Annotated in this window: 46 protein-coding genes (1 of these 46 running past the window's edge); 20 read left to right on the forward strand and 26 right to left on the reverse strand. The window is 63.0% G+C overall.

The annotated features are described in order from the left end of the window. From ACOX7T_RS12345 to ACOX7T_RS12385, 9 genes are all read right to left on the reverse strand, one after another. A partial coding sequence (locus ACOX7T_RS12345) for a glycoside hydrolase family 3 protein (RefSeq protein WP_433443180.1) occupies positions 1 to 1016 on the reverse strand: 1016 nt, incomplete at its 3' end. A gap of 90 nt (positions 1017 to 1106) precedes the next feature. Continuing rightward, positions 1107 to 1703, reverse strand: a complete 597-nt coding sequence (locus ACOX7T_RS12350; protein WP_433443182.1) for a hypothetical protein — start codon at positions 1701 to 1703, stop codon at positions 1107 to 1109. Between the two features lies 1 nt (position 1704). Continuing rightward, positions 1705 to 4089, reverse strand: a complete 2385-nt coding sequence (locus ACOX7T_RS12355; protein ID WP_433443184.1) for a glycoside hydrolase family 2 protein — start codon at positions 4087 to 4089, stop codon at positions 1705 to 1707. Between the two features lie 210 nt (positions 4090 to 4299). Beyond that, complete coding sequence (locus ACOX7T_RS12360; RefSeq protein WP_433443187.1) at positions 4300 to 5634, reverse strand: GHKL domain-containing protein; 1335 nt, start codon at positions 5632 to 5634, stop codon at positions 4300 to 4302. Beyond that, positions 5631 to 6341, reverse strand: a complete 711-nt coding sequence (locus ACOX7T_RS12365) for a LytR/AlgR family response regulator transcription factor (RefSeq protein ID WP_433443189.1) — start codon at positions 6339 to 6341, stop codon at positions 5631 to 5633. The genes ACOX7T_RS12360 and ACOX7T_RS12365 overlap by 4 nt, the downstream gene beginning before the upstream one ends. 136 nt (positions 6342 to 6477) lie before the next feature. Then, positions 6478 to 9264 (reverse strand): FAD-dependent oxidoreductase, encoded by a 2787-nt coding sequence (locus ACOX7T_RS12370; protein WP_433443191.1) that lies wholly within the window; start codon positions 9262 to 9264, stop codon positions 6478 to 6480. Positions 9265 to 9356: 92 nt separating this feature from the next. After that, positions 9357 to 9584, reverse strand: coding sequence for a helix-turn-helix transcriptional regulator (locus tag ACOX7T_RS12375; RefSeq protein WP_006574750.1), 228 nt, complete (start codon positions 9582 to 9584; stop codon positions 9357 to 9359). Positions 9585 to 9810: 226 nt separating this feature from the next. Next, positions 9811 to 11511: a M3 family oligoendopeptidase gene (locus tag ACOX7T_RS12380; RefSeq protein ID WP_433443194.1), complete on the reverse strand. Its 1701-nt coding sequence runs from the start codon at positions 11509 to 11511 to the stop codon at positions 9811 to 9813. A gap of 172 nt (positions 11512 to 11683) precedes the next feature. After that, positions 11684 to 13489 (reverse strand): FAD-dependent oxidoreductase, encoded by a 1806-nt coding sequence (locus tag ACOX7T_RS12385; RefSeq protein WP_433443196.1) that lies wholly within the window; start codon positions 13487 to 13489, stop codon positions 11684 to 11686. 264 nt (positions 13490 to 13753) lie between these two features. Here ACOX7T_RS12385 and ACOX7T_RS12390 point away from each other — a divergent pair, with 264 nt between their 5' ends. The 3 genes from ACOX7T_RS12390 (at position 13754) to ACOX7T_RS12400 (ending at position 17373) form a co-directional block, all read left to right on the forward strand. After that, positions 13754 to 15427, forward strand: coding sequence for a [Fe-Fe] hydrogenase large subunit C-terminal domain-containing protein (locus tag ACOX7T_RS12390; RefSeq protein ID WP_433443198.1), 1674 nt, complete (start codon positions 13754 to 13756; stop codon positions 15425 to 15427). Next, positions 15420 to 16592 (forward strand): SpoIIE family protein phosphatase, encoded by a 1173-nt coding sequence (locus ACOX7T_RS12395; RefSeq protein ID WP_433443201.1) that lies wholly within the window; start codon positions 15420 to 15422, stop codon positions 16590 to 16592. The genes ACOX7T_RS12390 and ACOX7T_RS12395 overlap by 8 nt, the downstream gene beginning before the upstream one ends. A gap of 136 nt (positions 16593 to 16728) precedes the next feature. Then, positions 16729 to 17373 carry a corrinoid protein gene (locus ACOX7T_RS12400; RefSeq protein ID WP_433443203.1) on the forward strand — a complete coding sequence of 215 codons (645 nt, stop codon included), beginning with the start codon at positions 16729 to 16731 and terminating at the stop codon, positions 17371 to 17373. A gap of 158 nt (positions 17374 to 17531) precedes the next feature. Here the strand turns inward: ACOX7T_RS12400 and ACOX7T_RS12405 are convergent, their stop codons facing one another. The 5 genes from ACOX7T_RS12405 to ACOX7T_RS12425 form a co-directional block, all read right to left on the reverse strand. Next, positions 17532 to 18701 carry a homocysteine S-methyltransferase family protein gene (locus ACOX7T_RS12405; RefSeq protein ID WP_433443205.1) on the reverse strand — a complete coding sequence of 390 codons (1170 nt, stop codon included), beginning with the start codon at positions 18699 to 18701 and terminating at the stop codon, positions 17532 to 17534. A 166-nt stretch (positions 18702 to 18867) separates the two neighbouring features. Next, on the reverse strand, positions 18868 to 19818 hold the full coding sequence (locus ACOX7T_RS12410; RefSeq protein ID WP_433443207.1) for an ROK family protein: 951 nt from the start codon (positions 19816 to 19818) through the stop codon (positions 18868 to 18870). A 180-nt stretch (positions 19819 to 19998) separates the two neighbouring features. Continuing rightward, entirely contained in the window at positions 19999 to 21075 is a 1077-nt protein-coding gene (locus ACOX7T_RS12415) for a lysylphosphatidylglycerol synthase transmembrane domain-containing protein (RefSeq protein WP_433443209.1), read from the reverse strand. 108 nt (positions 21076 to 21183) lie between these two features. Next, the gene (locus tag ACOX7T_RS12420) at positions 21184 to 22275 is read right to left on the reverse strand and encodes an MGDG synthase family glycosyltransferase (RefSeq protein ID WP_433443211.1); all 1092 of its coding nucleotides are present in this window, start codon (positions 22273 to 22275) and stop codon (positions 21184 to 21186) included. Between the two features lie 207 nt (positions 22276 to 22482). Then, on the reverse strand, positions 22483 to 23025 hold the full coding sequence (locus ACOX7T_RS12425) for a 4'-phosphopantetheinyl transferase family protein (RefSeq protein WP_433443213.1): 543 nt from the start codon (positions 23023 to 23025) through the stop codon (positions 22483 to 22485). A gap of 142 nt (positions 23026 to 23167) precedes the next feature. Between ACOX7T_RS12425 and ACOX7T_RS12430 the strand changes: the two genes are divergently transcribed. After that, positions 23168 to 23380 carry a zinc ribbon domain-containing protein gene (locus tag ACOX7T_RS12430; protein WP_006574732.1) on the forward strand — a complete coding sequence of 71 codons (213 nt, stop codon included), beginning with the start codon at positions 23168 to 23170 and terminating at the stop codon, positions 23378 to 23380. Between the two features lie 50 nt (positions 23381 to 23430). Here ACOX7T_RS12430 and ACOX7T_RS12435 read toward each other — a convergent pair whose 3' ends face one another. Further along, positions 23431 to 24306: a DegV family protein gene (locus ACOX7T_RS12435; RefSeq protein ID WP_433443215.1), complete on the reverse strand. Its 876-nt coding sequence runs from the start codon at positions 24304 to 24306 to the stop codon at positions 23431 to 23433. A 99-nt stretch (positions 24307 to 24405) separates the two neighbouring features. On the opposite strand from ACOX7T_RS12435, the gene ACOX7T_RS12440 reads away from it, so the two are divergent. Beyond that, the gene (locus ACOX7T_RS12440; RefSeq protein WP_294548566.1) at positions 24406 to 25002 is read left to right on the forward strand and encodes a TetR/AcrR family transcriptional regulator; all 597 of its coding nucleotides are present in this window, start codon (positions 24406 to 24408) and stop codon (positions 25000 to 25002) included. Between the two features lie 45 nt (positions 25003 to 25047). On the opposite strand, the gene ACOX7T_RS12445 is transcribed toward ACOX7T_RS12440, so the two are convergent. Further along, positions 25048 to 26079 (reverse strand): DUF2804 domain-containing protein, encoded by a 1032-nt coding sequence (locus ACOX7T_RS12445; RefSeq protein WP_433443217.1) that lies wholly within the window; start codon positions 26077 to 26079, stop codon positions 25048 to 25050. Positions 26080 to 26184: 105 nt separating this feature from the next. Here ACOX7T_RS12445 and ACOX7T_RS12450 point away from each other — a divergent pair, with 105 nt between their 5' ends. Both ACOX7T_RS12450 and ACOX7T_RS12455 read left to right on the forward strand, forming a co-directional pair. Then, positions 26185 to 27468: a nucleoside recognition domain-containing protein gene (locus ACOX7T_RS12450; protein ID WP_433443220.1), complete on the forward strand. Its 1284-nt coding sequence runs from the start codon at positions 26185 to 26187 to the stop codon at positions 27466 to 27468. 99 nt (positions 27469 to 27567) lie between these two features. Next, a complete protein-coding gene (locus tag ACOX7T_RS12455) occupies positions 27568 to 27777 on the forward strand; it encodes a hypothetical protein (RefSeq protein ID WP_433443222.1) in 210 nt (69 codons plus the stop codon). Positions 27778 to 27828: 51 nt separating this feature from the next. On the opposite strand, the gene ACOX7T_RS12460 is transcribed toward ACOX7T_RS12455, so the two are convergent. The 4 genes from ACOX7T_RS12460 to ACOX7T_RS12475 all read right to left on the reverse strand — a co-directional run bounded on the left by ACOX7T_RS12460 (position 27829) and on the right by ACOX7T_RS12475 (position 33519). Then, positions 27829 to 29424 (reverse strand): MBL fold metallo-hydrolase RNA specificity domain-containing protein, encoded by a 1596-nt coding sequence (locus tag ACOX7T_RS12460; protein WP_433443224.1) that lies wholly within the window; start codon positions 29422 to 29424, stop codon positions 27829 to 27831. A 115-nt stretch (positions 29425 to 29539) separates the two neighbouring features. After that, positions 29540 to 29761, reverse strand: a complete 222-nt coding sequence (locus ACOX7T_RS12465; RefSeq protein ID WP_433443226.1) for a hypothetical protein — start codon at positions 29759 to 29761, stop codon at positions 29540 to 29542. Positions 29762 to 30449: 688 nt separating this feature from the next. Continuing rightward, positions 30450 to 31877 (reverse strand): pyruvate kinase, encoded by a 1428-nt coding sequence (gene pyk / locus ACOX7T_RS12470; protein WP_433443229.1) that lies wholly within the window; start codon positions 31875 to 31877, stop codon positions 30450 to 30452. Between the two features lie 292 nt (positions 31878 to 32169). Beyond that, entirely contained in the window at positions 32170 to 33519 is a 1350-nt protein-coding gene (locus ACOX7T_RS12475) for a hemolysin family protein (RefSeq protein ID WP_433443232.1), read from the reverse strand. A 295-nt stretch (positions 33520 to 33814) separates the two neighbouring features. Between ACOX7T_RS12475 and ACOX7T_RS12480 the strand changes: the two genes are divergently transcribed. The 4 genes from ACOX7T_RS12480 (at position 33815) to sdaAA (ending at position 38481) form a co-directional block, all read left to right on the forward strand. Beyond that, positions 33815 to 35086 (forward strand): chloride channel protein, encoded by a 1272-nt coding sequence (locus tag ACOX7T_RS12480; protein ID WP_433443235.1) that lies wholly within the window; start codon positions 33815 to 33817, stop codon positions 35084 to 35086. A gap of 3 nt (positions 35087 to 35089) precedes the next feature. Continuing rightward, a complete protein-coding gene (locus tag ACOX7T_RS12485) occupies positions 35090 to 36649 on the forward strand; it encodes an amidohydrolase (RefSeq protein ID WP_433443238.1) in 1560 nt (519 codons plus the stop codon). 304 nt (positions 36650 to 36953) lie between these two features. Next, positions 36954 to 37622 (forward strand): L-serine ammonia-lyase, iron-sulfur-dependent subunit beta, encoded by a 669-nt coding sequence (gene sdaAB, locus ACOX7T_RS12490; protein WP_433443241.1) that lies wholly within the window; start codon positions 36954 to 36956, stop codon positions 37620 to 37622. Between the two features lies 1 nt (position 37623). After that, positions 37624 to 38481, forward strand: a complete 858-nt coding sequence (gene sdaAA, locus ACOX7T_RS12495; protein ID WP_433443244.1) for an L-serine ammonia-lyase, iron-sulfur-dependent, subunit alpha — start codon at positions 37624 to 37626, stop codon at positions 38479 to 38481. A gap of 52 nt (positions 38482 to 38533) precedes the next feature. Here the strand turns inward: sdaAA and ACOX7T_RS12500 are convergent, their stop codons facing one another. From ACOX7T_RS12500 to selD, 3 genes are all read right to left on the reverse strand, one after another. Further along, entirely contained in the window at positions 38534 to 39367 is an 834-nt protein-coding gene (locus tag ACOX7T_RS12500) for a hypothetical protein (RefSeq protein WP_433443246.1), read from the reverse strand. Between the two features lie 107 nt (positions 39368 to 39474). After that, positions 39475 to 40854 (reverse strand): ROK family protein, encoded by a 1380-nt coding sequence (locus ACOX7T_RS12505; RefSeq protein WP_433443249.1) that lies wholly within the window; start codon positions 40852 to 40854, stop codon positions 39475 to 39477. Positions 40855 to 41009: 155 nt separating this feature from the next. Next, positions 41010 to 42059 carry a selenide, water dikinase SelD gene (selD, locus tag ACOX7T_RS12510; protein ID WP_433443252.1) on the reverse strand — a complete coding sequence of 350 codons (1050 nt, stop codon included), beginning with the start codon at positions 42057 to 42059 and terminating at the stop codon, positions 41010 to 41012. A 202-nt stretch (positions 42060 to 42261) separates the two neighbouring features. Between selD and ACOX7T_RS12515 the strand changes: the two genes are divergently transcribed. After that, positions 42262 to 42627 carry a hypothetical protein gene (locus ACOX7T_RS12515; protein WP_433443255.1) on the forward strand — a complete coding sequence of 122 codons (366 nt, stop codon included), beginning with the start codon at positions 42262 to 42264 and terminating at the stop codon, positions 42625 to 42627. A 6-nt stretch (positions 42628 to 42633) separates the two neighbouring features. Here ACOX7T_RS12515 and ACOX7T_RS12520 read toward each other — a convergent pair whose 3' ends face one another. Beyond that, positions 42634 to 44100, reverse strand: coding sequence for a DUF2828 family protein (locus tag ACOX7T_RS12520; protein ID WP_433443258.1), 1467 nt, complete (start codon positions 44098 to 44100; stop codon positions 42634 to 42636). 265 nt (positions 44101 to 44365) lie between these two features. On the opposite strand from ACOX7T_RS12520, the gene ACOX7T_RS12525 reads away from it, so the two are divergent. The 4 genes from ACOX7T_RS12525 (at position 44366) to ACOX7T_RS12540 (ending at position 49178) form a co-directional block, all read left to right on the forward strand. After that, positions 44366 to 45598, forward strand: coding sequence for a WYL domain-containing protein (locus ACOX7T_RS12525; protein WP_433443261.1), 1233 nt, complete (start codon positions 44366 to 44368; stop codon positions 45596 to 45598). After that, positions 45598 to 46575 carry a WYL domain-containing protein gene (locus tag ACOX7T_RS12530; RefSeq protein ID WP_433443264.1) on the forward strand — a complete coding sequence of 326 codons (978 nt, stop codon included), beginning with the start codon at positions 45598 to 45600 and terminating at the stop codon, positions 46573 to 46575. Before ACOX7T_RS12525 ends, ACOX7T_RS12530 begins: the two co-directional genes overlap by 1 nt. Before the next feature lie 223 nt (positions 46576 to 46798). Next, positions 46799 to 48334 (forward strand): recombinase family protein, encoded by a 1536-nt coding sequence (locus ACOX7T_RS12535; RefSeq protein ID WP_433443267.1) that lies wholly within the window; start codon positions 46799 to 46801, stop codon positions 48332 to 48334. Positions 48335 to 48386: 52 nt separating this feature from the next. Beyond that, positions 48387 to 49178 (forward strand): hypothetical protein, encoded by a 792-nt coding sequence (locus ACOX7T_RS12540; protein ID WP_433443269.1) that lies wholly within the window; start codon positions 48387 to 48389, stop codon positions 49176 to 49178. Between the two features lie 36 nt (positions 49179 to 49214). Here the strand turns inward: ACOX7T_RS12540 and ACOX7T_RS12545 are convergent, their stop codons facing one another. Continuing rightward, complete coding sequence (locus ACOX7T_RS12545) at positions 49215 to 50276, reverse strand: hypothetical protein (RefSeq protein WP_433443271.1); 1062 nt, start codon at positions 50274 to 50276, stop codon at positions 49215 to 49217. 2 nt (positions 50277 to 50278) lie between these two features. Continuing rightward, the gene (locus tag ACOX7T_RS12550; protein WP_433443274.1) at positions 50279 to 52312 is read right to left on the reverse strand and encodes an AAA family ATPase; all 2034 of its coding nucleotides are present in this window, start codon (positions 52310 to 52312) and stop codon (positions 50279 to 50281) included. A gap of 210 nt (positions 52313 to 52522) precedes the next feature. Here ACOX7T_RS12550 and ACOX7T_RS12555 point away from each other — a divergent pair, with 210 nt between their 5' ends. The 4 genes from ACOX7T_RS12555 to ACOX7T_RS12570 all read left to right on the forward strand — a co-directional run. Continuing rightward, positions 52523 to 53308: a hypothetical protein gene (locus ACOX7T_RS12555; RefSeq protein WP_433443277.1), complete on the forward strand. Its 786-nt coding sequence runs from the start codon at positions 52523 to 52525 to the stop codon at positions 53306 to 53308. After that, positions 53301 to 53891: a hypothetical protein gene (locus tag ACOX7T_RS12560; protein WP_433443280.1), complete on the forward strand. Its 591-nt coding sequence runs from the start codon at positions 53301 to 53303 to the stop codon at positions 53889 to 53891. Before ACOX7T_RS12555 ends, ACOX7T_RS12560 begins: the two co-directional genes overlap by 8 nt. After that, positions 53872 to 57192 carry a CHAT domain-containing protein gene (locus ACOX7T_RS12565; RefSeq protein WP_433443282.1) on the forward strand — a complete coding sequence of 1107 codons (3321 nt, stop codon included), beginning with the start codon at positions 53872 to 53874 and terminating at the stop codon, positions 57190 to 57192. The genes ACOX7T_RS12560 and ACOX7T_RS12565 overlap by 20 nt, the downstream gene beginning before the upstream one ends. Positions 57193 to 57533: 341 nt before the next feature. After that, positions 57534 to 57671, forward strand: the beginning of a protein-coding gene (locus tag ACOX7T_RS12570) for a hypothetical protein (protein ID WP_433443284.1). 981 nt of this gene lie beyond the right edge of the window; only the first 138 of its 1119 coding nucleotides appear in the window; it begins with the start codon at positions 57534 to 57536; its stop codon lies beyond the right edge, outside the window.

Here is a 57671-nt window from a genome sequence, read left to right on the forward strand (position 1 = left end):
TTGGCCCAGGGGATGTTGCCGTAGTTCATCATGGCAGGGGCCAGGGCGCTGTTCTTGGCGAACACGTCGCCCAGGTGGGCGGAGGGAGAGACGGTGCCGTTGAGCACGTCAGCCACGCCGTAGAAGCCGTAGGCACCGGGGAAGCCAATCCACAGGATGGCGTCCACGTCGGGGTCCTCGGCCAGGCTGCCCACCTCCATAGGGTTGGCGGCGTTGATGAGCACGATGACCTTGTCGAAGTTGGCCTTGGCCTCGTCCAGAATGGCCTGCTCCTCAGTGCTCAGGCTGAGGATGTTGCCGGTGACGGTCTCCACGCCGTCGGCCAGACCGGCCTCGCCGGGATAGTAGCCGTCGCCGTTCTCGCCGCCCACACGGCCAAAGACCACGATGGCGGCGTCGCTGTACTCACTGTATTGGCTGTTGTAGTCGGGATTCAGGGCAGCCAGCTCGTCCAGGGTCAGCTCGCAGGGGTCGTTGTAGGACGTGATGGAGGTGTACTGAGGCATAATACCGCCGCCGAACTGGGGCGTGGCCCACTCCTCACCGGCGAAATTGGCCTCATAGGCCGCCAGCATGGAGGGGTTGATCTGGAAGCCACGCTCGGCAAAGGCATCGAAGATCTCCACAGTGGCCTTGCCGTCGGGAGTGCTGCCGCCGTTGTTGCCGTAGACGGGGGCGTAGCTGCGGATGCCAAAAAGGGTGATCTTGGCGTCGCTGGCAATGGGCAGGGCGTCATTGTCGTTCTTCAGCAGGGCATAGGTCTCCTGAGACTCCCGGATGGCGAACTCCTTGAAGCCCTCATAGGCCTCCTGGGCGGTGGTAAAGTCGGACTGGTAGGTCCAGGCGTCCTCGGCGTCGTTGGACTCGGAAGTCACCATCACCTGGCTGCGGGTGCCGAAGAAGGCGTCCACAGAGGTGCGGTAGAGCTCGAAGATATAGGCGGCCATCATGGAGAAGACCAGGAACAGGGCGCAGACCGCGGTCAGGCCGCGCCATACTTTGGGTTTCTTGAACATATCCATCCTCTAAAAATAGCATTGCAGAACTGCAAGAGAACGTTCTTTCCGCTCACCTCCTCTCTGTGTGCTCCGGTTGGAACGCATCTGTTATTTGCGGAAAATAATTTTGAGAATGGGGAAATAGACCCAGAAGGAGATGATGCAGTTGATCAGCATGGTGATCAAATCCGCCGTTGTCTCCCCCGCTGCGCCCATGTTCAGCGTCTCCATAAAGAACTGGTACACGGGCGCCTTGTACAGGCCCTGAAGAGCCGCGGCGATGAGGGTGATGGCCACATAGGCCACCAGATACCAGCAGGCCGCCTTCCCCATGGAGCTCTTGGATTTGAAGGTCACATTCCGCTGGGCGAAGAAGTTGATGACCTGGGCGATGAGCAGCGTCACCTGGACCGCCAGGAAGTAGGCCAAGCCGCCTCCGCCGCCGTCGGCAATGGCACCAGCGGGATAGTTGAAGATGTAGTAGACGCTCCCGTCAAAATTGTGGCCCACCGGGAGAATCTGAAAGGTGGTGTTCACCAGGTCGGTCATGCCGAACAGGCTCTTAAACACCGGCATGATGATCATCTGGAGCACGGTGATGCCGTTGCTCAGCATAAAGAACACCAGGAACTGGGCTGTTCCGGGGTGTTTGTCCCGGAAGCGGGTCCAGGGATTGGCGCCGGAGCGGGTCTTTGCTTCTTCCATATCAGTTCTCCTCTTTGCCCACCTGGAAGGTCAGCTCCACGCTCTGGGTCTGGGGGGCAATGATGCGCAGGGTGGCGGTACCTGTCTGGCCGGTCGTCCTGATGTAGGTGCCGCACATGCCGCCGTCGGAGCAGACGGTGTCCGGCCCGATGAGCTCCACAGGCCCGGACACCTCAAAGCGGACGGGCAGCTGGGCATAGGGGGCGGTGGATCCGTTCTCGTCCACAATGCGCACCCGGATGGCGGCGGCATCGTAGGTGTCCCCCTCGGTGAGGACAGTGGCGCTGGCATCGGCGGACAGGCTCAGCCTAGCGTTGGAGGACTTGGAGATCTCGGCCACTACCTTGCCGTCCTTCACCGCCTGGAAGCGGTACACCGGCGCGGAGGTACCCCAGTTCTCAAAGTACTTGGCATACAGCCGGGAGAAGGTACCCGGACCGGCCAGGTAGCGCACCGCCCGCAGACCGGTCTTGATAATATACTTGGCGGGAATCTTTACGCCGAAGCGCTGGATGGCCAGCAGGGAGTCCTTGAGGGCCTCGGCCTTGCGGTGGCTCCAGCCCTCCCCCTTCTCGATGGCGTCGCCGATGGTGTCGTTGAAGGGGATGGGCGGGTGCTTCAGGTGCTTCCACCGCTTGCCGGTGGGGCGGTACTCGCCCAGCTGGCGGTCGCCCCGCCAGACCCGGACAAAGTCGGCGTTGGTGAAGATGTAGTTGTCGCCGATGCTGCCGGCGGGGTAGTCGCCGATGTCCATCTCAGAGCCCACCGCCAGCACGGGCGCGGCATCTCCCGCAGAGGAGTAGACTGCCGCGGCCAGCTTGTGGTTGCGGAACATATCCAGCACGCCGTGGTAGCAGATACGGTCGCCGGAGCCGAAGTCGCCGTGGGTGTAGTAGTCGGCCATACACCAGCCAAAGCCGCCGGCCACCTCGTCCTTGCCGTAGATGGCGTCCAGCACAGTGGCGAACCGGAGGGCGTGGTCCAGTCGGTTGGCGGCGGTGTCAAAGGACTTGGTGGGGTACATGTGGCCGTTGTACTCGCTGATGAGATACCCTTTCTCCTTCCCGCCGGAGATGAGCCACTTGGGCAGCAGTCCGCCGTTGTTGCCGGCGTGGGAGAAGTCGTTGAAGGAGTACACATCCTCCAACAGGCTGCTCTTCCAGATGTACCGCACGCCGCTGGTCTGGCGGGAGGGGTCCAGCTCATGGGCGATGGCGTTGGTTCGGGTGTAGAAGGGGTCGTCGTCCTGGGACTCGTTGATACGCACGCCCCACAGGATGATGGAGGGGTGGTTGCGGTACTGGAGCACCATGTCCCGGGTGTTGTCACAGGCCACGTCCTTCCAGTGCTCGCCGCCGATGTGCTGCCAGCCCGGGATCTCAGTGAACACCAACAGGCCCAGCTCGTCGCAGGCGTCCAGGAAGTGGTGGGACTGGGGGTAGTGGCTGGTGCGCACCGCGTTGCACTGGAGCTCGTACTTGAGAATCTCGGCGTCGTGGCGCTGGACCGAGGCGGGCATGGCGTAGCCCACGTAGGGGTAGCTCTGGTGCCGGTTCAGACCCCGGATTTTCAGTTTCTTTCCGTTGAGGTAGAAGCCGTCCTTCTCAAACCGGGCGGTGCGGAAGCCAAAGCGCACCTTCTTCACGTCCAGCACATTGCCGGCGGCGTCCTTCAGGGCGGCCTGCAGGGTGTAGAGGGCGGGGCTGTCGGGGGACCAGGTCTGTGCGCCGGGCACCGGGCAGGGGAAGCTGTGAATTTCAGCCTCCGCCTTGGCAGCGCCGGTAAAGACCGTCTTGCCGTCGCCGTCCAGAATGGTCAGACCCACCGTGTCCGCCATGGCGCTGTTCTCCAGCGTCAGGTCCACCAGGGCCCTGTCCAGCTCGGGGGTGCGGACGAACACGTCAGCCAGAAAAGCGGGCTCCTTCACCTCCAGGTACACCTCACGGTAGATGCCGCCGAAGGTCATGTAGTCGATGACGTGGCCGAAGGGGGGCTGGTCCAGGCTCTCCCGGGTGTCCAGCCTGACGGCCACGCTGTTCTCCTTGCCGTACTCCACCAGGTCGGTCAGCTCCACGGTAAAGGCGGTGTAGCCGCAGAAGTGGCTGGCCGCCTCTTTGCCGTTGACAAACACGGTGGCCTGATGGGCCGCGCCCTCAAAGGTGAGGAAGAGCCGCTTGCCCTTCCACACCTCGGGTACATCAAAGCTGCGGCGGTAGCCGCAAATCATCTGGTAGTCGTGCTCGTCAGCGTAGTGGAGGGGGAGCATTTTGCAGGTGTGGGGCAGCCGCACCGCAGTGCTCTCCCCCGCTCCGTTGAGAAACGCCTCGTCAAAAGTTTCGGTAAACGCCCAGTCGTTGTTCCACGGAATGCGCTTTGTCAAATCCATCTTCCCCTTTATGCGATTCTTCTCAGCCCGGCCAGCTGCCGGCGCTGTCACTTTTCGAAAATAGCCTACCATAAAATTTTTTCACCGGATCGCCGTGCCCGTGAACGGTTGTTTTTTACCCGCAAGCCGTCCGTCACCTATTCATAAAACACAAAAATAAGCCCGGACTTTTTGGGCGTTTCGCCAAAGTCCGGGCTTGCGTTTATGTTGTTATACCCCGTCCAGGGGGATGAGGATCCGCAGCTCAAACCACGCTCCTCTTGTGGTGATGGTCACCGATCCGCCGTATTTCTTGGCGGTCTGACGGATACTCTTCAGGCCGTAGCCGTGGTTCCGGCTGTCCGCCTTGGTTGTGACGGGCAAATCTCCTTCGAACTTCAGCTCTCCCGCATAGGTGTTCTCCAGGCGGATGTGGACAAACGCCTTCTGCCGGGCCACCGAGAGATGGATCAGCCGCTTCTCCAGGTCCTGGACCTTCTCCACGCTCTCAATGGCGTTGTCCAGAGCGTTGCCAAAGAGGGTGCACAGGTCCATCTCATCCATAAAATTCAGCAGCGTGCCGTCCACCACACTGGTCAGGCTGATGTTGTGCTGCTGGCAGTAGAGGCTTTTGCTGGTGAGCACCGTGTCCAGCACCTGGTTGCCCGTCTTGTTCTGGGCCTCGTAGGCTTTGATCTCCTCCTCCATCCGGTCCAGATAGGCGTTTTTCTTCTCCGTGTCCGCCTCGGCCCGGAGGACGGCGATCTGGTGCTTCAGGTCGTGGTACTTCCGGTTGATAAGCTCAATGCTCTCCTGGCTCTGCTGGTACTGGGTGTACTGGGCATGGAGCACGTTCTGGAGAGCGTCCACCTCCCGCCGGGCGTGGAGCTCGGAGAGCTGGACGTGGTGGGCGTGGAGAATGGCGATACCGCCCAGGTCCACCAGGGTGCGGATGTTGAAGATCTCATAGACCCCCTGGCCGGAGAAGGGCGTGTTGACCGTCACATAGCTCAGGTTGCTCAGGCCGTAGACAGCCGCGCCGATGGCCACCGAGGACCACAGCTCCCGGGTGGTCAGCTGGGCGGCCTGGAGCGCAACGTCGCTGTTGCGCCGCCGGAAGTCCAGCAGATAGATCAGCCCGAACACCACAAGATAGGTCCCCAGCAGGAAGCCCCAGCGGATGAGCACTCCGGTGTCCTTCCCGCCCGCCATCACATACCAGTAGTAGCTGTACAGCTGCCATTCCAGTGATGCGGCAAACTCCGCGATGATGAAGGCGCGGACGCAGCAGTATGCCGCATTGCGCAGGGGAATTTTACAGCAGGAGGCCAAAAAGCCGAACATGATGAGCACGGAAGCCAGAATGCAGGGCAGAAACCAGCCTACGGGCAGATCCCCCGTCAGCTCCAAAAAGACACACAGTACCGCCAGGAAGCCGCCCGACGCCCCCCAGAGCCTGACGCCGTGAAAGCGTTTGGGCAGCTGGGCCACGCAGAACATGCAGGCAATCCACTCAGCCAGGGCGGTGTGGATGCGCGGGATATTGCCCAGCAGCTCCTCGTTCATTTGCTCACCTCGCCCAGGTAGTTGTTCAGGGCGTCCAGAAAGGCCTTTTTCCGGGCCCGGCTCACCTGCACCGTCTCCCCGTGGACAATGGCGTTGTCCTCCCGGATGGCGTCCACATGCTCCAGGTTCACCAGATACCCCTTGTTGCACCGGAAAAAGGCGCAGCCCTCCAGGGCCTTCTCCGCCTCCCGCATGGTGGCGTTGGTGGTGATGAGCCCCTCCTCTGTGTGGTAGATGAGGTCGTGATCCCGCACCTCAATGAACCACACACGGGAGACATCCAGCTTTCTGCTGCCACCCTTGATGTTGATCATCATATACCGCTGCTCCCGGTTACCAAGCCGCTCCAGGGCCCGGTCAATCCGCTGGGAGAAGGCAAAATAGGTCAGAGGCTTGAGTACATAGTCCAGCGCGTCCACCGCATAGCCCTTGATGGCATACTGGGGGGAGTTGGTGATGAAGATAATGACCACCTCCGGGTCCACACGCCGGATCTCCTCGGCGGCGGTCATGCCGTCCATAAAGCGCATCTCAATATCCATGAGAATCACGTCGTACTCGCTCTTGTAGTTCAGAGCGATCTCGTCTCCGTCGGAAAAGACGGTGATCTGAAGCCGCTCTCCCCGCTCCCGCTCGTAGCGGGCGAGAAATTCCCGCAGGGTTGCCACGTAGCTCTCCTCATCCTCCACCAGGGCAATCCGTATCATCGCTGCCGCCTCCCCCATCGGTACTTTGTTCTTTTTATCATACCATTTCCCCGCCTGACGCGCAACAATTGCCGTCAGGACAGGACAAGGGCCGGAGGCATCACGCCTCCGGCCCTGAATTCACTTGCTTTTCCGCTCAGGCGAAGAACTTGTCCATGGGCCGCTTCTCCTCCACGGCCTTGATCATGTCCGCCATCCTGGACAGGTCGCCCACCAGAATCACGCCGCACAGGCGGCCGCCGGTGAAGTAGTACCGCTCCAGACGGCCTTGGACGTCATCCCGGATCTCCACGGTCTGATAGGACACGCCGGGGGTCTTGCCCGGGTCGCCCAGGGAGAAGAGCTCGGTCTCCATGCCGTGGAAGGCCAGGATGGGAGAGATGGTCTTGTAGGCAACCAGGTCGCCGGTGGCACATGCGCCAGCCACCTTGCCCTGCTCCTGGGCCTCAGGCCAGAGGGCAAAGTTGACGCCGTTGAACTGGGCGCAGTCGCCGCAGGCGTACACGCCGGGCAGGTTGGTCTCCATGTTCTCGCTCACCACAATGGCCCGGTCGGTCTCCACGCCAGCGGCCTTGGCGATGGCGGTGTTGGCCCGCACGCCGCAGGACATCACCACCAAATCGGCGGGGATGACCTCGCTGGTGCCCAGCTTCACGCCGGTCACCTTGCCGTCACCCTCAATGGCGGTAATCTGAACGCCGGTCTCCACCCGGACGCCCACCTTGTCGCACTGCTTGAGCAGCAGCTGCGCTGCCGCGTCGTCCAGCTGACGGCCCATGAGCTGGGGCGCCAGCTCCAGCACGGTCACCTCGCACTTGGCCTTGCGCAGCTCCCAGGCCGCCTCCAGACCCAGCACGCCGCCGCCGATGACCACGGCCCGCTTGAGGGCGCTGCCCATGGCCTGGACCTTCTCCACGTCGCCGATGCGGCGGATGGCCACCACGCCCTCCTGGTCATGGCCGGGGATGGGCGGGATGAAGGACTCGCTGCCCAGGGCGAAGATGAGCTTGGTGTAGGGCAGGGCGCTGCCGCCGTCCAGGGTGACGGTTCTGCTCTCCGTGTCCACGGAAATGACCTGGCGGCCCAGAATCTGCACGATGTTGTTGGCCTCATACCAGCCGGCGGGATGAAGGGCCATCTGCTCCTCGGTGAGGCCGGAGAGCATGGCCTTGGTGAGCATGGGCCGCTGGTAGGCGGGGCCCTCATTGGAGATGAGGAGGATGCGGCCGGTCTTGTCCCGCTCCCGGATGGCCTCCGCCGCGCTGACGCCGGCGCAGCCGTTGCCCAGGATGACGTAGCTGTTCTGGGTGTCGTTGCGGAAGGTGGTCTTCTCCTCCTCCACCTCCACGAACTTGTCCCGGCCCACGCCGCATACAGGGCAGGTGTCCAGGGAGGAGTCGAAGATCTCACCGCACACCAGGCACTTCACCAGCTTGCGGCCGCCCTTGGGGGCGGAAGCCTTCTGCTCGTCCAGCTTCACGTAGTGCTCGGGACCCACGCCGCACACGGGGCAGCGCTCCTTGGAGCCGTCGAACACGGCGCCGCAGATCTTGCAGCGCACCTTCTCCCCTGCCTTGGGGGCGGCGGGAGCGGCCTCCTGCTCCAGGGGCACGAAGTGCTCGGGACCCACCTTGCACACAGGGCAGACCTCCGTGCCCTCGTCGAACACGGCGCCGCACACCTTGCACTTCACCTTCCGTGCGGGGGCGCGCTTGACCGGCTTCTGGTTCTCCAGCAGGGTCTGGCCGAAATTCTGGCCGAACTCCCTGGCCTGCTCCAGCTGGCCCTCGCTGGGCTTGAAGCGGACCCGGAAGGGCTCCACGGTCTTCATCTTCAGCTGCTTGAGCCGCTCCATGATGTGGGGCACACCCTCGCCGCTCCAGCCGTAGCTGCCGAAGGCGCTGGCCAGCTTGCCGCCGTGGGTGGTGGCGAACATGCCGGTGGTCAGGTCCCAGATGGGCTTGAGAGCCTCGCCCACAATGGTGGGGGTGCCCAGCAGGAAGCCGTCGGCGTACAGCAGCTCCTCGGCCACCTTGACGGCGTCGGCCTCCACCATGTCATAGGTGCGCACGTCGATGTCACCGCTCTCCTTGATGCCCTGGGCGATGGCCTGGGCCAGTTTGCCGGTGTAGCCGTAGGCGCTGACGTAGGGAATGATGACGGTGGTCTTGGGATTGGGGTTGATGACGGTGGACCACTCCTCATAGGTGTCCAGCATCCAGGGGATGTTGCAGTCCAGCACCGGGCCGTGGCCGGGGCAGATCATGTCCAGGTCCAGCTGGCGCACCCGCTTGAGGGCGGAGAGCATAAAGCGCTTGTAGGGCCCGATGATGCAGTCAAAATAGTACTTGGTGGCCCGGAGATAGCCCTCCTGGTCGGTGACCTTGCTGGCCACCACCTCGTCCATGGCGTAGTGGGAGCCGAAGGAGTCGCAGGTCACCAGGGTCTTGTCCTCCCGGATGTAGGTGTACATGGTGTCGGGCCAGTGGAGGTTGGGAGCCACGATGAACTCCAGGGTCTTGCCGTCCAGCTCCAGGGTCTGACCGTCCTTGACGGCGATGGAGTAGAAGTCCTTGTTGACAATCTCCTTCAGGAATCCAAGGGCGCAGCCGGTGGCCACAATCTTCAGCCGGGGATTCAGGTCCAGCAGCCGCTCAATGCTGCCCGAGTGGTCGGGCTCGGTGTGGCTGACCACCAGGTAGTCCACCTCTTCGATGGGGGTGATCTCCCCTACCTTCTTCAGCCAGTCCTCGCAGCACTTGGCCTTGGCGGTCTCAAAGAGCACGGTGTGCTTGCCGGTCTTGAGGACATAGGAGTTGTAGGTGGTGCCGAATTCGGTGTACATGATGATGTCGAACACACGCAGGTTGTGGTCAATGGCGCCGGTGAAATAGAATCCCTTTTTCAGCTCAAACGCTTCCATGTTTCATCGTCCTTTCTCTTGCTCCGTTGGGGGGCGGTAACTTCTCTGTTTTCTCAGTGCTTGCGCACAGAATGCTCTCATTGCTTTGGATATTACATCCGGAAGGCAAACAGCTTCTCCGGCGGCACCTCCAGGGCGTCGCAGATGGCAAAGACCACGTCCAGGGACACGGCACAGTCGGCGGTCTCAATCCGGCTCATGTGGGTGCGGCTGACGTTGATCCGCTCGGCCAGACGACTCTGGGAGAGCCCCCGCTCCTTCCGGTAATACGCGATGTTCAGTCCCAGATATTTGTATTTCTGACTCTGCTCCTTCCGCATGCTATCACCCTGTATAGTATACTTTTCCGATATGATTTAAGCCACAACTTAAAAGTATAATTTTATAACTTAACAAGTTGCAAAATTAGTGTATGACAGAACGGTCAAAACTGCAAGCTCTTTTTACAGCAGGCAGGCCGGTTTTGTTATGGCCCCTTCTCCCCCGGGATATACAGAACGCCCGCCGCGGTTTTCGCGGCGGGTGCTCATGGGCTTCAGACAGAGTTCAGGCCAGGGCGGTGGGGTCCACCTGCTCCAGCCACCGGAGGGCGGCGGCGGAGACGGTGCGCAGGGCGTCGTCCCCAAAGGGGGTGTCCAGCCCGGCGGAGGCCACCAGCTCGGTAAAGGTGCGGGTGCCCGCCAGCTTCACCAGGCCCAGGTACCGCTGCCAAGCGGCAGCCCGGTCGGTCTGCATCAGGGCCCAGAACTCCAGCGCTGCCGTCTGGGCCAGGCAGTAGTCGATATAGTAGAAGGGCACCTGGTAGATGTGGCTCTGCCGCTGCCAGCCCTTGGCGTCCCCGTAGAAGGAGATCTCCCCCAGCTTCATCCAGGGCATATAGGTGCCCAGCAAATCCCGCCAGATCTCGTGGCGCTGGGCGGGGGTCATATCCGGGTTCTCGTAGACCAGGTGCTGGAAGTGGTCCACCATGGTGCCGTAGGGGATGAAGGTAATGGCGTCGGACAGGTGCTTGTAGCGGAATTTGTCCGCCTGGGGGCCGAAGAATTTCTCAGACCAGGGCCAGGCGAAGAATTCCATGGTCATGGAGTGAATCTCACAGGACTCCATGGTGGGGCTGCGGTTCTCCAGAGGCTCCAGGTTCCGGGCCATATAGGAGGCAAAGGCATGGCCCGCCTCGTGGGTGATGACCTCCACGTCGCCCTGAGTGCCGTTGAAGTTGGCGAAGATGAAGGGACAGTGGTAATCCGGGATATCGGTGCAGTAGCCGCCCCCCGCCTTGCCGGTGCGGGAGAGCACATCCATCAGCTCCCCGTCCATCATGAAGTCGATAAACTCCGCCGTCTCGGGGGAAAGGTCGTGGTAGAACTCCACCCCCTGGGCCAGAATCTCGTCGGGTCCGCCCTGGGGTACCGCATTGCCCGTGCGGTAGAAGAGGGCAGCGTCGGCAAAGTTCAGGGGGTACTCCTTGCCCAGCCGCTTGGCCTGGGCCTTCACCACCTGCTCGGCGGCGGGCACCAGGTACTTCACCACGGCGGCGCGGAACTTCTCCACGTCCTCCTTGGTGTAGCTGTTGCGGCCCATGCGGTAGTAGCCCAGCTCAATGAAGTTCTCATAGCCCATCTCCCGGGCCTGACGGGTGCGGACCTGGACTAGCTCGTCATAGAGTGCGTCCAGCTCCTCCCCGTGCTCCAGGTAGAAGCGGCCCTCCGCCTCCCAGGCGGCGCGGCGGCGGGCATCGTCCGGGTCCTGCTTGAAGGGAGTCAGCTGGGACAGGGTGTACACGCCCCCCTCAAAGGGGATCTGGGCGGAGGCGATGAGCTGGTCATAGTCCAGCACCAGGGCGTTCTCCCGCTGCATCAGGGGTACAATGGCGGGGATGAAGGTCTTGAGCTCCATCTCCATGTCCTTCAGGAAGAGGGCGCCGTACTCACCCTCAAAGTCCGGCCGGAAGGGGGAGGCGAGCAGGGCCTTCTGGAATTCCTGTTCGTCCTCCTTCAGCAGGGGCAGGTGCTCGGCCAGAAAACGGGCCTCCTCATCGTAGTAGGCGTCCCGGGTATCGATGGTATGGCGGATATAGGAGAGGGCGTCGGCGGTGCGCAGGGCACTCTCCAGTTTCTGCATCTCCAAAAAGGCCGCTTTGGCCTCCCCGAAGGTCTTGGCCTCCCGCAGGGCCTTTGTGTTGGCCTGAATTTGGGCTTTGGCTGCCTCCAGGTCGGGCCGGGTATAGGTCATGTCGGAAAATTTCATGGTGTTTCGCTCCTTTCCGTCGGGGCGGCCCGCCTTGGCGGCGGGCGCCCCAGGTTCATATTAGGACACATACGCCCCTTTGGCAAGGATTATTTTCCCACTGCGGGGCGGAAACATGCACAGAAAACCGCCCCTGTCCGGCTGGACAGGGGCGGTAAGGGAGGCTAGGAAATTACTGGGCGTAAGCCGCGGCGCTGGCGCCGGCGATGCGGCCCCAGGCGAAGCAGTTGGCCAGAGTGAAGCCCATGTAGGCGCTGTTGGCGCTGGCCTCGCCGGCCACATACAGACCGGGGATGCTGCTGCCGTCAGCACGCAGGACTTCGGCGTTCTCGTTGCGGGCGATGCCGCCGTAGGTGATGATCTCGCAGGGCACCAGGGGGATGGCCACATAGGGAGCGGTCAGCTTGGCCAGCTCGTCGCCGGTGCGGCGGAACTCCTGGTCGTAGCCGGCATCCACGTAGGCGTTGAAGTTGTTGATGGTCTCCTCCAGCCCGGCGGCGTCCACGCCCAGGTTGGCGGCGAACTCCTCGATGGTGTTGCCGGTGACGTACTCCAGGTCCAGGTTGCGCTTGGTCTTGCCGCCGGTGGCGTCAATGGCAGCCTGGTCGGAGATGGCCCAGACGTAGCCCAGGCCGTCCTTGTGCATCTGGTCGAACACGGGGCTGTTGAGCTTCTGGGTCATGTAGCCCTGGTCCTTCTCGTTGACAAAGCGCTTGCCCTCGGCGCCCACCATGATCATGTTGGGCAGGGACATGAAGCCGTTGTTGCTGGCGGTGGCGGAGGTGCCGTTGTGCTCGGCCATAATGGTGTAGTCCTTGAGGACGCACATCATGTCGTCGGTGTGGGTGGTAGCGGCGCCCACGTTGCTGGCCATGATAATGCCGTCGCCGGTGGAGCCGGGGAAGCCGATGCCGAAGGTGCCGGCCAGCTCGGGGCTGAAGAGAGCGGTGAGCTCGGGGTTGTAGGCGTAGCCGCCGGTGCAGATGACCACGCTCTTGGCGGTGATGGTGAACTCGCTGCCGCCCTTGACGGCCTTCACACCGCCCACGCTGCCGTCGGCGTTCATAACCAGCTCAGTGGCCTTGGTCTCCAGCATGAGCTCCACGCCGGCGTCGTCCAGGCTCTTGCTGAAGGGCTCGGCCATACCGGCGCCGGCGCCTTCCACCTGGTGCATCATCTGCAGGGGGCCATAGCCCACCTTCACGTCCACAAAGTTCATGCCCACCCGGTCGGCCAGCCAGTTGATGGTCTCGCCGCTCTTCTCCAGGGTGATGGTGGTGAGGGCGGGATCCAGGTGGTAGGAGGCGTTGCTCATCAGGTTGTCGTACATCTCCTCGAAGGTGAGCTCAATGCCCATCTCCTTCTGCAGGTCGCTGCCATAGGCGCCGATGACGCCCTGGGAGGTGAAGGTGGTGCCGCCGATGGAGGCCATCTTCTCCAGCAGGATGACGGTTCCGGCGCCCTGGTCCTTGGCCTCAATGGCGGCGCACAGGCCGGCGCCGCCAGCGCCGATGACCACCACGTCAGCGGTCATGTCGCCGGCAGTCTCGCCCTCTTCCACCTGCACGGGCACCTGCTTGAGGGCCTCCACGTCGCCGCCGGCCTCGGTGATGGCGGCAGCAACGGCGTTCAGAATGGCGTTGCTGGTGTTGGTGGCGCCGGTGACGGCGTCAATGCCCAGGGACTGGTTGTCCACAATAGCCTGGGGGATGCGCTCCAGAGCGGGAGCGGCGATACTCTCGGTCTCGGCCTGCTCGGTCACCTCAACCTTGGTGATGGCGCTGTCGCTGACGGTGACCTCAACGGTCACAGGGCCGTTGTTGCCGTCGGCGGTGCCGGTGTAGGTACCGGCGGTGTAGGCGCCGGTGGGAGCGGTGCTGGGGGACTGAGACGGAGCGGTCTCATTGGTGCAGCCTGCCATCATGCCAATCAGCAGGGCGGAGCCCAGCAAGAGGCTGATGCCTTTTTTCAGATTCATTGGTAGTTCCTCCTTCTTCTTTCCATTCGTCTTTCCTCGGCTTGGGTTGTTAAGATTATATCATTTTCTTTGTTTTCACACAAGCAGTATTTGACAAATTATTTACACATTTGTCCGAAATTTATTCTATTTTTGTAATTATTGCACACTTTTATTAATATTTTGCGCTTTGGGCCTTTACTTTGATAAACAGCATGGCCGAATTGACAGGCACACCTTCCGCCGATATACTTAAATATAAGAAACAATGGGGAGGCGCTGCCCATGGACGACTATATCAGGCTGAAAAAGTCCAACTGCAAGAACTGCTACAAGTGCATCCGCAACTGTCCCGTCAAGTCCATCCGTTTCTCCGACCACCAGGCCAACATTGTCTCCGAGGAGTGCATTCTGTGCGGCCGGTGCTTTGTGGCCTGCCCTCAGAACGCCAAGGAGGTGCGGGACGACCTGCCCGCCGCCCGTGCCCTGCTCTCCTCCGGCGCGCCGGTGTACGCCAGCGTGGCCCCCTCCTTTGTGGCCGCCTGGGAGGGTGTGACCATCTCCTCCATGGAGGCGGCGCTCAAGCAGCTGGGCTTTGCCGGGGCCGAGGAGACCGCCCTGGGGGCCACCATGGTCAAGACCAAGTACGAGCACCTCACCGCCGCCGGTGAGCAGGAGGTCATTGTCTCCACCTGCTGCCACACGGTGAACCTGCTGGTGCAGAAGCACTTCCCCGAGGTGCTGCCCGCCCTGGCCAAGGTAGTGTCCCCCATGCAGGCCCACTGCCGGGACCTGAAGCGGCGGTATCCCGGGTGCCGCACCGTGTTCATCGGCCCCTGTATCTCCAAAAAGGACGAGGCCGAGGCCTACCCCGGCATTGTGGACTGCGTCCTCACCTTTGAGGAGCTGTCCGCCTGGCTGGACCAGGCGGGAGTGACCCTGGAGGCAGGAACCGACGGCAACGCTGAAAGCCGTGCCCGGCTCTTCCCCACCACCGGCGGCATTCTGCGCACCATGGCGGAGCGGAACCCGGATTACGCCTATCTGGCGGTGGACGGCATCGACAACTGCATCACCGCCCTGGAGGATATCGCCGCCGGACGGATGGGTAAGTGCTTTATCGAAATGTCCGCTTGCCCCGGCAGCTGCATCGGCGGCCCGGCCATGGGCAAGAACCGCCGGGCGGCGGTGCGGGACTTTGTCACCGTGGACCGGTACGCCGGCCCCGCCGATTTCCCCTTTGAGCCTCTGCCGCCGGAGAAGATGAACAAGCGCTTTCCCCTGCTGCTCACCGGGCAGGTCAAGCCGGGCAGCGCCGCCATTGAGGAGGTGCTGCGGCAGATGGGCAAGACCCGCCCCTCCGACGAGCTCAACTGCGGCACCTGCGGGTACGACACCTGCCGGGAGAAGGCGGCCGCCGTGCTGGCGGGCAAGGCAGACATCACCATGTGCCTGCCCTACCTGAAGGAGCGGGCCGAGTCCTTCTCCGACCATATCATCCAGAACACCCCCAACGCCATCGTGGTGTTTGACGACACCCTGGTCATCCAGCAGGTCAACGACGCGGCCTGCCGCCTGCTTGGCGCCGGACCGGAGGAGCTGAAGGGCACCCAGCCCGGAGGCCTGCTGGCGCCGGAGGTCTATGTGGAGACCCTCCAGCTGGGCCGCCCCTATCACCAGAAGTGCCTCTATCTCAAGGACTACGACAAATACGTGGAGCAGATGGTCACCTATGACGAGGGCTACCACATCCTCATCTGCATCATGCGGGACATCACCGCCGAGGAACGGGAGCGGGAGCACCGGGAGGCGGTGAACGCCATCACGCTGGAGGTGGCGGACAGGGTCATCGCCAAGCAGATGCGCACCGTCCAGGAGATCGCCTCCCTGCTGGGCGAGACGGCGGCGGAGACCAAGGTGGCCCTCACCAAGCTGAAGGAGAGCCTGGGCCATGAGTGAACTGATTCCCGATGTGGGCTATGTAAGCCTGAATAAATTCGGCGAGCAGCTGTGCGGCGACCACGTGGAGATTGTGGACGGCGGGGACGGCAGCCTGGTGGTGGTGCTGGCCGACGGGCTGGGCTCCGGCGTGAAAGCCAGCATCCTCTCCACCCTGACAGCCAAGATCATCTCCACCATGATGGCCAACGGCCTGTCCCTGGCCGACTGCGTGGACACCATCGCCGCCACTCTGCCCGTGTGCTCGGAGCGGCAGGTGGCCTACTCCACTTTCACCATCCTGCGCTTTGAAGGGGAGCAGGCCCAGATCATCCAGTTTGACAACCCCCACGTCATTCTCCTGCGGGACGGACACCCCTACGCCTATCCCCAGGACATGGTGGAGATTGACGGCAAGAAGATCTACCAGGCCGCCATCGACCTCCGGGAGAACGACACCTTTGTGGCCTTCAGCGACGGGGCCCTTCACGCCAGCGTGGGGCCGGTGCTGGACCTGACCTGGGACCGGTGGGCCATCGGCCAGTTCCTGGAGACCATGTACGACCCCCACGCCACCGCCAAGACCGTGTCCTCCCTCCTGGCCGGAGAGTGCAAGCGGCTCTACGGCGAGCGGCCCGGGGATGACACCACGGTATGCACGGTCCGGCTCCGGCGGCGGCAGACCGTCAGCCTGATGCTGGGCCCCTCCCGGGACCCTGACGACGAAGAGGCCATGCTCACCGCCTTCTTTGCCGAGCCCGGGAAGCACATCGTCTCCGGCGGCACAACCTCCGCCCTGGCCGCCCGGCATCTGGGCCGTGAGCTGGACACCACCCTCCCCGCCTATATGGACCCGGAGATTCCCCCCACCGCAAAGCTGGAGGGGGTAGACCTGGTCACCGAGGGCGTGGTCACCCTCAGCCGGGTGGTGGAGTACGCCGTGGACTATCTGGGGGACAACACCCGGTACAGCCAGTGGGGCTACAAGAAGGACGGCGCATCCCTGGCCGCCCGGATGCTCTTTGAGGAGGCCACTGACGTCAACCTGTACATCGGCCGGGCAGTCAACCCGGCCCACCAGAGTGCAGGCATGCCCATCGGGTTCGATCGGAAGATGCAGATCGCCGACCAGCTGGCCGACTGTCTGAGACGGATGGGCAAGCAGGTCTCCATGTACAGATTCTGACCGCGCCCTCTTCTGTCTATATCTGTGATAAGTAGCCATATTTTTTCCAAAAACAAAACAATCTTCATATAAGATTTTTCTCCTCTTTTGTATCATAATGACAAAGACAGCGATTATAAATACGGGGGGATTATTTATGTCACAGTCCGAACTGATTAAGCAGATTAGCGATTCCATGCAGATCGGCAAGGCCAAGCTGGTCAAGCAGTATGTCACCCAGGCCCTGGAGGAGGGCATTCCCGCCCTCACCATCCTCAACGAGGCCCTGCTGGAGGGCATGGGCATGGTGGGCGAGAAGTTCAAGAACAACGAGATCTTCGTTCCTGAGGTTCTGGTGGCCGCCCGCGCCATGAACGCCGGCATCGACCTCATCAAGCCCCAGCTGGCCGCCACCGGTATGGAGAGCAAGGGCACCGCCGTTATCGGCACCGTCAAGGGCGACCTCCACGACATCGGCAAGAACCTGGTCCGCATGATGATGGAGGGCAAGGGCATTGAGATGATCGACCTGGGCGTGGACGTCTCTCCCGAGCAGTTCTACGAGGCCGCCGTGGAGCACAATGCCCAGCTGGTGTGCTGCTCCACCCTGCTCACCACCACCATGGCCGAGATGGGCAATGTGGTGCAGTACTTCACCCAGAAGGGTAAGCGCGATCAGGTGAAGATCATGGTGGGCGGCGCTCCTGTCACCCAGTCCTTCTGCGACTCCATCGGCGCCGACTGCTATACGCCCGACGCCGCCACCGCCGCCGAGGCCGCTATCGGTCTCCTGGCGCAGTAATTGCTCCGATACATAACACAAACGCCGTGGGTGTCCGAATGGATACCCGCGGCGTCTATTTATGTTCAAAGTTCAAATACGCCCGGCCGGGAGCGTATACCGCTCCAATAAACGCGACGCCCTGACGCCGGCGATACCGCCGGAGTCAGGGCGTTTGTTTACAGAAGCACCAGGCCGTATTTCCTGGACATCTCAGCCAGAAACTCCGGCTCCAGGTCGCCGGTGCCGTCCCAGAAGGCCCGGCCCTGGTAGACCCGCAAAGCCTGCTCCAGCAGCTCGGGCACGTCGGACCACAGACACAGGGCGTCCCGGACGGCGTACTGGTTCTCCGCAAAGATGGCCACGTCGTCCTCCTCCAGGATGGCAATCTTCAGCGCCCCCTGGGGACAGGTCTCCTCCGCCTCCAGAATCTCCTCCATCAGGTCGGAGGTGCACTCGATGGTCTCCCCCACATCCACGTCGGGGGTGATGAAGCGGGCCTCCTTTTCGCTGGCGCAGGGAATCACGTCCGGGTCGTGCTCCGGCGGCACAAAGCGGGAGAAGTCCACCTGCTCCAGCGCGCGGCTCAGAGCCGCTGTCCCCTCGCCGCTCAGCTCCCCGCCGCAGGCGAAGAGCTTCACCCCCGCCTCTGCCAGAGGCTGGAGCGCCTGACCGGCACGGCTGATCACCGCTGCCAACGGAATGGACGCATAGGGCGTCAGCCGCTGAAGCTGCTCCAGCAGTGCCTCCTCCCCCTCACGGCAGCTCAGGCCGAAGGCGGCCGCCCCCATGCCCTGCATCACAATCAGGGCAGCCAGCACGTCGGTGCCCCACTGGGTACGCCCCTCCTTGTCACAGCTGGCCAGTACCACCACCGGATGGTCGGAGGCCTGACGCACCGCCAGCATGGCGGCCCGCTCCTCAGCCATGGTCATGCCCTCCGCCAGCAGAAACAGGTCCACGCCCGCCTCCGCCAGCGCGGCGGCCTGTTCGGCATAGGCCGTCACCAGCTCCTCAAAGGACACGTCGCCGAAGGGCTCCAGCTCCTGCCCGGCAGGCCCCATGCAGCCGGCCACCAGGACCTCGGCCCCCGCCGAACGGCGGGTCAGCTCCACAAGGGTCCGGTTGTAGCCCCGCACGTCCTCTTCCCCGTCCCGCCGGGGCAGGCGGAACCGGTTGCCCCGGAAGGTGGGGGCTACCACCGCGCCGCAGCCCGCCGCGGCCCAGGTCTGCTGGATCAGACTCAGCTTCTCCCGATGTCCGGGCAGCCAGGTACTCTCCCGGGCGCCGGCATGCTCACTGTCCTCGGCGCCGCCGATGAGAAGAGGCAGGGGTAGAGGTATGTCCATGGAAGTTCTTCCTCCTTGAGCTTCATATATTTGGAATTCAGTATACCGGGTTCTGTACCAAAATGCAAGGCAATCTTCCCGTACAGTACAAAATATAGCGGCGGAGCGGGCGCCGCGCTGTGCGGTGCCCGCTCCGGACTGTTCTGTCTGAATTTGAATGCCTGTCTCAGCGGAACAGGGGCAGCAGGGCGGCACCGATGATGCCCGCGTCGTTGCCCAGCTGGGCCAGGGTGAGGATGGTGCGGCGCTTGCTGTCCCGGGCGTAGTCCTCCCGGTCCACAATGGCCCGCACAGGCCCCATCAGGGTCTCGCCGGCGCCGGCCACGCCGCCGCCCACGCAGAAAATCTCAGGCTGGAACACATTGATCAGGCTGGTGATGCCGCAGGCCAGATAGGACTGGTACTCCTCCACCAGCTCCTTGGCCAGCAGGTCGCCCTGGGCCGCCGCGTCAAAGACGGTGCGGGCCTCCACCTTCTCCGGGTCGCCGTCACACAGCTTCCACAGCAGGGTCTCCCGGTTGTCCTGCATCCGCTCACGGGCCCGCTTGATGATGGCGGTGGCGGAGGCGTAGGTCTCAAAGCAGCCCCGGCGGCCGCAGGTGCACAGGCGGCCGTTGTACTCGATGACAAAGTGGCCGACCTCCAGACCGGCGTAGTTGAAGCCGGTGTACAGCTTGCCGTCCAGCACGGCGCCGCCGCCCACGCCGGTGCCCAGGGTGATGGCCACCATGGAGTGGCTGCCCTTGCCCGCGCCGGCGGCGTACTCGCCCAGTGCCGCGGCGTTGGCATCGTTCTCAATGTAGACCTCCTTGCCCAGGCGGGCCTTGAGCATGTCGGCCAGAGGCACGTTGTGGAAGTCCAGGTTGGACCAGTACTCCACAATGCCGTTCTTGGGGTCAATGACGCCGGGCGAGCCGATGCCCACCGACGCAATGTCGTCCATGGTGAAGCCACCGGCGGTCAGTGCCTGACGGGCCGCCTCGGCCATGGCGGCCGCCACAGCCTCCGCGCCGGTACGGGGCGTGGAGATCTTGCCCCGGCTGAGAATGGTACCCGTATCATCCACTACGGCGGCGGCCACGTTAATGCCGCCCAGGTCAATGCCCAGATACTTCATAAGAAAACGTCCTCCCTTGTCCTCTTTGTACTTCCGCTGCCGCGCCGGACCAGCGCAGTATTTTCTTTATTATAGCGAAAAAAGCCGTGCCCCACAAGAGGGCACGGCCTGAGGCACGGTAAAAATAATCCACGGGTGGCTGACATTTTAAGGGCAATCTGCAACATGTTTTCTTCCGTCTTACGCGGCTGGGACCGCCTCATTCAGCTTCACAGCCGCTGCGCCTGTGTTTTTTTCGCCGCTCCACCCTTTCGCGGCAAAGTGGATCCCCAGGGTAACAAAGCCGCTGAGGAGCAGGAAGGCATAAAAGCTGATGCCCCGGGAGACCAGCACCGCCGGCGTCACCAGGGACGCGCCGAAGAAGAGGGCGAACAGGGTAACAAAGCCGCCCTCAGTGGCGCCCACCGCGCCCGGCAGGGGCAGCGAGGAGGTGGACAGGGTGAGCAACGCCTGAACCCCCACCAGCTCCATGGCTCCGTGGCCGCTGAGGCCGAAGGCCTTATACACCACAAAAGGCACCAGAAACAGCGCGGTGAGCTGCACCACGTTCAGCCCCAGCAGCACGGGCACCAGCCCGGCGTTTTTTTTGAAGCACTCCGCGCCGGAACGGTACTCGGCCATCTGCCGCTCCAGCTTCTCCTGGGCGGCGGCACGGTTGCGGACCAGCCGCAGCCGGACGCCCAGATTCAGCAGGCCGTTCATCAGCCGCCGGGCGGCGTTGGGCAGGAACATAAAGCAGAGCATGCCGGCGGTGAGGGCCAGCATGACCACCGCGCCGTAGAGCAGCAGCAGGCCCATACCAGGGCCCATGGCGGAGATCATCCCCGGCATGGCGATGGCCGCGCCGATGGCGTAGAGCAGCACGGTCACCTGGTAGCACACGGCGATCATCATCATATTCAGGGCGCCGTGGGCGGCGGGCACGCCGCTCTTGCTCATGTAGTAGATTTGGGCGGGCTGTCCGCCGGTGGCGGAGGGCGTGATGGAGCTGACATAGAATCCCACAAAGGAGAAGCTCAGGCAGCGCCGGTAGGGCAGCGGATGGCCCAGGCGGCCCAGAATCAGCTTGGAACACATGGCCTCGCTGCCCACAAAGACAAACATCAGCCCCAGACCCAGGACCACATAGCCCGGCTTTATCTTCCCCAGCACGTCCAGCAGCTGGGAGATAGGCTGGTTGCGCAGCAACAGGTAAAAGGTGAGGGCAATGAGCGCCAGCAGCAGGGCTCCGCCCGTCAGCCGCTTGGCCTTACTCATGGGCGTGCACCTGCCTCCAGCCCCACAGCAGCCGTCCGGCAAGGGCCAGCACGGCGGTCAGCGCGGCCACAGCGGCGAAGCGCCGGGCAAAGGTATTCTTTTTCTTCATTACGCGCACGCTCCCTTCATCACACGCAGGGTCTCCAGAATGGCGCCCAGGGTATTGTCAGCCAGCTGGCTCTTGAGGCGGCGCATATTGCCCGCCATGGCCGAGAGCTTCTCCCGGTCGTAAATCAGATTGCGGATGGCCTCCAGGCAGTCCTCGATCTCCTTGGCCGCCACAGCGCCGATGCCCGCGCGGACCAGGAACCGGGCATTGTTGATCTCCTGCTGGAGGAAGGGCTCCCAGGCCAGCAGGGGCAGCTCGGAGAAAATACTCTCAAACATGGTGATGCCGCCGGGCTTGGAGAGCATCAGGTCAGCCTGGGCCATGTAGTCGTACACCCGGTCGGTGTAGCCCACCACATGGATGTGCTCATACTTCCCCTCCAGCCGCTCCCGCAGCTTCTCGTTCCGTCCGGCGATGATGGTGGTCTCCACGCCGGGCAGGGCGTTGAGCTCCTCGTAGAACCGCTCCTTCCGGGGCAGCAGCCCCAGGCCGCCGCCCATGATGAGCAGGTGCCGGCGCTGGCCGTCCCGCTGGTGGGGCGTAGTCTTGAACTGGGCCTTCACCGGGATGCCCGTGGGCACGATGATGGCCAGGTCCACACCCTTCCGGGCCAGCTGCTCCCGCAGCTCGGGGGTCCCCACCAGATAGCAGTCGGTATTGCTGTTAATCCACTCGCCGTGGACCGACAAATCGGTGATGCAGGTGATGAGCGGCAGCGATACGCCGGTCTCCTGCTTCCAGCGGGACACCAGCTGGGCACAGAGGGGATGGGTGGCCACCACCATGTCGGGCCGCTCCTCCTCCAGCAGGGTCTCCAGCCGGTCCAGGAAGTGCCACTCAAAGGGCGGGTGGGCGTCGCTCTCCATGTTCTCCGTCATCTTATAGTAAGTATTGTAAATCCCGCTGCCGTGGGTGACCAGCAGGGAAAAGCCCTTGTACCACGCCTCAGAGGCGCTGGGCACGGCATAATCAATAAAGTCCAGCACCTTGACCTCTGTGCCGGGCTCCTCGTCCTGGAACTGCTGCGCCAGAGTCTGGGAGGCCGACCAGTGGCCCATGCCGAATTTTCCTGTCAAAATCAGGATTTTCACGTCCAACCCTCCTGTCATTACGCGTTTCCTTCCTGTTTACATTCCTGAGTATAGCTTCTGAATCTTTAGAAAACCCTGCCCCAAAGCTTAAAGAATCATTAAGAAAAAGGAAATTTCTTATTTCGAAATTCCAGGTTTCATCACATTATAGACAGAACAGCGCGGCTTTTTTCATAAAACACGAAAAAAGCCGCGCTGTTTTTGAATTTATATTTTATAACCCTCCGTGCTGTCTCTCCACAGAATTCTGCACTCCTGCGTCCCGGCGGCGCACACAGCGGCATGCCAGCCCTCGCCGGAAAAGTCATGCAGCAGCACGCCCTCCGCCTGTTCGCCGGGCAGGGGCGGGCAGATTTTGGCCGGTCCGGCAATGCTGCCCCCCGTCCGCTTGACCCAGCTCTCCTTCCGGGTCCACAACTGGCAGAATTTCTCCCAGCCGCCCCCCTGGGCCTCAAACCACCGGTACTCCCGGTCGCTGAGCACATACCGGGGCAGACCGGCACGGTGGGGACGCACCCGCTCGATGTCCACCCCCACGCTCTGATCGGAGAAGGCGCAGAGGGCCAGGTCACCGCTGTGGCTCAGGTTGAAATGGATATGGGGCATGGAAGGGAAAAAGGGCTTTCCCATGGGGCCCCGCTCCACAGGCGGCATCTCCTCCAGGCCCCAGATCTCCCGCAGACCCAGCGCCAGCAGCCGCCGGGACGCAGCCCGCCCCTCCTCATTTCTGCTCCCCAGTATCAGCAGCATAATGTCCCCCCTCCACTAAAAGCTGCACTTATTTTAATGCTTTTTATATTGTGTTTTCAATCTGTCTTTTGTACAATGATTGCAAAATCCCGGTGAACTGCCGCTGTCCCCCTTTCCCCGGGAAATAAGGAGTGACGCTTTTATGGAACAGCAACAGTATGTCTGCCCCAAGTGCGGCTGTATGACCTATGAGCACGACCAGTTCCAGGCCACCGGCGGAAACTTCGCCAAGTTCTTCGACATCCAGAACAAGAAGTTTTACACCATCACCTGCACCCGGTGCGGTTACACCGAGCTCTACAAGGCCCAGAACGACACCGGCATGGATATCCTCGACTTCCTCATCGGCGGCTGAAAAAACAGGCGGCGGGAATTTTCCCGCCGCCTGTACTGTATTTTACTGTCTCAGTCCAGCACCTGGACGCAGGCGCCCAGAGCGCCCTTGCCGATGTAGACGCTGAGGGTGGCGTCCATCTCCCCCTGCCAGAAGTGGTCGTAGTTGGGGAAGAGCTGCTCCATTCTGGCCCGGAGCTGGGCCATCTCCTCCGGCGCGCCGCCGTTGGCCACCGCCAGGTTGTACCGCTTGTGGTCCCCCAGAGACTTGCGCACCAGCTCAATCAGCTTGTCCTGCACCGCCTTGCGGCCCCGGACCTTGGCGATGCTCTGGAGCTGTCCGTCCCCGGCAAAGGTGATGAGGGGCTTGATGCTCAGCATGGTCCCCGCCATGGCGGTCACCTTGCCGATGCGCCCGCCCTTGGCCAGATACTCCAGGGTATCCACCGAGAAGAAGGGGTAGGTATTGGCCAGCAGCTTGGGCACACGCTCCTTCACCAGCTCATCCCAGGATATGCCGTTTTCAATGTCCTCCCATGCCTGGAGCACCGAGATGCCCATGCCCAGCGCGCCGCTGAGGGAGTCGAACACGGCGATCTCCAGGTCGCTCCTGCTCTCACCCAGCAGGCGGACCATGTTGTAGGTGCCGGAAAGCCCCGAGGAGAGGTGGATGGCCAGCACCCGCTCGTATCCATCCGCCTTGATGCGGCTGAGAATCCGGTCGGCGGTGAAGAAATCGGGCAGAGAGGTCTTGGGAAGCTCCCCCGCCTCCAGGCGGCGGTAGATGTCGGAGGAGAAAATATCCACTCCGTCGAAATACTCCCCATCCCGGCAGGCGATTTTCAGCGGCACGGTGTAGATGGGCTTGCCCGCCCGCAGCTCCTCTGAGAGGTCAGCGCAGGAATCCGTCAGAATCGCAATCTTATAAGGGTTTGACAACTCTATCATCCTACTCTATAATTAACATTACGGAACATAACATAACAGCGTTATGTGATTATTATATCTAACTTTTCCATCACTGTCAAGCGAGAAGGAGGCCAAAAAATGGATTATCGCGAGCGGCGGAAGGCTCAGGCCAAACAGACGGAGCAGGCCATCCTTCAGGCGGCGATGGAGCTGTCCCACGAGGACAGCTTCGACCATGTGTCCATCCGGGACATCTGCCGCCGGGCCGGTATTACCACCGGCGCTTTTTATCACCATTTCAAGTCAAAGGAAGATATGCTGGTGCGGGGCTTTGCCTCCCTGGACGCCTACATGGAGCGGGCCCTGGACGGCCATGAAAAGGACGACCCGGTATCCCGGCTGTGGCTGCTGCTGTCCAGCTACGCCGGGTTTATGGAGGAGGAGGGCCATGAGCTGGTGGCGCGGTACTATGTCCACCGCCTCTCCAACCCCTCCTTTGAGTCCATGGACCCCTCCCGCTTCACCCACCGGGCCATGCTGGAGTGTCTGCGGCAGACCAGGGACCTGGGGCGGCTGATGCCGGGCAAGTCGCCGGAGTGGGTGGCGGATTTTCTGTTCCGCCACTTCCGGGGCGTGGCCATTGACTGGATTCTCCACCAGGGCTCCTACCCATTATTGCCCAAGCTGGAGCAGGACTATCAGTTCTTCGCCCAGATCTTCCAGCGCACAGCGTAATAATAAAACAGGGGCGCGTCCTGTGACGCGCCCCTGTTGCTGTCTTTACCACTTGTTTTCCACCCGCTCGGCAAAGCCCATAAAGTTCCGCAGCTCCACCGCTGTGCCGTCGTCCAGCACCGTCCGGCCGGTGAAGCGGCCGAACACCTGGTGCTGGTCGGACTTGAGCACCCCCACGCTGGTGCAGGCCGCCCGGTCCAGAACGGGCTGGAAGTCCATTTCAAAGCGGCCGTCGTCGCTGGTAAAGGTCCAGTTGGCCATGTAGTCGTACCGGCCGCCCTTTTGTGGGATGTGAAAGGCCACCCTGGAGAGCTTATGGGCCTTTCCGCCGTAAAAGAGCATGTTCTCGGTGGCCGCCGAGGTGTCCCCGAAGCCGTAGCCGATGTTGAAGCCGAAGGGCACCCCGTCCGCCAGGCCGGAGGCGGAGCCCCAGTACCAGGTGTTGTGGTAGGTCCACACCCCACGGCCCCAGTCCAGGGTGCCGAAGGAATCCTCCGGACGGAAGGTATATGTCTTATCCCCCAGGGTGACAGCCCCGGAGGCCCGCATGCAGTTGATTTTCTGGTTGTAGTAGAAATGCCCCGGCTTGTCAAAGGGGGTGCAGATAACCATGGACTCCTCCGGCTCGTCGGTGAGCACCACCCGGGCGTCCAGCGCCTGACCGTCCCGGAAATTGTCCATGTGGGCCACCAGCAGCCGTTTGTCCCCGCTGGCCCGGAAGAAGAGGCCGTACCCCTTCCCTGACACCGCCGTGTCCCCCTGTTCGGATGTGGAGGGCAGGCCGGTGCAGCCCATAGGCAGAAGCCGCATGGGGCTCTTTGTTACCTGCCAGCCCTGGTCAAAGTCCAGGAGGGAGATGGAGTCCAGGCCCATATAGGAGTTGTCCGCAATGGTGAGGGCCAGGGCGAAATGGTCATTCATCACCAAGTAGTAGTCCCACTCCTTCAGCCGGGTGAGCCCTCCCTTTACCTTGCTGCGGTCGTACACCGGCAGAAGCCGTCTGGCATATCCCGCCTCCGTCAGGCTTCCCTGTTCGTCCAGCAGGGGGATGGGTGCTGTAATCTCATGCTGCTCCACGGCGCTCCCTCCTTTTTCTTCATTATATCCCACCTGTCTCCCCGGAGCAAGCGGGCATAGGGACAACCTGGGGAAGCATATCCTGTCTGGACGGGAGGTGGGAGCATGATATCCAGACTGCTGGCCAGACAATGGGTGCGGGACGCCATTCTGGGGCTGGCCCTGCTGTGCGCCACCCTGGGGCTGATGCTCTATCCCCAGGAGTGCATGTCGGCGGCCAAGGACGGCCTGACGTTGTGCTACAATGTGATCATTCCCTCCCTGTTTCCCTTCTTTGTCCTCTCCTCTCTGGTGGTGGAGCTGGGACTGGCGGGCTACCTGGGCAGGGCGCTGGAGAAGGTCATGCGCCCTCTGTTCAATGTCAGCGGCGCCTGCGCCTCCGCCTTTGCCCTGGGCTTTATCGGCGGCTACCCGGTGGGCGCCAAGACCGCCATCAGCCTCTACGAGAAGGGCATGTGCTCCCGCACCGAGGCGGAGCGGCTGCTCTCCTTCTGCAACAACTCCGGCCCCGCCTTCATCCTGGGCGTGGTGGGAGCCGGAGTGTTCGGCAGCAGCAAAGTGGGGCTGCTGCTCTATCTGGCCCACGCCGCAGCGTCGGTGTGTGTGGGGATTCTCTTCCGCTTCTATAAGGCGGGCGGCGCCAAACGGGACAGGGAGCGTCCGGCGCCCCGGTTTCAGGCCCAGCGCTTTACCGCTGCCTTTACCGGGTCCATCAAGAACTCCTTCCTCTCCACCCTCAACATCTGCGCCTTTGTGGTGTTCTTCACCGTGGTCATCCGGCTGCTCTTTCTGTCCGGGGTACTCTCCGGACTGTCCTGGGTCCTGGGGACCCTGCTGTCCCCCCTGGGCTTCTCCCAGGAGTGGGCGGAGCGGCTGCTCACCGGCTTTCTGGAGATCTCCTCCGGGGTGTGGACCCTGTCCGGCTCCGGGGCGCTGGCGGGACGGCTGTCCATGGCCGCCTTCATGCTGGGCTGGGCCGGGGTGTCCGTCCACTGCCAGGTGCTGTCCTTCATCGGCGGCAGCGGCCTGAGCGTGCGGACCTATCTGGTGGGAAAGCTGCTCCATGGCGGACTGTCCGCCCTGTTTGTGGCCGCACTGTTCCGGCTGTTCTCCTTTGACGCCCCCGCGGCCGCCTACCTGGCCGACCAGGTGGCCTCCATCGCCGGGCTGGACTTCCGCACCGCCCTGGTCATCTCCACCGTGTCCGCCTGGGTGGTGTGGCTGCTCTTTTTCGCCGCCGCGGCCGCCTACCTGGCCGACCAGGTGGCCTCCATCGCCGGGCTGGACTTCCGCACCGCCCTGGTCATCTCCACCGTGTCCGCCTGGGTGGTGTGGCTGCTCTTTTTCGCCGCCGCTGCCGCCGCCATCCGCCGCTGCCGGAGGGCTTAAAGCCCCTTTTTCCCCTTCTTCCCGTTTTTTGTGGAAAATCCCGCTGAAATGCGCTATACTGTTATCCAAGAAAAGAAACGCCTTCCGGAGGGAACTGCCATGCTGTTTCAAAAATCCATTGAGCCCCGCTGCGCCTACTGCACCCGCTCCGCGCCGCTGGATGAGGACACCCTGCTGTGCGCCAAAAAAGGGGTGGTGTCCCCGGGAAACCACTGCCGCGCCTTTCAGTACGACCCCTTCAAGCGTATCCCCCCCAGGCCGGTGGCCCCCGACTTCAGCAAGCTGAAGGACGAGGATTTCAAGCTGTAAGTTCATAAAAAAGAGGCCGGAGCAGCTGCTCCGGCCTCTTTTTTGTCTCTATCAGCGCTCCCACTTCTCCACCAGGGCGCGGATCTGGTCGGCAAACTTGGCCAGGTCCTTGTTGGTGCCGCCCTTGTTGTGGCGAATGGCCTCCATGAGCTTCTCTCCGGCCTCCTCCAGACGGCGGTAGGCGGGAGAACCGGCGTCCTGAGGCACAGCCTTCTTGGGCTGGGGGATGCCAGCCGCCAGCACCTTGCCCGAGAGCAGGTCGTAGACCTCCTCATACTCGGGGGCGTGGGCGGAGAAGCCCTGCTCCCGCAGGGTGTTGGCGTAGATCTCGGTGACCTCCGAGTCGCCGTGGACCACAAAGACCTCCTTGGGTCTGGGGTTATAGTAGTTAATCCAGGCCAGCAGGCCGTTCCGGTCGGCGTGGGAGGACAGGCCGTGGCACTGGGTGATCTCCGCGTTGACGGCGATGGTCTCACCGAACAGCTTGACCTCCTGGGCCCCCTCCAGCAGGCGGCGGCCCAGGCTGCCCTCGGCCTGATAGCCCACAAAGACCACGCTGCACTCGCTGCGCCACAGGTTGTGCTTCAGGTGGTGGCGGATACGGCCGGCGTCGCACATACCGGAGGCGGAGATGATGACCTTGGGGGTCTTGTCGGCATTCAGGGCCTTGGACTCCTCGCTGCTCTCCACCAGTGTGAGGCCGGGGAAGGTGAACAGAGCTTCGCCGTCCCGCACCACCTCCAGGGCCTCCTCATCCAGGTAGCCGTGGAGGTCGCCGGAGAAGATACGGGTTGCCTCACGGGCCAGCGGGGAGTCCACGCAGACCTGGAAATTGGGGGCGTTGGGGGCCAGATTCTCCTCCTTGATCTCCCGGATAAAGTAGAGCAGCTCCTGGGTGCGTCCCACTGCAAAGGAGGGGATCACCACGTTGCCGCCCCGGCCCAGGGTGCGGTCGATGATGGCCGCCAGCTCCTCCTTATACTCCCCCTTGCCCTGGTGGAGCCGGTCGCCGTAGGTGCTCTCGGTGAGGACGTAGTCCGCCTCCTGGATGTACTGAGGGTCACGGATGATGGGCTGGTCGTGGTTGCCGATGTCGCCGGAGAAGACAATCTTGCGGGTCTGCCCCTCCTCGGTGAGCCACAGCTCCACGCTGGCCGAGCCCAGCAGGTGCCCGGCGTCGGTGAAACGGAGCTTGGCCGTTCCGGGGATCATGTCCAGCTCCTGGCCGTACTCGCAGGAGACCAGCTGCTTCAGGGTCAGCTCCGCGTCCTCCAGGGTGTAGAGTGGCTCCACCGGCGGACGGCCGGCACGCTTGCCCTTCTGGTTCTCCCACTGGGCGTCGCTCTCCTGAATGTGGGCGGAGTCCCGCAGCATGATGGACAGCAGCTGGGCGGTGAGACGGGTGCAGTAGATGGGGCCGTCAAAGCCCTGCTTGACCAGCAGCGGCAGACGTCCCGAGTGGTCGATGTGGGCATGGGTCACCACAACGGCGTCGATATACCCGGGCGTAAAGTCCAGCCGGCTGTTGTCCTGCTCATCCCGCCCCTGCTGGAGTCCGCAGTCCACCAGAATCCGCTTTCCGCCGCACTCCACACAGTGACAGCTTCCGGTTACCGCCTTGGCCGCGCCGAAAAAGGTCAGTTTCATACCAGGCACCTCCTTTTATACTTCTGGCTTCATTGTACCCTCCCCGCCAGGGAAATGCAATCAGGAGGTGGGCCGCAGCGCGTAGAATTTCCTTCCGTTCGCGGATTTTCCCGCCTCACCGGATGCTATCCACCGCCAGGCGCTGGACATAGGCGGAGAGCGTACGGTAGGACGGGCAGAAAATCCGACGCCCGGCCGCCAGGGAGAGGGCCTCGTTCCAGTCCGTCAGGTTGTAGGTATCCAGGCTCTGGGTGGTCAGAAGGGTGAGCAGCCACACCGGGTCGGGGCGGTCCACGCCGTGCCGTTCCCGGAGGCGGCGCAGAATGGGGTTTTCCATGGGTATCCCGCCTTTCTCCTCCCCATTCTATGCACCCCCAAGACCGGAAGAGCCATCATGAACGCAAAAAGAGCGGGGGATACGCTCCCCCGCTCTTTAGTCTGGTGTTTCTTACACCACCTGGGCCTTGATCAGGTTGGTAGTGCCGCTCTTGTACCCCACGGAATTCATTCCGCGGGGACCCCGTTTTTTCATCTGCTGGGGCGGAGTGAATCCGCCCCGCATCAAGCCTTTGCCTCAGGCAAAGGCTTGGAATCGGCAAGAGCGTGGGAAGTCTCCCCCGCTCTTCGGATTGGTGCTTCTTACACCACCTGGGCCTTGATCAGGTTGGTGGTGCCGCTCTTGTACCCCACGGAGTTCATTCCGTGGGGACCCCGTTTTCTCATCTGCTGGGGCGGAGTGAATCCGCCCCGCATCAAGGCTTTTGTGTAGCAAAAGCCTTGGGATCGGCAAGAGCGGGGGATACGCTCCCCCGCTCCTCGGTTTGGTGCTTTTTTACACCACCTGGGCCTTGATCAGGTTGGTGGTGCCGCTCTTGCACCCCACGGAATCCATTCCGCGGGGACCCCGTTTTTTCATCTGCTGGGGCGGAGTGAATCCGCCCCGCATCAAGGCTTTTGTGTAGCAAAAGCCTTGGGATCGGCAAGAGCGGGGGATACGCTCCCCCGCTCTTCGGTTTGGTGCTTTTTTACACCACCTGGGCCTTGATCAGGTTGGTGGTGCCGCTCTTGCCGATGGGCACGCCGGCGGTGATGACCACGGTGTCGCCGCACTTCACGGCGCCCTCCTTGCGGGCCACCTCCACGCTCATGGAGAACAGGCGGTCGGTGGAATCCACAAAGCCGGTCAGGTAGGAGTGGACGCCCCAGGAGATGGCCAGCTGACGGCGAATCTTCTCATTCTGGCACACGGCCACGATGGGGCAGGCGGGACGGAAACGGGAGATGACCTTGGCGGTGTAGCCGGACTCGGTGGGCGCCAGGATGGCGGTGGCGTTCAGGTCCATAGCGGTCATGCAGCAGGTGTGGGTGATGGCGTCGTTGATGGTGGAGACGCCGGGCTGGAGGCTGTGCTCACGGAAGCGGCCCCAGTAGTTGATGGCGGACTCGGCGGCCTTCACGGTGGACACCATGGCCTCAACAGCCTCGATGGGGTACTTGCCGGAGGCGGTCTCGCCGGAGAGCATCACACAGGAGGTGCCGTCGAACACGGCGTTGGCCACGTCGGAGACCTCGGCACGGGTGGGACGGGGATTGCGGATCATGGAGTCCAGCATCTGGGTGGCGGTGATGACGGGCTTGCCAGCCATGGTGGTGGCCTTGATCATCTTCTTCTGGAGGATGGGCACCTCCTGAGCGGGGATCTCCACGCCCAGGTCGCCGCGGGCCACCATAACGCCGTCGGAGGCCTGGATGATCTCCTCCAGGTTGTCCACGCCCTCGCGGTTCTCAATCTTGGAGATGATGCGGATGTTGTCGCCGCCGAACTCGTGCAGGCAGGCGCGGATGTCCTCCACGTCGCTGGCCTTCCGGACGAAGGAAGCGGCAATGAAGTCGAAGTCGTTCTCAGCGGCGAACTTCAGGTCCTCCTTGTCCTTCTCGGTGAGAGAGGGCAGCAGGATGTGGACATTGGGGATGTTGATGGACTTATTATTGGACAGGGGGCCGCCGTTCTCCACCACGCAGACGATCTCCTGGCCCTTGATCTCCTGGACCAGCAGGTCGATCAGGCCGTCGTCCACCAGGATGTGGTTGCCGGGAGCCACCTCGTTGTGCAGGTTGGCATAGGTAACGGAGACACGCTCGGAGGTGCCCTCGCACTCAGCGGTGGTGAGGGTGAAGATGTCGTCCTTCTTCAGCTCGATGCGGCCGTCCTTGAAGGTCTTGATGCGGATCTCGGGGCCCTTGGTATCCAGGATAGCAGCCACGGGGATACCCAGCTCATCCCGGACGCGCTTGAGCTTGGTCAGCTGAGCCAGGTGGCTCTCGTGGGTACCGTGAGAGAAGTTGAAGCGGGCGGCATTCATGCCGGCAAGGATCAGCTTACGGATCATTTCCTCGCTGTCCACTGCGGGACCCAGCGTGCAGATAATTTTTGTCTTTCTCATATCAGACATGGCTGACATACCTCCATATCGGTGGTTATATTTCAGGATTTGAATATCTTTGCGGGATAATCATACTACAAAGGCGGCGGTTTGAAAAGAGGTAATCGTTACAATACAAAAAGATTTAACATTTTCCTTAATCGTCAATTTATCCATACTGCTTCCAGCAATTTCCCATTTATATGTTTCATATCCCCTGTTAAGTCTTTGCTTATTCCATTTTCTCTTTGATGCCGCATTAGCGCTCTGCCTCAAAAAAGAGCGCCGTGCCGGGCGGGCACAGCGCTCTTCTTGTCTCTTGTTATTCCGCTTTTTCCTCATCCTGGGGAGCAGTCTCCAGCTTGGACACAGTGGCCCATTCCACCCGGCGGTCGTTGAGCTCCTCCACCCGGATATGGAGGCCGCAGGCGTCCACCTCAGGGTGACTGCCGTCCTCCGGAATGACCGCCAGCTGGGCAAACACCAGGCCGCCCAGGGTGTCATACTCCTCATCCTCAGGCAGCGCCACGTCCAGCGCCTCGGCCACCTCCTCCAGGTCGGCAGAGCCGGCGATGCGCCACAGGTTCTCTCCCCGGGGGATAATCTCCTGCTCGTCCTGGGGGTCAAACTCGTCGTAGATGTTGCCTACAATCTCCTCCAGCAGGTCCTCCATGGTGATGATGCCGCTGGTGCCGCCATACTCATCCACCACAATGGCCATGTGGATTTTCTTGGTCTGCATGTCCCGGAACAGGACGTCGGTCCGCACGGACTCAGGCACAAAGTAGGCAGGCTTCAGCAGGTCCCGGAGGGGCTTGGGCTCCTTCTCCCGGGCGTTGAGCAGGTAGGTGCGGGTATTCAGAATGCCGATGATGTCATCGGCGTCCTCCTCGTAGACCGGAAACCTGGTCAGCCCTGTCTCCTGGATGGTGCGGATAATCTCTTCATCGCTGTCCCTGGCCCACAGCATCACCACGTCGGTGCGGTGAATCATGACATCCTCAGCGGTCATGTTGTTGAACTCGAAGATGTTTTCAATCATCTCCTTCTCGCCCGACGCAATAGCCCCCTTCTCCTCGCCGATATCCACCATCATGCGAATCTCCTCCTCGGAGACCTGATCCTCCTCGGCGTTGGGGTCAATATGTAGCAGGCGCAGTACGCCGTTGGTGGACACGGTCAGCAGCCAGATAAGGGGCCGCATCACCGCCGCCAGGCCGGACACCACCCCGCAGGTAAACCGGGCCACCTGCTCCGCCTTCTGCATGGCCACCCGCTTGGGTACCAGCTCGCCCAGCACCAGGGTGAAGAAGGAGAGGATGATGGTGATGATCACAACCGCCAGAGTATTCACCGCCGCAGCGGCAGCGGCGTCCAGCTGCCACTTCACCACGGCCCAGTCCCGGATGCGGCCGGCAAAGTTGTCCGCCGCAAAGGCCGAGCCCAGGAAGCCGGCCAGGGTGATGCCGATCTGGATGGTGGAGAGAAAGCGGGTAGGAGTCTCTACAATCTTCAGCAGCTTGGCCGCCTTCTTGTCGCCGTCCTCCGCCTGACGGCGCAGGATATTTTCATTCAGCGAGATGACCGCAATCTCCGTGGCGGCAAAATACGCGTTGACCATAATCAGAACCAGCTGCAGCAGCAATTGGGGCCATATGGGGTCCGATGACACAGAAATTCCTCCTAACAATATTCAGACAGTTTGGCGTCTCCGCCTTTGTCGCAGAATTATATCATAGCTGCGATAAAAATTCACTACTTTTTGCAAAAATCTTACACTTCCAATTTTCTGCGCCCTTCTTCATCAAAATGGGTGCGCATCGGCCCGGCCCATGTTATAATGATGTCTGCTGAATCAGCCTCCGCGGGGCTTATGTGTCATGCACCGGCATATCCCATGGATAAAGCCTGCCATTGGAGGTTGTTTTATTTGATGTTCAGACATTTTTTCAAATGGGGGATGCCCTGTGAATACGCTCCGGGGCCGCCTGCCCAACTGGGTCGGGCAGCCTGTGATTTTTGTGAAATGGCTTGTCTTCGCCTGCCTCATCGGCCTTGTCTGCGGCGGTGTGGGCACCCTGTTCCACTTCGCCATTGACGCCGCCGCCGAGCTGCGGGCGGAACACCACTGGATTTTGTGGCTGCTGCCCGCCGGCGGCGCCCTCATCGTCCTGCTCTACCGCTGGTGCGGCATGGAGAAGGACCGGGGCACCAACTTCGTGCTGGTGGCCGTGCGGGAGAACGAGCCCCTCCGCCTGCGCACCGCGCCCCTCATCTTCGCCGCCACCGTCATCACCCATCTGGTGGGCGGCTCCTCCGGCCGTGAGGGTGCGGCCCTCCAGCTGGGCGGCTCCATCTCCTCCAAAATCGGCCGGTGGATGGGCCTGGACGACAAGGACAGCCGGGTCATCACCATGTGCGGTATGTCCGCCGCCTTCTCCGCCCTCTTCGGCACCCCCCTGGCCGCTGCCGTGTTCTCCATGGAGGTGGTGAGTGTGGGCGTCATGTACTACGCCGCCATTGTCCCCTGCACCATCGCCTCCCTGGTGGGTGTGGGCGTGGCCTCCTTCTTCGGCGTACCCCCCACCGTCTACGACCTCACCGGCGTGCCCGCCCTCGGCATTGTTACCGCCCTCCAGTGCGTGGGCATGGGCGTTCTCTTCGCCCTGCTGTCCATCCTGTTCTGCCGGGTCATGCACATGGCCCCCAAGCTCTACAACAAATTCATCCCCCGGCCCGTTCTCCGGGCTGCGGTGGGCGGCGCCCTGGTCATTGCCCTGACCTATCTGGTGTGGCTGTGGAACCCGGGCACCTACGACTACAACGGTGCAGGCGCCGGGCTCATCACCCAGGCCATCGGCGGCCAGGCCCGGCCTGAGGCCTTCCTGCTGAAAATCCTCTTCACCGCCGTCACCCTGGGCGCCGGCTTCAAGGGGGGCGAGATTGTGCCCGTGTTCTTCACCGGTGCCACCTTCGGCTGTGTGGCCGCCCCCTTCCTGGGCCTGCCCGCCACCTTCGGCGCGGCCCTGGGTATGACGTCGGTATTCTGCGGCGTCACCAACTGCCCTATGACCTCCCTGTTCCTGGCCTATGAGCTCTTCGGCGGCCAGGGTCTGCCCCTCTTCGCCCTGTCCTGCGCCGTGTCCTACATGCTCTCCGGCTATTATGGCCTGTATAGCGAGCAAAAAATCGTGTATTCTAAGTTCAGACCGGAATTTATTGATAAAAAGGCGGAATGAACCATGGAACAGATACTCTTTTACAATGGAACCATCCTCACCATGGAGGACGGCCCCGCGCCCCAGGCGGTGCTGGTGGAGGACGGCGTTATCCGGGCCGTGGGTTCTCTGAGTGAGCTGGAGGGACTGGCCCCCGCCGCCCGGCGGCGGGACCTGTCTGGCCGCACCCTGATGCCCGCCTTTCTGGACCCCCACAGCCACCTGACCGCCCTGGCCTCCACCCTGGACCTGTGCCCCCTGGGCAGCGCCGCCTCCTTCGGGGACATCGCCCGGCTGCTGCTGGCGTTTCAGAAGGAGCGTCACATGGCCCCGGACCAGTGGCTCATCGGCTTCGGGTATGACCACAACGTGCTCGCGGAACGCTCCCAGCCCGACCGGCACGCCCTGGACGGGGCCTTCCCCGAGACCCCGGTGCTTATCTCCAACGCCTCGGGCCACATGGGTGTGGCCAACTCCGCCGCCCTGAAGCTGCTGAACATCACCGCCGACACCCCCGATCCGGAGGGGGGCAGAATCGGCCGGGAAGCCGACGGCCGCACCCCCAGCGGCTACCTGGAGGAGAACGCCTTCATCCGCCTTGCCTCCGCTATGCCCGGCCCCTCGCCGGAGCAGGCGGCCCGCAATGTGGAGCGGGCTGAGGAGATCTACCTCTCCCACGGCATCACCCTCATTCAGGACGGCCTCACCGATACAGGGCGGTACGCCCTGCTCTCCGCCGCCCGGCTGAAAACCGAGGCGGTGGGGTACGCTGACCTGAAAAACACCCCCGAGCTGATTGCCAAGCCCCACATCGGCGGGTATAAAATTTTCCTGGACGGCTCTCCCCAGGGCAGAACCGCCTGGATGCTGGAGCCCTACGCCTCCAACACCCCCGAGCAGCCCGACTACCGGGGCTATCCCATCTACTCCGACGAGGAGGTCACCGGCTTTGTCCGCACCGCCCTCACCCAGGGCAGACAGCTGCTGGCCCATTGCAACGGAGACGCCGCAGCGGCGCAGTATATCCGCTGCTGCCGGGTCGCCCAGAAGGAGACCGGCCTCAGAATTGCGGATATCCGGCCGGTGATGATCCACGCCCAGCTGGTCCGCCGGGAGCAGCTGGAGGAGATGAAGGAGCTGGGCATCATCCCCTCTTTCTTTGCCGCCCACCTGTGGTACTGGGGAGACGTCCACGCCGAAAACTTCGGCCCTGACCGGGCCGCCTCCATCAGCCCCCTGGGCTGGGCGGAGGAGCTGGGCCTCCCCTTCACCCTCCACCAGGATACGCCGGTTATCCAGCCCGATATGCTGGAGACCGTGTGGTGTGCCGTCAACCGCCTGACCCGGGAGGGCAAAACGCTGGGCCCGGCGCTGAAGGTGTCCCCCATGGCCGCCCTCCGGGCGGTCACCCTACACGCCGCTTACCAGTACTTCCGTGAGGACACTCTGGGCTCCATCCGCCCCGGCAAGCAGGCCGATCTCATCGTCCTCTCCGCCGATCCAACGGCGGTGGCCCCCATGGACATCCGCTCCATCCAGGTAGTGGAGACCATCCACGCAGGCAAAACGGTCTGGCAGGCCTGACCCTTTCCTCTTCCTCCTCCCCCGCGCTGGACGGCCCCATGGGTCCGCGCGCTTCTGAAAGGTGGTTTTTCCTTGAACATCTTTGATATCATGGGCCCTGTCATGGTGGGGCCCATCCCCAGATCACGCTGACGCGTACTCCGGGGAACCCCGCTCTTTTTCATCTGCCGGGGCGGAGTGAATCCGCCCCGCATCAGGGTTTTCCCTTCCGGGAAAACGCCTGGACGCCGCACAGCGGCGGCTCGCTCCCGCTCGCGCTGGACGGCCCCACAGGCCTGTGCGTTTTTTGAAAGGTGGTTTTTCCTTGAACATCTTTGATATCATGGGCCCTGTCATGGTGGGGCCGTCCAGCTCCCACACGGCGGGGGCAGTGCGCATCGGCCTCATCACCCGCAAGCTGCTGGGCCGTCCTCCCGTCCGGGCCGAGCTGCTGCTCCACGGCTCTTTTGCCGCCACCGGCAAGGGCCACGGCACCGACAAGGCTCTGGTCGCCGGTCTGCTTGGCATGGCCCCCGACGACCCGGACATTCCCCGTGCCTTTCCCCTGGCGGAGCGGGCCGGAATGCTGGTGCGGATGGGCAGCATCGTCCTCCGGGGCGCACACCCCAACTCCGTACTGCTGAAGGTGGAGGACGAGCGGGGCAACACCCTGGAGGTCAACGCCTCCTCCCTGGGCGGCGGCCGGGTGCGGGTCAACGCCATTGACGGGCTGGACGCCTCCTTCACCGGGGAGTACCCCACCCTCATCATCCGCAATGAGGACCGGCCCGGCGCTGTGGCCGAGGTGTCCGCCATCCTCTCCCGGCGGCAGGTCAATATTGCCACCATGCAGCTCTACCGCAACATGCGGGGCGGCCTGGCGGTGATGGTGCTGGAGAGCGACCAGGCCATCTGGCAGGAGGCCATTGAGGAGCTGCGGGCCTGTCCGGGCATTGTACAGGTGACCTATCTCAACATGGAGGAGGACGGCTGACATGGCGTTTACATCTGTGGAGGGCCTGCTGCGGGCGGCAGCAGAGATGCCGCTGTGGCAGGCGGTTCAAAATGACGATATCCGGGACCGGGGCTCAGACGCCGCCGAGTCCTGGGGCCAGATGGCTCACCTCTGGGCTGCCATGACCGAGAGCGTGGCGCAGTACAGCCCCCTGCTCCGCTCATCCAGCGAACTGGTGGGCGGCGAGGGCGGCCTGGTGGCGGAGCAGGGCGGCGGGCTGTGCGGCCCCTTTTTCTCCGCCGTCATCGCCACGGCCCTGAAAACCGGCGAGTGCAACGCCTGTATGCGGCGCATCGTGGCCGCCCCCACGGCGGGTGCCAGCGGCGTGCTGCCCGCTGTGCTCCTCCCCCTTCAGCAGCGGGACGGTCTCTCCGATGAGCTTATGACCCAGGCCCTCTATGTGGCGGCGGGCTTCGGGCAGGTCATCGCCTCCCGGGCCTCCATCGCCGGGGCCGAGGGGGGCTGCCAAGCGGAGGTGGGTTCTGCCTCAGGCATGGCCGCCGCCGCCCTGGTCCATGTCATGGGCGGCACGCCGGAGCAGATGGCCCACGCCTGCGCCATGGCGCTGAGCAACACCCTGGGGCTGGTGTGCGACCCGGTGGCCGGACTGGTGGAAGTGCCCTGTGTCAAGCGCAACGTGATGGGGGCGGTGAACGCCCTGTCCTGCGCCGAGATGGCCCTGTGTGGGGTCAAGAACGCCATCCCCTGCGACGAGGTCATTGACGCCATGCGGTCCGTGGGTGATTCCATGCCCGCCGCCCTCCGGGAGACCGGCATGGGCGGCCTGGCCGCCACCCCCACCGGGCGGCGCATCGCGGAGCAGATTCTGGGCAAATAACAGCACAACAAGAGCCTCTGCGCTACGCGCAGAGGCTCTTGTCATATACGGCTTACTCCGCCGTGTAGTCAATATAGAACGCATACCAGGCCGTGCCGCCGTATCCGCTGGCCGTGTCCCAACGGGCGCCCACCTCGTAGACATACCGCCCCGGCTTCAAAGTGAGTTTCCCATCTTCCACCGTCACCGGCTCGCCCGCCGTTTCGGGCTCTCCCCAGTATACGTCGCTCCAGCAGCGGGCGCTGAAAATCTCGTTGGGCATTTGGGCAAACTCCAGCTCCGCCGTGCCCTCCCGGGTGTCCAGAAGAGTGAGCAGCTCCCGGCAGTCCAGCGGGTGGGCGCTGTCGGCCAGGGCGTGCTCCACTGTCCCGTCGGCCAGCGTTTTCTCCCACTGGTAGCCTCCCAGCATGGCCTCCACGGCGGTATTGTCGCTCACCACTGTCAGGGCAGGCGGCTTTTCCAGCACCACAACGGCCTCCCCGCTGCCCAGCAGCCCGTTTGCGTAGCGGTTGAGCGCCTCACAGGGCTCGTATTTGGTCCGGTAGCCCACCCCGTCTATCACCAGGAAGGGGTTGTATGCCATAACTTCGGCGGTGCTGCCGTCGGCCAGATGGAGGGTAAAGACGACGCCCTGACCGGCGTACTCGGTGTAGGAGTCGTCCCGGCCGTAGATAACCACCTGGCTGAGATACTCCGCCAGCTCCGCAGTATCCGGAATTTCCAGCGTGGTATCAGGCGGGGTGAGCTGCACCGTGGCGGACTGGATATCCGCCGCCGTCAGATCCTTGTAGGGCCGCCGCCCGGCCATGGCGGAAGCGGCCAATATGCCGCCAACAATGACCGCCAGACAGAGCAGGACAATCAGCCAACGTTTTCCTCTTTTCATACAGACTCCCTCCTTTTATTCTCTGTCTGTATAGACGAAAAGCGGGCCGAAATGTTTCACGGGGTCAGCGTCTAAAGGACGCTGACCCCGTGTTTTCATATGTACTGTTATGCCCGGCTGTCCGGCAGGCTGGCAGCAGCAGCGCTCTGGCCGATCTGCCGCACCCGCTCGTCGGGCGCCTGGACGGAGAAGGTGCAGTCGGGGTACTCGTCGGCCAGGACCTGACGGGCGGTGGACAGGATGATGTCGCCGCCGGCGCCGCCGGCCACGCCGCCCATCACCAGGGCGCAGTTCATGTCGTAGAACTTGGTGTACAGCGCCAGAGCGTGGCCCAGGTAGACGCCCAGGTCCCGGTAGACCACCTCCACCGACTTGTCGCCGCCATCCATCCGGCGGCGGAGGGAGGAGAACTTGTCAGCAGCGCCGCCCTCGGGCAGCTCCAGCCCGGCCATGGCGGCCAGCTTCACCGCGCCCTCCTGGCTCAGGTACTTGACGCCGCAGCCCACATCGCCGCTCCAGTCGTCACGGGCGGCATCAGGCTGCACGTCGATGGGGGTGAAGGCCAGCTCGTTGAACCAGCCGGTCACGTTGCCCGCCTTGTCCACGTAGCCGCCCGCCTCGCTGCTGCCCATGGAGATGCCCAGGATGCCGTTCTCGTTCAGGCCCATGGCGCCGGCCAGGGCGGTCACGTCGCCGTCATTGGCCACGGCAAAGGGAATATCCTCCCCCAGGCTGCCAGCGGTACGGGGATAGATGTCCTTGATGGACTTGTCAAAGTCCTCCTTGCCCACGGAGAGGAACAGGCTGGCCACCATGCACCGCTCACCCACCAGCACGCCGGCGGTGGACACGCCCACGCCGTCCACCCGGGGCAGGTGCTCCGCAGCGGCCCGGAGGGCGGCGGTGATGTGGTCGTAGTGGTACTGAGGGTCGCTCTGCTCACTGGGCCGCCAGGGCATGGTGTCGGAGAACACACTCTTGCCGTCCACCAGGGCGCTCACCTTCAGGTTGCTGGCGCCCGCGTCCAGACCGATGCGGCAGCCCTCCAGATGGCGTCCCACCGGGCGGGAGGAGCCCTTCTCAGCAGGGCAGTCGGCGTAGCTGCGGCTCTCCACGGTAAAGGGCCGCTCATAGACCCCCTCCATGAAGTTTCGGTCAAAGTCCCGGCTGCCGCCGGGGGCGTAGGCGTCCCGCAGGTACTCCGCCGCCGCCGCGCTGCCGCAGGCAATCAGCTTCCAGCCCCCCCGGGACCAGAGGAGGAACTTGGCCAGCCGGTCCACGTACAGCCGGTCGGCATCGCTCAGCGCTCCCTCGGTGCGCAGGGCGGTGTTATACACCGACACCAGGCCGTCCTCCCGCTCCACCGCCAGGGCGAAGGGGTATTTTGCACCGCTCTCATAGACCCGGAAGAACCGGGCCAGGGGCACAAAGGTCTTATCCAGCTCGGGCAGGTGGGTCACCGGCAGATCCAGTCCTAAAAATTCCATGAAAGCATCCTCCTCTTGTTGGTTGGCTCTTATTTCTTGCTTTCAGTCTATCACACCCAGCTCCCCGGCGCATTATCCAAACCTGCTCACTTTTTGCACAAAAAGACCGGAGCCTGTGCAAAGCCAGACTCCGGTCTTTTCTGTTGTATTTCCCGTCACATGTGGGACAGTACGTGGACGGTATGCGCCCCTTTGGACTGCACCTGACCGATGACCGCGCCGGGAATGCCCCGGTCGTTCAGCCGCCTGACCAGCTCCACGCCCCGCTCCTCCGGGATGGAGATGAGCAGACCGCCTGCGGTCTGGGGGTCGAAGAGCAGGTCGGACACCTCCAGCGCCACGGCCTCCTCCACCTTCACCTTGCCCTCCAGATAGTTCCGGTTGCGGTAGGCGCCGCCGGGGATGATGCCGTCCCGAGCCAGCTCCAGCGCGCCGGAGGCAAAGGGCACCGTATCCGCCCACAGCTGTACCGTCACGCCGCTGCCCTCGGCCAGCTCGTTGACGTGGCCCAGCAGGCCGAAGCCGGTGATATCCGTGCAGGCGTTGGGCTTCAAGGGCAGCATGACCTCCTGGGCCCCCTTGTTCAGGGTGCTCATCAGGTCGATCATCTCCCTGAGCTGTCCGTCGGTGAGCAGCTCCGCCTTGGCGGCAGTGGAGAGCACGCCGGTTCCCACCGGCTTGGTGAGCACCAGCAAATCCCCCGGCTTTGCGCCGCTGTTGGTCAGAATCTCCTCCGGCCGGGCAAAGCCGGTGACGCACAGGCCGTATTTCGGCTCTGTGTCCTCAATGCTGTGCCCTCCGGCGATGACCGCTCCGGCCTCCACCACCTTGTCGGCGCCGCCGGCCAGAATCTCCCGGACAATCTCCAGGTTCAGGCAGGTGGGGAAGCAGAGCAGATTGATGGCCAGGCGGGGCGTGCCCCCCATGGCGTACACGTCGGAGAGGGCGTTGGCCGCCGCAATCCGGCCAAAGCTGCGGGGATCGTCCACTACGGGCGGGAAAAAGTCCGCCGTCTGGATCATGGCGGTATCGTCGTTGATCCGGTAGACGGCAGCGTCGTCGCTGGCGTCAAAACCCACCATCAGCCGCTCATCAGAGCCCTTTGGCAGGTCCGCCAGCAGTTGGCCAAGGACACCCGGTCCTATCTTGGCCCCTCAGCCGCCCGCGGCTGTCATTTTGGTCAGTCTGACCGGTTCTTCGTTCATACCGCGCCTCCTCTCCCCCTGCTCCGGGACAGATGCCCGGAACAATTTCGTTTTATTATATCACATCTCCCGCCGGGGTTAAACTGCAAATTTTCCGCACCGCCCTGCCGCCGTCTCACCCACCGGACCGGTGCGGCATAGGCTGGAACTGAGAAGAAATCCATGTCTCGTTTCCTATTTTGAATACTGGAGGGTTATCCATATGGCTGCGGAACCGCGTGTACAGTTTTACCTGGGGGCAAACGCCCCCTCCGGCTTCTACTCTCTCTACGACCAGCTCATCGACCCCGATCAGGCCCAGGACGTGATAATCCTCAAGGGCGGCCCGGGCTGCGGCAAGTCCTCTCTGATGCGGAAGGTGGGGGCCGCCATGGAGGAGCAGGGCCTGGCAGTGGAGTACATCCAATGCTCCGGCGACCCGGACTCCCTGGACGCCGTCATCATCCCCACCCTGGCCACCGCCATTGTGGACGGTACCACGCCCCACGGCTGCGCAACACAGGGACACTTCTCATACAAAAAGACGGCGCATCCCGGATTGGGACACGCCGTCTCTGTATGGCTGTGATGGAGGTTATGCCGTCAGGTCGCGGTAGCGGGGCGCGCTGAGGACGTCCATCATGTATGCGTAGGAAGAGAATTCCCCTTCGGTCACCATCTGGAAGAGCCTGGGCGTACAGCCCGAGACAAGCACCGCCCCCTGCTCGTTCATGGTGACGGGCTGATGGATACCGCGGCTGGCCACGTTCCAGAACACCACCCTGGGCAGGGCGTAGCCCTCGGCGGCAAAGGCACGGCGGGCCTGTTCAAAGGCGGTGACATCCGCGCGCTCGGTCCCCTCGTCAAACTCCATGTCAGAGATGACGTACAGGGTGTCGGGTATATCCGCCTGGCTCATGTGGTTCTCCACGGCAGTGCGGAGGAGCAGGTCAAAGACCGCCTGGAGGTTGGTGTTGGCACACTCATTGAAGCCTGCGCAGTAATGCACCTGCTCATAGAGGTCCTCACCCTTGATCTCCACCAGCCTGGGGCTGCGGGAGAAGGTGATGAAGTGGTTGCGGAAGGCCCCTGTGTTCCGCTGGGCAAAGTAGATGGCCAGGGACAGGGCCACAGCGGCAGGGATAGGTCTGACATACCCGCTGTACATGGATCCCGATTCGTCGGCCACCACAAGAGCGTTGCCGCCGCCGGTGTAATCGGGCAGGGCCTTCCAGGTGGTGTCCAGGGCAAGGCGCTCCGTCTGGGACATCACCTTGCCCACAAGAACGGGTGCGATCACATCGTAGGGGTAGAGGGTGTCCGTGTGGAGGGCCGCCTTTCCCTCACAGACCTGCCTCAGGAAGGCCTGGTAGCGCTCTCCGTCGTTGCGGAGAAATGCCTGACGGTACTTGAGCATAGCCTTGGAGGGCTGCTTGGCGTAGTCAAAGGTGTAGTCCCTCCCACGCAGGTTGTTCTCCAGAATGGCGATTCTGGCGCGCAGGGCGGAGAGGGTCTTGCGGTAGGCGGCCTCGGTCATGCCCAGGCCCTTCACCAGGATCCTGGCGGAGAGCAGGGTGTCAGGGCTGCTGGCGTTTACCGAGGGGAGCCACTTGGCCATGAGAGAGACATTCCCCTCTCCCGACTCCATGGCCTCCACGTCCCTGGCCAGCTGGGCCTTGATGTAGGCGATGGCCGCGTCTTTGCAGGGTGTGTCAAAGAGGGCGAGCAGGTCGTCCCAGCGGCCGTACTCGGGGATGTTGCCCAGGTTCCTGACCACCGTCTCGGGGGACAGGCGGGCCATAGCCTTCAGGATGATGCGGAAGGCATAGCGCTCCCCCAGGCCGCCGCGGACGTCACGGGCGAAGAAGGCGATCTTCACCGCCGTGTCTCGATCCTCGGCCCAGGCGCGTGTAAAGCGAGCCTGAATCTCTTCCCAGGACGCCCCGCGCAGGGCGCCCACGGTGGAAAACAGGTCCAGGCAGTCGCTCATGGTGGTTGACCAGGCGGCGCCGCCATTTTCTGTGCAGGTGCGGATGGATTCTCTTTTCAATGCTTCCAGCATGACGGTACCTCCTGTCGGTTGGGGCGGATAACAAGGCACATTGTGTTTTGAATCCACATAACCGGTAAGATTGCTGTCTGTGCCTTTCTGCGTACAAGGCGCCGTATTCCGGATATGATCCGGAAGCTTCTCCCGAGCCAATAAAAGAATTTGCTGTGGGCGCCTTTCATGTGCATATCATAACCTGCTGTGTCTGCTTTTTCCTCTCAAAAAAGTTGCGAGGTCCGCCGTTTTGTCGTACACTGTCAGAAAAGGGGGCAGCGTCATGGCCTATCGTGAGCTGGTAAAGCGGTTTGAATCGGTGCGGGAGTACATGCGTGACTTTCTGGTCTTCGGCTACAAGACCCGGCGGGAGTTTGAGGGCAAGAGCGCCCGCACCTACGACAATGAGCGCCGCCGTATTGAGAGCTGGCTGGGGGACAATCTGCGCTGGGAGTACGGACCCAGAGGCAAGGCGGTGTTTCTGTCCATGGACGCGGCGGAGCTGGCCCACAACCCGCTGTACCGGGCCTGGCAGTCCAAGAGCTTCACCGACAACGACATCACCCTCCACTTCTGCCTGCTGGACCTGCTTGCCGACGGTCTCCCCCGCCACGCCGAGGAGATCACCGACGCTCTGACAACCCGGTACAACATTCTCTCCGAGCTGTCCACCGTCCGGCGCAAGCTGAAGGAGTACACGGAGCTGGGGATTCTGGAGGCCCAGAAGCAGGGCCGTGCTCTGTGCTATACTCTCTCCCCTTGCACCCTGGATTCTCTCTTCCCCGACCAGACCCGGCTGCCCGAGCTGCTGTGCTTCTTCGGGGAGACCGCTCCCCTCTCGGTGGCGGGCAGCTTTCTGGCCAGCCGCGGAGGCGAGGAGGACTGCAAGCTCCGCTTCAAGCACCACTTCATCGTCCATACTTTGGAAGATCAGATGCTGCTCACCGCTTTGGATGCCATCCGCACCCGTGCCCGTCTGGAGGTGACCAATGTCAGCGCCCGCAGCGGCAGGGAGCTGGTGATGACGGTGGTGCCGGTGAAGATCATGGTCAGCGTCCAGACCGGGCGGCGCTATCTGGCGGCCTGGCTGCCCGATCGGCGGCGCTTCACCTCCCTCCGGCTGGACTACATCAAGGCCCTCTCCCTCCTCCCCGGTCAGGAGGAGGACCAGTCCTGCCGTACCCTGGCCAAGGAACGGTTGGCCCACAACTGGGGGTCAGCCCTCCACAACAGCCCCCGGCTGGAGCGGTTCTCCATGACCGTGGCGGCGGACGAGGTGAATGAGCCCTACATCATCCAGCGCCTGCGCCGGGAGAGCCGTGACGGTACGGTGGAGCAGGTGGAGCCCGGCCTGTGGCGCTGCACCCGATATGTCTACGATACCGGCGAGATGATGAACTGGGTCAAGACCTTCATCGGGCGCATTGTGTCCCTGGAGGGGGACAACCAGAGGGTCATTGACCGGTTTTATGATGATATCCGCCGCATGGCGGAGCTGTACGGAGGTGAGGAGTGATGGAGCTGTTTTCCGAGGTCTACGGCTGCTACTACGCGGTGGTGGCGGAGATTCTCCGCAGCGCGCCCCTGACCCGGGCCCAGGCGGAGGAGCTGGCGGCAGGCCGGGGCTACGGCGAGAGCGTCATCCAGCTCATCCCAAAGCTGCTGGGCGGCCAAGACTGGCCCCTGCTGGAGGAGCGGGACGGCCTGTTCCACAGCCGCCTGGACCGGCTGCCCGTCCTGCCGGTGACCCATCTGGAGCGGGCCTGGCTGAAAGCCCTGCTGGCCGACCCGCGGCTGCGTCTCTTCCTCTCTGACGAGCAGCTCTCCCACCTGGAGGAGGCTCTGTCCGGTGTGGAGCCCCTGTACCGGCAGGAGGATGTGGTCTACTTTGACCGCTTTCTGGACGGGGACGACTACGCAGACCCGGACTACCGCCAGCGGTTCCAGGATATTCTGGCCGCCCTGAAGGCGGGCGCTGTGCTCCAGGTGACCTATCTGTCCCAAAAGGGGAACGCCCACACAGCAGAGTACCGGCCCATGCGGCTGGAGTACTCCCCCCGGGACGACAAGTTCCGGATTTACGCCCTCAGGGTCCGGGACGGCCGCAGCAAGGGGTGCAGCATCCTCAATCTGGGCCGGATTCTGGACATTGCCCCCTCCGACGAGCAGTATGACGGCGGCTTTGACGTGGCGGAGTGGCGGCGCCGCCACCGCTGCGCCCAGCCCCTGATCCTGCAGGTTAGCAGAGAGCGCAACGGCGTGGAGCGGTTTATGCTGGAGTTCTCCTCCTATGAGAAGCAGAGCGAGTACGCCGAGGAGAGCGGCACCTGCACGGTGCGGCTGTGGTACCAGCAGGAAGACCAAATTGAGGTGCTCATCCGGCTGCTGGGCTTCGGCCCGGTGGTGCGGGTGCTGGGCCCGGAGTCCTTTGTGGCCCTGATGCGGGAGCGGGTGAGTAAGCAGGCCGCCCTGCTGAACGGTGGCCTGAGCTGAACGATTTATCTTGTCAAGAGCCTCTGGCGCTGTGTGCGCCGGGGGCTCTCCTCATACTCCCCCTTTGCCGCTCATAGAGTTCTATGGAATCTATAAAAGGGGGAGGTATGGCAATGCGAAAGACTGTGCTGGTACTCACGGAGCAATTTCAGTCCAGAACGCAGCCGGACAGAGAGGCCGTCCGGCAGGCGGTGGCCGCCTGGCTGGCAGGAGCCCTGAAGGCATGAGTGAAGTGATACGCTGCGCCATCTACACCCGGCTGAGCAAGGAGGACGAGGACCGGCAGGGGGACGCCTCGGAGAGCATCCGCAACCAGAAGGCCCTGCTGACCGCCTACGCCGCCGACCGGGGCTGGACGGTTTTTCAGGTCTACTGCGACGAGGACTACTCCGGGGCCGACCGCCTGCGTCCCGCCTTCAACCAAATGCTCCGGGACGCTGAGGACGGGCGGTTCCAGGTACTCCTGTGCAAGAGCCAGTCCCGGTTCACCCGGGACATGGAGCTAGTGGAAAAGTACATCCACGGCCTGTTTCCCCTCTGGGGCATCCGGTTCGTGGCGGTGGCCGACAACGCCGATACCCAGGTGCGGGGCAACAAGAAAGCCCGGCAGATCAACGGTCTGGTGAACGAGTGGTACCTGGAGGACCTGTCGGAGAACATCCGCACGGTGCTGGACATGAAGCGGCGGCAGGGGCAGTACATCGGCGGCGCGCCCATCTACGGCTACCGGAAGGACCCGGCCGACCGGCACCACCTCATTGCGGACCCGGAGGCCGCCGGAGTGGTGAAGCAGATCTTCCGCTGGTCCCTGGAGGGGCGGGGAAAGCAGGAGATTGCCCGGCTGCTCAACGCCGCCGGCATCCCCAACCCCACCCGGTACAAGCTGGAGCAGGGCTGGCCCGGCGTGGCTCCAGGCTCCGACGGACAGGGACTGTGGAACAAGACCACCGTGTGGCGCATCCTCCGCAACGAGATGTACACCGGCGTCATGGTCCAGGGGCGGCGGAAAAAGGTGAGCTACAAATCCAAGGCCCTCATCGACCTGCCCAGGGAGCAGTGGTTTCGCGTGGAGGGCACCCACGAGCCCATTGTGGACAGAGCTCTCTTTCAGGCCGTCCAACAGGGTCTGGCCCTCCGTGCCAGAGGCGGCGGCACGGGAGCCCCTCACCCCCTGGTCGGACTGGTGAAGTGCATGGACTGCGGCAGCGCCATGAGCCGCACCGCCAACGCCGGACAGGGGCCGTCCTACCTCCGGTGCGGGCGGTATGCCGGCGGCGGAGGCTGCACCCGCCACTCCATCCGCTTGGACACCCTGACAGCGCTGGTGACGGAGCAGGTCCGGCACTATGTAGGCCTGTGCTGCCCGCCGGGGACCCTGCCGCTGCCTGCCGCCGCAAATCCGGATAGTGAAGCCATGGAACGGGAGCGGAAGACCCTGTCTGCCCGGCTGGCCAAAAACCGGCAGGCCGTCAGGGCCCTCTATCTGGACAAGGTGGAGGGTCTGGTCAGCCGGGAGCAGTTTCTTGAACTGAACCAGTCCTTTCTGGCAGAGCAGGCCAAGCTGGAGGAACGGCTGGCCCGGCTGGACGCCCCACCCTGTCCTGAAAAAAGTGCGGACATCGCCGGGCGGATGGAGGCACTACTGAAGCTGGAGCAGCTTCCCCGCCCCCTGGCGGCGCTGCTGATAGAACGGGTGGAAATCGGGGAGCGGAACCCGGAGACCGGGGAGCAGGCAGTCCAAATCACCTGGAAATTCTGACCGCGGCAAAAAACTGCGGCACGTTGCGCACGCCCATGTGGTAGAGCCAAAGTTGCCGGGCGCGGTTGAGCGTTATGTCAACTTAGGTGACTGCTACGACCGGGCAGGGCTCCAGGCGGTGCGCTCTGAGCTGAGCGCGTGCATGAAGGGCTACAAGGGCTGCTACCAGCGGGCCTACCGCTGTCTCACTGCGGCTGCCCAGATTGGCGAGGATATGCGTGCCGCCCTCATCACCCCCGCCGTGGAGGCCAAGCTGGCCAAGCGCACCAAGGGCATCCTAGCCCGCGAGGTGAAGAAGAGCGGGAAGGAGCCAGGGAAAGCAGTGCAGCGGTTCCTGGGAGCCATCACCTGGAAGGGTGTGCTGTGCAACTTCGACACCGTAGACGCCCTGTGCCGCCGGGTCTACGAGCTGTCCGACAGCTATGGGCTGGGCCATGTCATGCTCACCCATCTGGCCGCCGGGGCCATGGCGGCAGGGTATGACGTGATTCTCTGCCCCTCCCCCATGTGGCCCGACCGGATTGAGCACCTGCTCATCCCCGCCCTGTCCCTGGCCTTTGTCACCAGCACCCCCGCCCTGCCCTACGGCAAACGGCCCTACCGCCGCCTGCGGCTGGACGCCATGGCGGACCAGGAGGTCATGCGCCGCCTGCGAGCCAGGCTGCGGTTCTCCAAAAAGGTGTCCGCCGCCTTGGTGGAGGAGGCGGTGGAATCCCTGGCCCAGGCCAAGGCCATGCACGATGAGTTGGAGTCCCTTTACAACCCTCACGTGGACTTCGACCAGGTCTACCGCACCGCCGGAGAGATTGTGGAAGAATTGAAGGCCCGGCTGGCCGTCTCATAAGCAGCAGAGGGCCCCGGGCATGCCCGGGGCCCTCTGTTATGCCGGTTCGTCCTCCCCTTTCAGCTCCTCCGCCCAGGCCAGATAATAGTCTGACCGGTAGGCCGCGTGATCGCGGGCGTCCTCCTCCAGGCTCTGGTCGTAGTACTCCATACCGTCGCTCTGATAGTGCTCCGACTCCTCCATGTACTCGGGCACCTGTCGGAAGGCCCGCAGGGTGCGGTACTCTGTCTCCATGGTGGCGTAGCAGTCCACCAGGCAGCGCTGGTAGTGGTGGTACATCTCATGGAGCACCGTGTCCAGACAATCGGCTGCCGACGACTGGCCCAGCAGCTGGAGGTCAATGGTGATGGTCCCCTTGTTCCAGTCGTACTGTCCCACGGTATAGCCCCCCAGGTAGGCCCCCTGGATGGGCGGCATGTCAGGGGTACCCAGATAGACGCTCTCGTTCAGCGCCACCACGCCCAGTACATCCAGCCGCTCCTGCTCATCCAGCTGGGCCCACAGGTCCTCGTTGAGGCAGACCAGCCGGTTTTCGTCCACCTCCGCCGTGGGGGCGGCGGCAGGCTCCACCGTGTCCGCCGTCAGCACCGGAATTCCGAACAGGCCGTTGCCCACCACGGTAGCCAGTGCCCCTAGGAAGCACAGCACCACCGCCAGCCGCCCGCGGGAGACAAAAAACCGGATCCTGCTGCGGACAAGCTCCCACCAGCCCCAGTGGCTGGGCGCCGGGGTGAGGGTGACGGACAGGGCCAGCCCTACCAGGAGAACGCCCAGCACAATCAGCACCGCCAGCCACTTCCAGCCCCAGTAGGGCCGTACGCAGCAGAAGCAGTAGATGGCAAAGGGCACTGCCGCGTTGACCACGGAGGTGGAGAACCGGCGCTGCCGGGCGGAGGTGGCCAGGTAGCACACCACCTCCGCCACGATGACCAGAAGCAGCATTGCCTGAATTGACACATCCAGGTCCAGCTGCTCACCGGTGAAGGGACTGACCAGCCGGCAGGGTCCCATGCGCCAGAAGGCGAAGAGAAACGCGCCGGTCATAAGTACTGTATCCCCCAGGAAGGCCAGGTAGCTCTCCTCATTTTGGTCGCGCATGGTTATTCCTCCTTCTCCGTCTTTTTCAGCGCGGCGGGCAGCCGGTAGGTAGCCGCCTCCAGCAGAATGGACAGGTTGGCCGCCTCCACCACCTGGATGCTCCGGCGGCTCCTGTATCTGTACAGCTTGGCACCCGTCCCGGCTGCGGCGTACACCGTGGTGACGCCGATGGCCTCCAGGGCGTCCAGGTAGGCGTCGGCGCTGATGTCGTCAAAGTAGGTGTTGCCGTACAGGTCGCAGCCGCCCAGGAAGGCGCAGTCCGGCCCCAGCTCCTTCTCCGTCATGACGGAGAGAATGGCGGCGGCCGCCGCCACGCCCAAGGCGTTGCCGCAGGCATCATCCACGCTCTGGGGCACAAAGAGCGTCACATCTGTCATCCGAGGACGTACGCTGCCCCGCAGTGCATGGCACACAAACTCGTAGGCCACCTGGCAGCTCTCCTGTACCTCCGCGTTGTGGATGCCGATGAGCTTCAGGCCGCCGCTGCCGGGCCGGGCGGAGGCCTGGATGGGGAAGCATCTCACACCCCGCTCCCCACGGTACACCGCGTTGGCCATACCGGGAAAGAAGGCCATGGTCCGCTCCACGCAGCGCTCGGGACCCAGGACGCTGTGGAGCATATTCAGGTCGCAGCGGAAGTTCTCCTCCCCTGACTCCCTCCGGTAGAGGTAGCGGGAGAGCAGCTTCTCACCGTACTGCTCCAGGTCGCGGGCGCCCGGCTGGGTGGCGTACCGGGTACAAAGGGCCTCCAGCGCCTCGGGCGTCATGGAGAACTCCTCCGGTTCGATTCCCATCCGCTTTGTCAGCTTGGGCAGGGTGTAGCGGGAGAAAATCTCCTTCTTCTCATCCCCGCTGTACCCGGGGATATTGATGGTGAGGAACCGGTCCCGGATGGGGCGGCTGATATTGCCCAGCTCGTTGCAGGTGGCCACGAAGAAAATGCCCCGGGTGGGGATGGCCACGTCCATGAAGGTGTCGGTGAAGCCGGTGCCGTCCAGCAGGGTGAGAAGCGCGTCGGCAGGATTGCCCTTGCCGTTGTTGGCGTTGGCCTTGTCCAGCTCGTTGATGACCATGACCGTGTTGGCATTTTTCACACCGTAAAGCTGCTGGATAATCCGGCCGGGACGGCCGTTGCTGTAAATGCGGGAGGACCCGGTCAGGTCCTCAATGTCCCGGATGGTGGACATGTCCAGCACCGCCATGGGCAGGTTGAGAATGCGGGCCACCGCCTTGGCGATGGAGGTCTTGCCCACGCCGGCGGGGCCGTCCAGCAGGAGCCCCCAGGAGGGCATAGTACCCGTCCGCTTCATCTGGGCCAGCACCTCCAGAATCCGCTGCTTCACCGGCTCCAGGCCGTAGAAGGTGCTGTCCATGATCTGCCGTGCCTCCTCCAGGCTGGGCAGATTCAGGCTGCGGACGTTCCAGCTGATGTTCAGGGCATAGGTCAGAGAGCGGACGGCATGCTGCTTCTCCCGATCCGTCCCGCTCCAGATCTTCTCGCACTGGTCCAGGGTACGCTCTGCCCAGGCGCGGATCTCAGGGGGATAGGCCTCCCCGCACACCCGCAGCAGCAGCCGCAGCTCCTCCTCGGTCTGGAACTCCGCGCTGCTGTCCTGCACGGTCAGGTCCGGCCCCGCCGTCTCAATGCCAAAGTGACGGAGCATGGCGTTCAGCTTGTCCGGGGTCAGGTCGGTCTGCTTCTCCTTGGCGAAGATGGCGGGCATGGCGCTGCCGGGACCGCCCGGGTCCAGACCCCAGACACAGAAGAGATCAGGGTTCTTTTTGTCCCGTCTCCCGGTGAGCAGCATGGTCTCATTTCTCTCCGCCAGCCAGGTCAGCAGATTGCTCAGCCGGGGGTCCTCCAGCTCCACGCCCATGACCTTCTGGCTGTACCGGGTGCTGCGGAACATAAAGCCCAGCTCCCCATCGTTGTCCACAAACCGCCCCACCAGGCTCTGGATCCGCTTGCTCATAAGGGTTTCGGGCAGATGTACCGCCACCATTCTGCGTCTTTCTTCCTGTTTGGATGCTTTCACGGTGCTTCCTCCTCCCGCGATATCAGACTGTTCTCTTTCAAAAGGGGAAACGCCGCAAATCTCTCAAAATCACATCGGGAAAAAACTTTTTTTATTTCCCAACCACCTTGCTCTCCCCAATTCACTTCTGTATAATATAGGATATTCCTCCTTTCCCCTCCTTTTAAGAACGCGGAGAGAGGTTATACGACAGAAAAGGAGTGATAACGGATGGAATTTGGGGCCCAGGAATTCTTCAACCGGCTCAAGGACGGCATGTCCAAGGGCGATCAGGTGGTCTACGAGGAGCTGAACAGCGTCGTGAACCGCTCCGTCAGGAATCTGGTCCGCTCCAGGGTGCGGTTCTCCGACGTGGACGAGGTGATTCAGGAGATCCAGTGCTCGGTCTGGGTACATATGAGTTTTTTCCTCGAATCATCGGAAAACAACGCCCCCGCCCAGCGCAACGCCTGGCTCATCAAGATCGCCAACAGCCGGATCAACGACTTTCTCAACAAAAACTACAAAAACGAGTGTCTGCCGCTGGAGGATGTGGGGTCCCTCGGCGGCGGTCCCGCTCCCGGCCCCACGCCGCCCACCCCTGTGGATGAGGAGGAGCAGGCCAACTTCGAGCGCTGCTGCCGCATCGTCTCCTACATCTGCAGCCTTGATATGGCTCCGGATCGGATTCTGGCCTGCCTCTACAACGCGCTCCTCATCCCCGCCATGGCCAGGGGGAACGCCCGGAAGAAGGGCGCCCCGGAGGCCATTGTCCGCCGCTTCTCCGGCCGCCCCCTGTCTGAGTTCCGGGACTTCCTGTGGAAGGAGCTTCGCTTTCTCTTCAGACTGCCCATGCCGGAGGACGTCCTGGCGCCTCTGGACAGAAAACTGGCGGCCGACGCCGGAAACAAGCCCTTCCGGCTGACTACACGGGAGATTACCCTGGTCTCCAGCAGAGCCCGAAAATCCCTCCAGAAAAAATGCGACGAAATTATGGGAGGTACCCTCGATGAGTGAACATATCTCGCTGGAAGAGCTCATCGCCTTTGTCTATAACAGAGAGATGAGCCCGGAGGCCATGGCCCGGGCTGCCCGGGTCAACGCCCATCTGCTGGCGTGCCCTGACTGCAAGGCAATCTGTAAGGCTCTCATCGACCTGCAGGAGTCATCCGCCGCCCTGCCCCTTCGCCGCTCCGCCCAGGCCCAGTCTGGCGCAGCGGACCGGCTGCGGGAGAAGGCCGCCTGGTTCCGCCTGCGGATTCAGGACGCCGCCCGGCAGCTGCTGCTGGATGCGGCCCGCTTCGGCGACTGCGACTTCGGCCACCCCATCCCCGTGGGCGCCCGCTCGGCCGGGGCCGCTCACCCCGCCATGGACCGCCTGGTGGACAATGAGAACAGCTATAACCAGCTCTCCGTCCGGGACGGGGCCCTCACCGTCCGGCTGGACGCGGAGGAGGTCCCCTCCTCCAACCCCACGGCGCTGCTGCTGCGGGCGGACGGCACACCGGCTGCCGTCCAGGAGATGACCCGGGACGGCGAGGTGTGGACCGCGGAATTTCTCGGTCTGGAGGACGGCTCCTATGACCTGGCCGTCCTCTGAGCCCTCCCCGGCCCGCCTGGCCGCCCTGCGGGACGCCGCCGCGGAGCGGGGGGAGGAGCACGCCGCGCTGCTGTTCCAGCTCCACCTGCTGGCCCAGGAGGACAGCCCGGAGGAGCGGGAGCGGCTGCTGGATCTGCTGCCCGAGGCCGTCCGGGAGCTGGACGAGGCTCCGGCCTATACCGGCATCCTGCTGCGCCTGTTTGCCTGGGATCAGGAGCCCTGGGACGAGGCCTTTTTCTCCTTCAAGACCTCCACGCTGATGGAGATCGCCTTTCTCCTCCGCGCGGAGGCGGAGCAGTTCTCCCCCGACGGGGCGGAGATCCTGGCCAGCCGGATCACCCTGACTCTGTGGGACATCTACGGCCAGAGCTCCTATGTGCCCGAGCTGTTCCTGCTCTATGAGATTGTCCACATGTACCGGGGAGAGCCCCGGGAGCAGACCCTCTCCCTCTACCGGGATATTCTGAAGGACTGTCTGGACATGCTGGTGCAGATTGACGCGGCCAGCGTGTCTGATTTACTGCTGATTGTAGGGACTCTTCTGGAGACAGATGCGGAATGCCGGGCGGAGGCCCTGGATTTGGTTCAGCTGTGCGTGGACATCCGGCTGGAGTTCTTTGGGGAGGACACCCCCTTTCTCATGGTGGCCCGCAGTGAGCTGATGCACCTGTACTACCTCATGGGGGACTCCGCCGCAGCCCTGGAGCAGAGCCGGATCCTGCTCAGCCAGCCCGAGGCCGATTTCTCCCGCGCCATTCTCTGCCACACCCACCTGCTCATCGTGGACATCCTGCTGGACCGGATGGAAAACGCAGGGGTGGATGAGCACCTGCGGCAGGCCGAGGCTCTGCTGGAGGCTCTGCCGCCAGAGGACGACGAGGATGACCGGCTGCGCTTCCAGCTCCACACCGCCTGGGCCCGCCGCTACTTTTACAGCACCGAGTCCCCCTCCGACCTGAGCCGGATGGAGTTTCACGCCAAGCAGGCCTATCTGCTCTCCCGCACCCATGAATACAGCGGCGAGGAGTCCCTGGCAGCCATCAACAACCTGCTCTACCCCCTGGCCTACTCCTCTCAGGACGAGGAGGCCCTGCGGCTGCTTCTGGAGGGGGCCGCGCTGATTGAGGAGGGTGAGCTGTACCGCAGCCGGGCCGCTGCCATTCTCTATATCACGGCCAGCTTCTTCGGCCTGGAGGAGATCCTGCCCCCCGAGACGGCCCAGGCCGTCCAGGCCCTCTCCACCGCAGACAACGACGTGGTGCTCCACTTCTGGTTCCTCTTCAACAGCGCCTACACCCAGCTCCAGGAGGGGCTGCTCTCCCAGAACCAGCTTGGACGGATCCACACCACCCTGGACCGCTGTGAAGCCCTGCTGGACCGGCTCTATCCCGGCGTGACCACCGCTTCTGTGGCCCTCAAGCGGGCCAAGGCCCTGCTCTTTCTCCGGCAGGGGGCCCGGACCACTGCCCGGAAATGGGCGCTCTCCGCCCTGGAGGACGCCCGGACCCACCAGAACCTCTACCCACAGGGCATGCTCTTCAGCACCGCGATTCCCCTGCTGCCCTATCTGCCCGACCTGCTGGACCGCCCCGCCCTCACAGCATTGCTGGAGGAGCTGGCCGGCGGCATGGAGGACCGGATCCGCCGTATCCTCAACTGCCGGGACGAGGAGTATATCCTCAAGTCCCTGTGGTCCAACACCATCATCATCAACTTCACGCTGGCTCTGGCCGACCAGGGGCTGATTACCATAGGCGTCAACCAGCTCTACGAGCTGATTATCAACGGCAAGTCTATCTATTCCCGCCTGCTGCGCATCAACCGCAGGCGACGGGAAGCCCACCCGGAGGATGAGCCGCTCTACCGGCAGATTGACCGGCTCCGGGCGGACATTATGGACGAGAAGGTGGAGGAACTGCTCCGGGGCACTGTCCGGGACATCTCCGTCGCCGAAGAGGAGAAGCGGCTGCTGGAGCTCTCCCTGTCGGAGGACCCGCCGGAGGATTTCCGGTGGATTTCCTGCGGGGAAATTCTCAGAAATCTGCCCCCCGCCGCCGTATTGGTGGACTACTACGCCTACCCGGCCAACCGCTCCGGCGACCTGGTGCTGGGGGATATGCGGTACGCGGTGTTCGTGCTCTTCCGGGCGGACGGCTACCTCCGCCTGCGCCAGCTGACCTCCCTGAACTTTCTGGAGGTGCGGCGCAATCTGCTCTTTGTGACCGCCGGCGCCCGGGCCACCAAAAACAAGACCCTGGCCCGGGCGGTGGGCGCGGCGGGCTACCTGTCCCTGTACCAGCTGCTCTTCCGGCCGGTGGAGTCCCTGGTGGGCCCGGAGGTGCGCACCCTCTTCTTCTCCCCCGACGGAGATCTGCCCAAGCTGCCCTTCAGTCTCCTGAGCCGGGACTCCTCCACCTTCCTCTGCGATCGGTACAGCGTGGTCTACCTGGAGAGCGCCCGGGACCTGAAGCCGGACCAGAACATCCGCCCTGTGGGCCGGGAGACGCTGGTGATCGGCAACCCGGACTTCTCCCTCACGCCCCTGGCACCTTCTCAGGTTCCCCCTGTCATGGCGGGCAGGCTGGTGCAGAAGGTGCCCTTCACCAAGCTGGAGGCTCAGATGGTGGCGGAAAAGACGGGGGCCGTCCCCCTGATGCGGCGGGCGGCGGACAAGCACGCCCTCCAGGACTGCCACGCCTCCATTGTCCACATCGCCACCCACGGCGCATTTTTCAGCGACCAGGAGGATGACAGCGAGGAGTATGAGTACGCCCCCAATCCCATGCGCCGCTCCTGCCTGTACTTTGCCGGGGCCAACGACTGGCTCCTCACCGGAGAAAAGGACCCGGTGCTGGGCAACGGCATTCTGACCGCCGAGGAGCTGTGCAACTACCGGATGGACCCGCCAGACCTGGTGGTCCTGTCCGCCTGCTTCAGCGGCATGGGTGACATCCGTCAGGGCAACGGCATCGTGGGGCTCCAGACCGCCTTCAAGGTCCAGGGGGCCAGGGTCATGCTCCTGTCCATCTGGGAGGCCGACGACTTCGCCTCCCTTATCCTCATGGACCGGTTCTACGACAACCTGTCCTCCATGCCCGCCGGGCAGGCCCTGCGGGACGCCCAGCACTACCTGCGCACCGTCACCATCGGAGAGCTGGGCTGTGCCGGCTGGTTTGACGAGCGGCGGTTCCGCCGCATCGGCCTGGTGGCGGAGGACATGCGGAAGATATCCCGCCTCAAGCCCACCCACCGCCCCTTTGCCCAGATCCGCTATTGGGGCGGCTATATTCTCTACGAATAATGGCCGCTGAATAAACCGTAAATCGGTTTATTCTCGCGGCAGTAGCCGCGCAATTCCATAAAACGGCTTAAAGGAGCCGCTTTATGGAATTCAGCCATTGTTCCAGTGCGTATTTCCGCTGGTGCATTGAGATACACCAGCGGAAGGTGCAATGATTTTTCCAAAACCATTGCACTTGAACAAAGCCCAAAGCCTTGAAGACTTTGTCTTTCAAGGCTTTGGGCTTTGTTCCGTACGCATTATGAATAGGAAGTTTTTTCCGCTTCTGCCGTGATAATCTCCTCCCTGCTCTGTTTTATTAAGCAAACAGCTTTCAAACAGAGACAGGGAGGATTTCTTATATGGACTATCGTTTTATTTTCTCTTCGGATCACCAGACCCCTGTGAGTGCTTCCCCTCAGGCCATCGGGCTGGATCTGGGAGAGCTCTTCCCCGTTGCGTCTGCCGACGGGGAAAATTGCAGAGTTCTTGATATTCTG

The sequence above is a fragment of the Pseudoflavonifractor sp. genome (genome assembly GCF_050943825.1).
Taxonomy (GTDB): domain Bacteria; phylum Bacillota; class Clostridia; order Oscillospirales; family Oscillospiraceae; genus Pseudoflavonifractor.

Excerpts from the sequence above, each read along its gene's own strand:
- ACOX7T_RS12350 (WP_433443182.1), bottom strand. The coding sequence starts at position 1,703 with ATGGAAGAAGCAAAGACCCGCTCCGGCGCCAATCCCTGGACCCGCTTC.
- ACOX7T_RS12355 (WP_433443184.1), bottom strand. The coding sequence starts at position 4,089 with ATGGATTTGACAAAGCGCATTCCGTGGAACAACGACTGGGCGTTTACC.
- ACOX7T_RS12555 (WP_433443277.1), top strand. The coding sequence starts at position 52,523 with ATGGAATTTGGGGCCCAGGAATTCTTCAACCGGCTCAAGGACGGCATG.
- ACOX7T_RS12435 (WP_433443215.1), bottom strand. The coding sequence starts at position 24,306 with ATGATAGAGTTGTCAAACCCTTATAAGATTGCGATTCTGACGGATTCC.
- ACOX7T_RS12450 (WP_433443220.1), top strand. The coding sequence starts at position 26,185 with ATGATATCCAGACTGCTGGCCAGACAATGGGTGCGGGACGCCATTCTG.
- ACOX7T_RS12515 (WP_433443255.1), top strand. The coding sequence starts at position 42,262 with ATGGCTGCGGAACCGCGTGTACAGTTTTACCTGGGGGCAAACGCCCCC.
- ACOX7T_RS12520 (WP_433443258.1), bottom strand. The coding sequence starts at position 44,100 with ATGCTGGAAGCATTGAAAAGAGAATCCATCCGCACCTGCACAGAAAAT.
- ACOX7T_RS12370 (WP_433443191.1), bottom strand. The coding sequence starts at position 9,264 with ATGGAAGCGTTTGAGCTGAAAAAGGGATTCTATTTCACCGGCGCCATT.
- sdaAA (WP_433443244.1), top strand. The coding sequence starts at position 37,624 with ATGGCGTTTACATCTGTGGAGGGCCTGCTGCGGGCGGCAGCAGAGATG.
- ACOX7T_RS12375 (WP_006574750.1), bottom strand. The coding sequence starts at position 9,584 with ATGCGGAAGGAGCAGAGTCAGAAATACAAATATCTGGGACTGAACATC.
- ACOX7T_RS12500 (WP_433443246.1), bottom strand. The coding sequence starts at position 39,367 with ATGAAAAGAGGAAAACGTTGGCTGATTGTCCTGCTCTGTCTGGCGGTC.
- ACOX7T_RS12390 (WP_433443198.1), top strand. The coding sequence starts at position 13,754 with ATGGACGACTATATCAGGCTGAAAAAGTCCAACTGCAAGAACTGCTAC.
- ACOX7T_RS12560 (WP_433443280.1), top strand. The coding sequence starts at position 53,301 with ATGAGTGAACATATCTCGCTGGAAGAGCTCATCGCCTTTGTCTATAAC.
- pyk (WP_433443229.1), bottom strand. The coding sequence starts at position 31,877 with ATGTCTGATATGAGAAAGACAAAAATTATCTGCACGCTGGGTCCCGCA.
- ACOX7T_RS12425 (WP_433443213.1), bottom strand. The coding sequence starts at position 23,025 with ATGCTGCTGATACTGGGGAGCAGAAATGAGGAGGGGCGGGCTGCGTCC.
- ACOX7T_RS12360 (WP_433443187.1), bottom strand. The coding sequence starts at position 5,634 with ATGAACGAGGAGCTGCTGGGCAATATCCCGCGCATCCACACCGCCCTG.
- ACOX7T_RS12530 (WP_433443264.1), top strand. The coding sequence starts at position 45,598 with ATGGAGCTGTTTTCCGAGGTCTACGGCTGCTACTACGCGGTGGTGGCG.
- ACOX7T_RS12460 (WP_433443224.1), bottom strand. The coding sequence starts at position 29,424 with ATGAAACTGACCTTTTTCGGCGCGGCCAAGGCGGTAACCGGAAGCTGT.
- ACOX7T_RS12565 (WP_433443282.1), top strand. The coding sequence starts at position 53,872 with ATGACCTGGCCGTCCTCTGAGCCCTCCCCGGCCCGCCTGGCCGCCCTG.
- ACOX7T_RS12545 (WP_433443271.1), bottom strand. The coding sequence starts at position 50,276 with ATGCGCGACCAAAATGAGGAGAGCTACCTGGCCTTCCTGGGGGATACA.
- ACOX7T_RS12405 (WP_433443205.1), bottom strand. The coding sequence starts at position 18,701 with ATGGACATACCTCTACCCCTGCCTCTTCTCATCGGCGGCGCCGAGGAC.
- ACOX7T_RS12365 (WP_433443189.1), bottom strand. The coding sequence starts at position 6,341 with ATGATACGGATTGCCCTGGTGGAGGATGAGGAGAGCTACGTGGCAACC.
- ACOX7T_RS12385 (WP_433443196.1), bottom strand. The coding sequence starts at position 13,489 with ATGAATCTGAAAAAAGGCATCAGCCTCTTGCTGGGCTCCGCCCTGCTG.
- ACOX7T_RS12430 (WP_006574732.1), top strand. The coding sequence starts at position 23,168 with ATGGAACAGCAACAGTATGTCTGCCCCAAGTGCGGCTGTATGACCTAT.
- ACOX7T_RS12440 (WP_294548566.1), top strand. The coding sequence starts at position 24,406 with ATGGATTATCGCGAGCGGCGGAAGGCTCAGGCCAAACAGACGGAGCAG.
- ACOX7T_RS12465 (WP_433443226.1), bottom strand. The coding sequence starts at position 29,761 with ATGGAAAACCCCATTCTGCGCCGCCTCCGGGAACGGCACGGCGTGGAC.
- ACOX7T_RS12380 (WP_433443194.1), bottom strand. The coding sequence starts at position 11,511 with ATGAAATTTTCCGACATGACCTATACCCGGCCCGACCTGGAGGCAGCC.
- ACOX7T_RS12410 (WP_433443207.1), bottom strand. The coding sequence starts at position 19,818 with ATGAAGTATCTGGGCATTGACCTGGGCGGCATTAACGTGGCCGCCGCC.
- ACOX7T_RS12535 (WP_433443267.1), top strand. The coding sequence starts at position 46,799 with ATGAGTGAAGTGATACGCTGCGCCATCTACACCCGGCTGAGCAAGGAG.
- ACOX7T_RS12400 (WP_433443203.1), top strand. The coding sequence starts at position 16,729 with ATGTCACAGTCCGAACTGATTAAGCAGATTAGCGATTCCATGCAGATC.
- ACOX7T_RS12395 (WP_433443201.1), top strand. The coding sequence starts at position 15,420 with ATGAGTGAACTGATTCCCGATGTGGGCTATGTAAGCCTGAATAAATTC.
- ACOX7T_RS12455 (WP_433443222.1), top strand. The coding sequence starts at position 27,568 with ATGCTGTTTCAAAAATCCATTGAGCCCCGCTGCGCCTACTGCACCCGC.
- ACOX7T_RS12415 (WP_433443209.1), bottom strand. The coding sequence starts at position 21,075 with ATGAGTAAGGCCAAGCGGCTGACGGGCGGAGCCCTGCTGCTGGCGCTC.
- ACOX7T_RS12525 (WP_433443261.1), top strand. The coding sequence starts at position 44,366 with ATGGCCTATCGTGAGCTGGTAAAGCGGTTTGAATCGGTGCGGGAGTAC.
- ACOX7T_RS12485 (WP_433443238.1), top strand. The coding sequence starts at position 35,090 with ATGGAACAGATACTCTTTTACAATGGAACCATCCTCACCATGGAGGAC.
- ACOX7T_RS12505 (WP_433443249.1), bottom strand. The coding sequence starts at position 40,854 with ATGGAATTTTTAGGACTGGATCTGCCGGTGACCCACCTGCCCGAGCTG.